General features: G+C 64.7%; 54 protein-coding genes, 1 tRNA gene and 5 pseudogenes (1 of these 60 only partly in view). 26 read left to right on the forward strand and 34 right to left on the reverse strand.

Annotated features, from left to right (window positions below; all coding sequences use genetic code 11):
• Positions 1-141: 141 nt before the first annotated feature.
• The 22 genes from RN629_RS12640 to RN629_RS12745 form a co-directional block, all read right to left on the reverse strand.
• Positions 142-309 (reverse strand): hypothetical protein, encoded by a 168-nt coding sequence (locus tag RN629_RS12640; RefSeq protein ID WP_407035502.1) that lies wholly within the window; start codon positions 307-309, stop codon positions 142-144.
• A gap of 391 nt (positions 310-700) precedes the next feature.
• The gene (locus RN629_RS12645) at positions 701-2,005 is read right to left on the reverse strand and encodes a tyrosine-type recombinase/integrase (RefSeq protein ID WP_407035503.1); all 1,305 of its coding nucleotides are present in this window, start codon (positions 2,003-2,005) and stop codon (positions 701-703) included.
• A 254-nt stretch (positions 2,006-2,259) separates the two neighbouring features.
• The gene (locus RN629_RS12650) at positions 2,260-2,997 is read right to left on the reverse strand and encodes an SDR family oxidoreductase (protein ID WP_407035504.1); all 738 of its coding nucleotides are present in this window, start codon (positions 2,995-2,997) and stop codon (positions 2,260-2,262) included.
• Between the two features lie 309 nt (positions 2,998-3,306).
• Entirely contained in the window at positions 3,307-4,773 is a 1,467-nt protein-coding gene (locus tag RN629_RS12655) for an MFS transporter (protein ID WP_407035505.1), read from the reverse strand.
• Positions 4,774-4,846: 73 nt separating this feature from the next.
• On the reverse strand, positions 4,847-5,824 hold the full coding sequence (locus RN629_RS12660; protein WP_407035506.1) for a VOC family protein: 978 nt from the start codon (positions 5,822-5,824) through the stop codon (positions 4,847-4,849).
• A gap of 140 nt (positions 5,825-5,964) precedes the next feature.
• Entirely contained in the window at positions 5,965-6,741 is a 777-nt protein-coding gene (gene benD, locus RN629_RS12665; RefSeq protein WP_407035507.1) for a benzoate diol dehydrogenase BenD, read from the reverse strand.
• Positions 6,741-7,769 carry a benzoate 1,2-dioxygenase electron transfer component BenC gene (benC, locus tag RN629_RS12670; protein WP_407035508.1) on the reverse strand — a complete coding sequence of 343 codons (1,029 nt, stop codon included), beginning with the start codon at positions 7,767-7,769 and terminating at the stop codon, positions 6,741-6,743. Before benC ends, benD begins: the two co-directional genes overlap by 1 nt.
• 29 nt (positions 7,770-7,798) lie before the next feature.
• Positions 7,799-8,329 carry a benzoate 1,2-dioxygenase small subunit gene (gene benB, locus RN629_RS12675; protein WP_455189836.1) on the reverse strand — a complete coding sequence of 177 codons (531 nt, stop codon included), beginning with the start codon at positions 8,327-8,329 and terminating at the stop codon, positions 7,799-7,801.
• Positions 8,330-8,577: 248 nt separating this feature from the next.
• Entirely contained in the window at positions 8,578-9,561 is a 984-nt protein-coding gene (locus RN629_RS12680) for an SRPBCC family protein (protein WP_407035509.1), read from the reverse strand.
• Positions 9,558-10,315, reverse strand: a protein-coding gene (locus RN629_RS12685) for an IS5 family transposase (RefSeq protein WP_407035510.1) whose coding sequence is annotated in 2 segments (ribosomal slippage) — positions 9,558-9,982 and positions 9,982-10,315 — 759 coding nt in all. Because the reading frame shifts where the segments join, the coding sequence is not laid out codon by codon here. The genes RN629_RS12680 and RN629_RS12685 overlap by 4 nt, the downstream gene beginning before the upstream one ends.
• The gene (locus tag RN629_RS12690; RefSeq protein ID WP_407035511.1) at positions 10,248-10,805 is read right to left on the reverse strand and encodes a Rieske 2Fe-2S domain-containing protein; all 558 of its coding nucleotides are present in this window, start codon (positions 10,803-10,805) and stop codon (positions 10,248-10,250) included. Before RN629_RS12690 ends, RN629_RS12685 begins: the two co-directional genes overlap by 68 nt.
• A 61-nt stretch (positions 10,806-10,866) precedes the next feature.
• Entirely contained in the window at positions 10,867-11,895 is a 1,029-nt protein-coding gene (dmpG, locus tag RN629_RS12695) for a 4-hydroxy-2-oxovalerate aldolase (RefSeq protein WP_407035512.1), read from the reverse strand.
• Positions 11,895-12,836 carry an acetaldehyde dehydrogenase (acetylating) gene (locus RN629_RS12700; RefSeq protein ID WP_407035513.1) on the reverse strand — a complete coding sequence of 314 codons (942 nt, stop codon included), beginning with the start codon at positions 12,834-12,836 and terminating at the stop codon, positions 11,895-11,897. The genes dmpG and RN629_RS12700 overlap by 1 nt, the downstream gene beginning before the upstream one ends.
• Positions 12,833-13,648: a 2-keto-4-pentenoate hydratase gene (locus tag RN629_RS12705; protein ID WP_407035514.1), complete on the reverse strand. Its 816-nt coding sequence runs from the start codon at positions 13,646-13,648 to the stop codon at positions 12,833-12,835. The genes RN629_RS12700 and RN629_RS12705 overlap by 4 nt, the downstream gene beginning before the upstream one ends.
• A 163-nt stretch (positions 13,649-13,811) precedes the next feature.
• Complete coding sequence (locus RN629_RS12710; protein ID WP_407035515.1) at positions 13,812-14,375, reverse strand: OmpW/AlkL family protein; 564 nt, start codon at positions 14,373-14,375, stop codon at positions 13,812-13,814.
• A 44-nt stretch (positions 14,376-14,419) separates the two neighbouring features.
• Positions 14,420-15,295 (reverse strand): biphenyl-2,3-diol 1,2-dioxygenase, encoded by an 876-nt coding sequence (gene bphC / locus RN629_RS12715; protein ID WP_407035516.1) that lies wholly within the window; start codon positions 15,293-15,295, stop codon positions 14,420-14,422.
• Positions 15,292-16,137, reverse strand: a complete 846-nt coding sequence (gene bphB / locus RN629_RS12720) for a cis-2,3-dihydrobiphenyl-2,3-diol dehydrogenase (protein ID WP_407035517.1) — start codon at positions 16,135-16,137, stop codon at positions 15,292-15,294. The genes bphC and bphB overlap by 4 nt, the downstream gene beginning before the upstream one ends.
• Positions 16,138-16,155: 18 nt before the next feature.
• Positions 16,156-17,379 (reverse strand): NAD(P)/FAD-dependent oxidoreductase, encoded by a 1,224-nt coding sequence (locus tag RN629_RS12725; protein WP_407035518.1) that lies wholly within the window; start codon positions 17,377-17,379, stop codon positions 16,156-16,158.
• Complete coding sequence (locus RN629_RS12730) at positions 17,376-17,702, reverse strand: non-heme iron oxygenase ferredoxin subunit (protein ID WP_407035519.1); 327 nt, start codon at positions 17,700-17,702, stop codon at positions 17,376-17,378. Before RN629_RS12730 ends, RN629_RS12725 begins: the two co-directional genes overlap by 4 nt.
• A gap of 12 nt (positions 17,703-17,714) precedes the next feature.
• The gene (locus RN629_RS12735) at positions 17,715-18,278 is read right to left on the reverse strand and encodes an aromatic-ring-hydroxylating dioxygenase subunit beta (RefSeq protein ID WP_407035520.1); all 564 of its coding nucleotides are present in this window, start codon (positions 18,276-18,278) and stop codon (positions 17,715-17,717) included.
• 78 nt (positions 18,279-18,356) lie between these two features.
• A complete protein-coding gene (locus RN629_RS12740) occupies positions 18,357-19,706 on the reverse strand; it encodes an SRPBCC family protein (protein WP_407035521.1) in 1,350 nt (449 codons plus the stop codon).
• 22 nt (positions 19,707-19,728) lie between these two features.
• A complete protein-coding gene (locus RN629_RS12745) occupies positions 19,729-20,598 on the reverse strand; it encodes an alpha/beta fold hydrolase (protein WP_407035522.1) in 870 nt (289 codons plus the stop codon).
• A gap of 338 nt (positions 20,599-20,936) precedes the next feature.
• On the opposite strand from RN629_RS12745, the gene RN629_RS12750 reads away from it, so the two are divergent.
• Positions 20,937-21,668, forward strand: a complete 732-nt coding sequence (locus RN629_RS12750; RefSeq protein ID WP_407035523.1) for a GntR family transcriptional regulator — start codon at positions 20,937-20,939, stop codon at positions 21,666-21,668.
• A 65-nt stretch (positions 21,669-21,733) separates the two neighbouring features.
• Positions 21,734-21,907 (forward strand): IS66 family insertion sequence element accessory protein TnpB, encoded by a 174-nt coding sequence (gene tnpB, locus RN629_RS12755; protein WP_407035524.1) that lies wholly within the window; start codon positions 21,734-21,736, stop codon positions 21,905-21,907.
• 28 nt (positions 21,908-21,935) lie between these two features.
• Here the strand turns inward: tnpB (RN629_RS12755) and RN629_RS12760 are convergent.
• The 6 genes and pseudogenes from RN629_RS12760 to RN629_RS12785 all read right to left on the reverse strand — a co-directional run.
• Positions 21,936-22,226 (reverse strand): annotated as a pseudogene (locus RN629_RS12760) (IS66 family transposase zinc-finger binding domain-containing protein); the annotation flags it as partial.
• A gap of 33 nt (positions 22,227-22,259) precedes the next feature.
• Positions 22,260-22,427 (reverse strand): annotated as a pseudogene (locus tag RN629_RS12765) (transposase domain-containing protein); the annotation flags it as partial.
• 223 nt (positions 22,428-22,650) lie between these two features.
• Positions 22,651-23,004 (reverse strand): IS66 family insertion sequence element accessory protein TnpB, encoded by a 354-nt coding sequence (gene tnpB, locus RN629_RS12770; RefSeq protein WP_407035525.1) that lies wholly within the window; start codon positions 23,002-23,004, stop codon positions 22,651-22,653.
• Positions 23,001-23,168: a hypothetical protein gene (locus RN629_RS12775; protein WP_407035526.1), complete on the reverse strand. Its 168-nt coding sequence runs from the start codon at positions 23,166-23,168 to the stop codon at positions 23,001-23,003. Before RN629_RS12775 ends, tnpB (RN629_RS12770) begins: the two co-directional genes overlap by 4 nt.
• A gap of 71 nt (positions 23,169-23,239) precedes the next feature.
• On the reverse strand, positions 23,240-23,527 hold the full coding sequence (locus RN629_RS12780) for a conjugal transfer protein TraD (protein WP_407035527.1): 288 nt from the start codon (positions 23,525-23,527) through the stop codon (positions 23,240-23,242).
• A 1-nt stretch (position 23,528) separates the two neighbouring features.
• Positions 23,529-23,855, reverse strand: a complete 327-nt coding sequence (locus RN629_RS12785) for a conjugal transfer protein TraD (RefSeq protein ID WP_407035528.1) — start codon at positions 23,853-23,855, stop codon at positions 23,529-23,531.
• A gap of 171 nt (positions 23,856-24,026) precedes the next feature.
• On the opposite strand from RN629_RS12785, the gene traA reads away from it, so the two are divergent.
• The 7 genes and pseudogenes from traA to RN629_RS12820 all read left to right on the forward strand — a co-directional run.
• On the forward strand, positions 24,027-26,933 hold the full coding sequence (gene traA, locus RN629_RS12790) for a Ti-type conjugative transfer relaxase TraA (RefSeq protein WP_407035529.1): 2,907 nt from the start codon (positions 24,027-24,029) through the stop codon (positions 26,931-26,933).
• 130 nt (positions 26,934-27,063) lie between these two features.
• The gene (locus RN629_RS12795; RefSeq protein WP_407035530.1) at positions 27,064-27,282 is read left to right on the forward strand and encodes a helix-turn-helix transcriptional regulator; all 219 of its coding nucleotides are present in this window, start codon (positions 27,064-27,066) and stop codon (positions 27,280-27,282) included.
• Positions 27,272-27,517 carry a hypothetical protein gene (locus RN629_RS12800; protein ID WP_407035531.1) on the forward strand — a complete coding sequence of 82 codons (246 nt, stop codon included), beginning with the start codon at positions 27,272-27,274 and terminating at the stop codon, positions 27,515-27,517. Before RN629_RS12795 ends, RN629_RS12800 begins: the two co-directional genes overlap by 11 nt.
• Positions 27,518-27,576: 59 nt before the next feature.
• The gene (locus RN629_RS12805; protein ID WP_407035532.1) at positions 27,577-27,873 is read left to right on the forward strand and encodes a type II toxin-antitoxin system RelE/ParE family toxin; all 297 of its coding nucleotides are present in this window, start codon (positions 27,577-27,579) and stop codon (positions 27,871-27,873) included.
• 15 nt (positions 27,874-27,888) lie between these two features.
• Positions 27,889-28,197, forward strand: coding sequence for a HigA family addiction module antitoxin (locus RN629_RS12810; RefSeq protein ID WP_407035533.1), 309 nt, complete (start codon positions 27,889-27,891; stop codon positions 28,195-28,197).
• A gap of 298 nt (positions 28,198-28,495) precedes the next feature.
• Positions 28,496-29,539, forward strand: a complete 1,044-nt coding sequence (locus RN629_RS12815) for an IS110 family RNA-guided transposase (protein ID WP_407035556.1) — start codon at positions 28,496-28,498, stop codon at positions 29,537-29,539.
• A 12-nt stretch (positions 29,540-29,551) separates the two neighbouring features.
• Positions 29,552-30,577: pseudogene (locus RN629_RS12820) on the forward strand (recombinase family protein); the annotation flags it as partial.
• A gap of 189 nt (positions 30,578-30,766) precedes the next feature.
• On the opposite strand, the gene RN629_RS12825 reads toward RN629_RS12820, so the two are convergent.
• Together RN629_RS12825 and RN629_RS12830 are read right to left on the reverse strand one after the other, a co-directional pair.
• Positions 30,767-31,012, reverse strand: coding sequence for a hypothetical protein (locus tag RN629_RS12825; protein WP_407035534.1), 246 nt, complete (start codon positions 31,010-31,012; stop codon positions 30,767-30,769).
• 129 nt (positions 31,013-31,141) lie between these two features.
• Positions 31,142-31,232: transfer RNA gene (locus RN629_RS12830), tRNA-Ser, on the reverse strand.
• A gap of 95 nt (positions 31,233-31,327) precedes the next feature.
• Between RN629_RS12830 and RN629_RS12835 the strand changes: the two genes are divergently transcribed.
• Positions 31,328-32,224 (forward strand): peptidylprolyl isomerase, encoded by an 897-nt coding sequence (locus RN629_RS12835; RefSeq protein WP_407035557.1) that lies wholly within the window; start codon positions 31,328-31,330, stop codon positions 32,222-32,224.
• Positions 32,225-32,362: 138 nt separating this feature from the next.
• Here RN629_RS12835 and acs read toward each other — a convergent pair whose 3' ends face one another.
• Positions 32,363-34,315, reverse strand: a complete 1,953-nt coding sequence (gene acs / locus RN629_RS12840; RefSeq protein WP_407035535.1) for an acetate--CoA ligase — start codon at positions 34,313-34,315, stop codon at positions 32,363-32,365.
• Positions 34,316-34,582: 267 nt separating this feature from the next.
• On the opposite strand from acs, the gene RN629_RS12845 reads away from it, so the two are divergent.
• Positions 34,583-37,117, forward strand: coding sequence for a PAS domain-containing protein (locus tag RN629_RS12845; protein WP_407035536.1), 2,535 nt, complete (start codon positions 34,583-34,585; stop codon positions 37,115-37,117).
• Positions 37,118-37,216: 99 nt separating this feature from the next.
• Here RN629_RS12845 and RN629_RS12850 read toward each other — a convergent pair whose 3' ends face one another.
• The gene (locus RN629_RS12850; protein ID WP_407035537.1) at positions 37,217-38,575 is read right to left on the reverse strand and encodes a glycoside hydrolase family 28 protein; all 1,359 of its coding nucleotides are present in this window, start codon (positions 38,573-38,575) and stop codon (positions 37,217-37,219) included.
• Positions 38,576-38,738: 163 nt separating this feature from the next.
• Here RN629_RS12850 and RN629_RS12855 point away from each other — a divergent pair, with 163 nt between their 5' ends.
• The 15 genes and pseudogenes from RN629_RS12855 to RN629_RS12925 all read left to right on the forward strand — a co-directional run bounded on the left by RN629_RS12855 (position 38,739) and on the right by RN629_RS12925 (position 52,911).
• A complete protein-coding gene (locus RN629_RS12855; RefSeq protein ID WP_407035538.1) occupies positions 38,739-40,391 on the forward strand; it encodes an efflux MFS transporter permease in 1,653 nt (550 codons plus the stop codon).
• Entirely contained in the window at positions 40,388-41,557 is a 1,170-nt protein-coding gene (locus RN629_RS12860) for an HlyD family secretion protein (RefSeq protein ID WP_407035539.1), read from the forward strand. Before RN629_RS12855 ends, RN629_RS12860 begins: the two co-directional genes overlap by 4 nt.
• Complete coding sequence (locus RN629_RS12865) at positions 41,554-42,945, forward strand: efflux transporter outer membrane subunit (RefSeq protein ID WP_407035540.1); 1,392 nt, start codon at positions 41,554-41,556, stop codon at positions 42,943-42,945. The genes RN629_RS12860 and RN629_RS12865 overlap by 4 nt, the downstream gene beginning before the upstream one ends.
• 103 nt (positions 42,946-43,048) lie before the next feature.
• Positions 43,049-43,474, forward strand: coding sequence for an organic hydroperoxide resistance protein (locus RN629_RS12870; protein WP_407035541.1), 426 nt, complete (start codon positions 43,049-43,051; stop codon positions 43,472-43,474).
• A gap of 86 nt (positions 43,475-43,560) precedes the next feature.
• A complete protein-coding gene (gloA, locus tag RN629_RS12875; protein ID WP_407035542.1) occupies positions 43,561-44,070 on the forward strand; it encodes a lactoylglutathione lyase in 510 nt (169 codons plus the stop codon).
• Between the two features lie 159 nt (positions 44,071-44,229).
• The gene (locus RN629_RS12880) at positions 44,230-45,675 is read left to right on the forward strand and encodes a methyl-accepting chemotaxis protein (RefSeq protein ID WP_407035543.1); all 1,446 of its coding nucleotides are present in this window, start codon (positions 44,230-44,232) and stop codon (positions 45,673-45,675) included.
• Between the two features lie 85 nt (positions 45,676-45,760).
• A complete protein-coding gene (locus RN629_RS12885; RefSeq protein WP_407035544.1) occupies positions 45,761-46,033 on the forward strand; it encodes an STAS domain-containing protein in 273 nt (90 codons plus the stop codon).
• Between the two features lie 13 nt (positions 46,034-46,046).
• Positions 46,047-48,234: pseudogene (locus RN629_RS12890) on the forward strand (chemotaxis protein CheA).
• Between the two features lie 71 nt (positions 48,235-48,305).
• A pseudogene (locus tag RN629_RS12895) lies at positions 48,306-49,088 on the forward strand (CheR family methyltransferase); the annotation flags it as partial.
• Entirely contained in the window at positions 49,088-50,101 is a 1,014-nt protein-coding gene (locus RN629_RS12900) for a protein-glutamate methylesterase/protein-glutamine glutaminase (protein ID WP_407035545.1), read from the forward strand. The pseudogene RN629_RS12895 and the gene RN629_RS12900, both read left to right, overlap by 1 nt.
• Positions 50,098-50,667 (forward strand): chemotaxis protein CheD, encoded by a 570-nt coding sequence (locus RN629_RS12905; RefSeq protein WP_407035546.1) that lies wholly within the window; start codon positions 50,098-50,100, stop codon positions 50,665-50,667. The genes RN629_RS12900 and RN629_RS12905 overlap by 4 nt, the downstream gene beginning before the upstream one ends.
• A 29-nt stretch (positions 50,668-50,696) precedes the next feature.
• Positions 50,697-51,074 (forward strand): response regulator, encoded by a 378-nt coding sequence (locus RN629_RS12910; protein ID WP_407035547.1) that lies wholly within the window; start codon positions 50,697-50,699, stop codon positions 51,072-51,074.
• A 28-nt stretch (positions 51,075-51,102) separates the two neighbouring features.
• Positions 51,103-51,546 carry a chemotaxis protein CheW gene (locus RN629_RS12915; RefSeq protein ID WP_407035548.1) on the forward strand — a complete coding sequence of 148 codons (444 nt, stop codon included), beginning with the start codon at positions 51,103-51,105 and terminating at the stop codon, positions 51,544-51,546.
• Positions 51,547-51,596: 50 nt separating this feature from the next.
• Complete coding sequence (locus RN629_RS12920; RefSeq protein ID WP_407035549.1) at positions 51,597-52,610, forward strand: chemotaxis protein CheB; 1,014 nt, start codon at positions 51,597-51,599, stop codon at positions 52,608-52,610.
• Between the two features lie 16 nt (positions 52,611-52,626).
• Positions 52,627-52,911: a hypothetical protein gene (locus tag RN629_RS12925; protein WP_407035550.1), complete on the forward strand. Its 285-nt coding sequence runs from the start codon at positions 52,627-52,629 to the stop codon at positions 52,909-52,911.
• 6 nt (positions 52,912-52,917) lie between these two features.
• Here the strand turns inward: RN629_RS12925 and RN629_RS12930 are convergent, their stop codons facing one another.
• Positions 52,918-53,373: a transcriptional regulator gene (locus RN629_RS12930; RefSeq protein ID WP_407035551.1), complete on the reverse strand. Its 456-nt coding sequence runs from the start codon at positions 53,371-53,373 to the stop codon at positions 52,918-52,920.
• A 246-nt stretch (positions 53,374-53,619) separates the two neighbouring features.
• A protein-coding gene (locus RN629_RS12935) for a TonB-dependent receptor (protein WP_407035552.1) crosses the window boundary here: on the reverse strand, positions 53,620-56,202 show its 3' portion. It continues 219 nt past the right edge of the window; 2,583 of the gene's 2,802 nt are visible here — the last part of the coding sequence; its start codon lies off the right edge, out of view; the stop codon is at positions 53,620-53,622.

Genomic DNA, 56,202 nt, shown 5'->3' on the forward strand with positions numbered 1-56,202 from the left:
GCCAGCGACATCGCTGCGCGACAACGCCTCTTGATCCAGGCCAACCTCGTGTGACACTATCCCCAACGTCACCGCTGACACATCACCATCAATGTCGCTGACCAGTCACCGACGATGTCGCGCTACACCGATTTTGCGTGGTCACCGCTTATCGACACAGGAAGGATCGAGGCAGTGCTCAACCATATGGGCGGAAGGGATTTGCCGGTCCTTGTGGCGCAATTCCTCATCCCGGGCACCGGTCCGAGCGGCCGAGCCGGTTTTATTGATCCTGCTGTATTCAATCATCGCACCGCGATGTTCGGTCATTCGGCCTGCCTAGGCGAGAAGCACCTTCGCGAAGCGCTCGCCAAAGGTGGCCTTTGGGATCGTTTTCTAACGCAGCCCAAGGGTCTATTCGCGCCAGACCATCCCTTCCGCAAGACGCGGTGGCGTCCCGCTTTCGCGCCGCTTCGTTGGCTCACGCATGGAGTAGGCCTAGTCCTATTTCTTTTCCTACTTCCGCTCTCGCTACTGCGCCGTTTGCTTGACCCATGACGGGTAAACTGCAGATTTGGGCAGATTCGGATGTGAATCGGTTCGCGCCTGAATGGCCGGGTCTGGTCGCCAGCGGCCGCTCCGCTTTTTGATCGAGGCCGCCGCCAGCGCTTCCCCCAGCATAAGTTTATCGTTGGGGCAGTCGACTCCGCCAACTGCCGGTTTAGCGCAATTGGTCATGAGCGGGCAGGTCGAGGACCAACACAGGCCGCACTACCCTAGAAGCGCGGAGCGCAGCTCCCACTCTACAACTGCTTCCCTCGTTCGAGTCCAAGCTCAGGCGTTGGACTCGTCGTCCCCGGCTATCCGCCGACGGATGGGGCGTTTTTTTGCAGAATGCCGCCCATTCACGCATAAGTAGTCGGCGTTTGTCGAGAAAGTCGGTCCGGCGATAGGCCGCCTCGACCTTGTTCGAAACGGTGTGGGCAAGCGCCGCCTCGGCAATTTCCCCTGAGTAGTCCGTCTGCTCCGCAACCCAGTCCCGGAATGCCGACCGAAACCCGTGCACCGTCACCGCGAGGTCCATGTCTCGGAGGATCTTTAGAAGCGTCATATCCGACAGCGGCTTCTTCACGTTTTGGCCAGGAAACACCAACTCGCTGGCGCCAACCTTGAACGTCTTGGCGCGTTCGAAAACCGCCACAGCATCGGGCGCGAGGGGCACGACATGCGCTCGCCCCATCTTCATCCGCTCGGCGGGGATCGTCCACAACGCTGCTTCCAGATCAAGTTCAGACCAGGTCGCGCCCCGAATTTCTCCTGACCGCGCCGCTGTCAGGATGAGCGCTTCCAGCGCTACGCGGCCCACCGATTCCCGCTCGCCTAGCTTCTCGAGGAAGTTTGGCACGGATGCGTAAGGCAGGGCTGCGAAGTGGCTTTCCTTCTTGGGCTGACGAGGTAGCCCCTTGGAAAGTGACCGCATCGGCGCTTCGGTCGCGCGAAACCCGCGTGCATAGGACCAGTCGAGAACGGTGCCGATGCGTTGCCGTACACGGCGCGCCGTTTCCGGCTTCGTCAGCCAGATCGGAGCCAGCACGTCTCGGATCAGGGGGCCTTCGATTTCGCTGACTAAGCGGTCACCCATCTTGGGGAAGGCGTAGCTCTTCAGCGTCGCGATCCACTGATCCTGATGCTTGCCGTTCTTCCAGGCCTCCTTGTGTTCCTCATGGACCATCTCGGCGGCCTTGTGGAACGTCGGAATGACCTGTCGCTCCTGCTTCCGCTCCGCGACAGGGTCGATGCCTTGCGCGATCTTCTGGCGAGTGAGGAAGGCGGCCTCTCTTGCATCCTTGAGAGAAACCGCTTTCAGTGAGCCTAGCCCGATATCCTGGCGTTTTCCCTTATTTTGGACTCGCAAAACCCAGCTGGCTGCCCCTTTGCCGTTAATTTCGAGAAACAGGCCGTCCCCGTCCGAATAGCGTCCGGGCTCGATTAGCGACCGAATTTTAAGCGCAGTGAGCTTTCCCATGCCACCTCACCTCAATTTTTCCCCCACACTTTTCCCCACACTTCGTTTGAGATTGTGTCGGATCGAGTGAACCACAGCGACATCAAAAAACCGCTGGTTTCTGGGCTTTTATAGCGAATTTTTGGGTGTTTGGCGAGCCCTGGAAAGGGCGGAAATGGCGGGCCATGCGGGATAGCGATGAGAACTATGTCTACTCCATAGCCCTCTACAGCCCTCCTTGATGTGAGTTTTGAAATAGAGCAACCTTCAAGCACTCAGATCGCCCGTACTAGGCCGCCATCAACAAGCAGGCCCTGGCCGGTAATGTATCCCGCCTCCTCCGAGAGCAGGAAAGCGATTGTGGCGCCTAGTTCGGCCTCGACCGCCGCATAGCGACCCATGGGGATCTTCGCCACCGCCTCGGGGCTGACAGGATAGTTGTCCACGAAGCCGGGAAGCACCGCGTTGATGCGCCACCCCTCGCCGCCGTGGCGCGCAACGCAGAGCTTGAGAAAGCCTGCCAGCGCAGCTCGGAAAACCGCCGACAGTGGATAAGTCAGTTCGGGCTCGCGCGCCGCGTAGCTCGAGACCGCCACCACCGCGCCCGACTTCTGCCGGACGAAAACCGGCGCGAGGTGCCGCATCGCCCTGACCGTGGGCATGAGCACAATCTCCATCGCCTTGTGCCAGTCCTGGTCGGCGATCTCCAAGATCTCGCCCTTAGCAGGGTGGCCTGTGTTGATCACCGCTCCGTCGATCCGGCCGTGGCGCTCCAGCGCCGTTGCGACCAGCTTCGCCATATCGTCTTCGCTTGTCACGTCGCCGCGCAGCCCCGTCGCGGCTAGTTCAGCCGCCGCCGCCACTATGTTCTCGGAGCGCGACATCAACACCAGGGACCAGCCGCGCGCCGCCAGCGCGCGCGCAGCGCCGAGCCCGATGCCCGAGCTTGCCGCCGTCACCACTGCAACCCTGGCAACATGTTCCTCGTGATACGTAGCTCCCCGTTCCTGCATTGCCACCTCCTTCTGGCGCGGCAGCCGCCGCGCCCGGCATCGTCCTTTCGCGCCATGTCATCAGACAGATGCTTCCGGATGTCTCCTTATGGTCGCCTGAGCCAAGCTCGTTCCGGACAGGATCCCGGCCGAAGGCGCATCGTCGCTATGGAACCTGATTCTTGAGGATCCGCACGACGACTGCCTCATCCCCTCATCCAGGGCGTCGGCGGGACCCGGCGCAATTTGGCGCAGACCGGCGTGCACGGGCGTCCTGGCGCAACAAGGTTGGACTTCCCTCTCTTCGTCGCGCCAGCACGCCCGCGATTCTCATGTTGAAGAACGCAGGTCTCTTCTTAACTGTCGCGCGGCACCTTCCGGCTCACTGCGGGCCCGGATGAGAGCCACGGCAAGTGTCGCGGCGGCGAGCGGCACGGCGATGCCGAGATAGTACCCGCTTACGCCGCCTACCTGCAGGAAGAAGCCGCCCAGCGCCGAGCCGAGGATGGCTCCGGTACGGCCGATTCCGATGGCCCAGCCCGTGCCGGTGGCGCGCAACTCGGTGGGATAGATGCCGGAGATGAGGTAGTTCAGAGCCAGCTGCTGGCCGCCCACACCGAAGCCCGCCACCGCCACCAGCACGAACACCGCAGTCCAGTTCTCGCCCGCCGCCGCGAGGCCGAGGCAGACGGCGATGCCGAGGGCGAACATGCCGATGAGCAGGCGCCGCACGTTCACCTTCGGCAGAGCGAGGGAGAGCGGGATGGCGTAGATGAGGAAGGCGGTGTTCACCGTCACTGTGCCCATGGCGGCGGTGGCGGGGGGAAGTCCCGCGGTGGTGAGCGCCGTGGGCAGCCACAACAGCAGCATGAACCAGGCGACCCAGTTGAACAGATAGATGGTCCATACCGCGACGGTGTTCGTGCGGTAGGCCGGAGCGAACAGCGCTGCTACGGAGCCCTTCACTACCTTCTCTACCGGCACGAAGCGCGTCTCCGCCGGCACCTGGCGGGCGATGATGCGCGCCACCAGCGCGCGACTCTTTTGCTCGTCGCCGGCCTTACCGCGGGCGACGAGGAACTGCGGGGATTCCGGCAGGACGGCCAGGGACACGAGCAACATCGCCAACGGCAGCGCGCCCCCTACGAGATAGATGCCCTGCCAGCCGATTGCCGGCATCCAGGCCGAAGCGAGCATGCCCCCAAGCACCGCGCCGAGGGGCAGGCCCAACAGAACGCCGGTGAGCACGGTGCCGCGGGCGCGGCCCGGCGCATATTCCGCGGCGAGCGCCAGCACCACTGGCGTCGCCCCGCCCATGCCAAGGCCGGTGAGGAACCGCAGGACGACGACCTCCGCGGGCGAGGTGGCAAACGCGATGAGGAGCGAGAACAGTCCGAACAGCAGCATTGCGCCGAGAATGGCGGGACGTCGGCCGATCTTGTCGCCGACGGAGCCGAGCGCCATCGCGCCCACCGCCATGCCGAGCGTGCCGGAGATGAAGATGTAAGTCATGTCCGCCGGGGCCATTCCGAAGGCTTCCGCGATGGCCGGACCGGTGTAGGCGATGACCTGTGTGTCGAAGCCGTCGAGCACCGTGACAATGAAGCACAAACTGAAGATCAGCCATTGTTGCCAGCGCAGCGGCTCCCTGTCCAGGATTTCCTGGATGCTATGACTTGCACCCGCCGCCATGCTTTTTCTCCAGTTGGTTGTCGACAGCGATGGATTGCCGAATGGGCTGGCGGCCGGCTCGTGGCTGCCCGATCCGTGCAGAACTCGCGCGAGGCGAACAAACAAAGACCTCTTCGCCTGTCCCCTGACACACAGGTTGGTCTCGACAGTCTCAGTTGTCAGATTGATACGAGCGAGCTCATTCCGTTCGCGCGCCGGTTGTACGTGCAAACGGGTGCTCGGGCTCGGTCGTGGGATCCATGCTGTCGCCATACCAGAACAGGCCGCGCTCCAGCTCTTGAGCTTCCCACTTGATCGGTTCCCAAGCCGGATCGAAAATTAGATAGCCGCCCGAGAAAATCTCCAGAAGATGGCCGCTCGATGGATCACGGATGTAACTGTAGAAAGCCTGGGTGATCCCGTGCATGCCCGGGCCTAGATCGGCGCGAATGCCATGCTCGGCGAAGTGGCCGAGCGCGTGTAGAATGTCCTGCGGAGTGTCAATCCAGTACCCGATGTGATGCAACCGAGCTCCCCTGGTAGCGGGGTCGAACATGAAGGCGACGTCGTGAACCAGCGGAGTCACGCTCATCCAGGCCCCGAGCTTCAGATCGGGAAGCTGAATGTATTCGCGCACTTTGAAGCCGAGATGTTCCGACATCCAGGCGATGGTGTCGTCGGGCGAGGTCTGGCCGCACCAAAGGTTCACGTGGTCGATGCGGCGCGGCGACACGCCTCGTAGCCGTGCCTGCGCGGATTGGCTCTTCAGTAGCGAGCGGATTTCCTCGGGCGCCAGCGGGCGCTCCATATCCCAGTAAATTTCCATCGGGTGGCCGCTGGTGGGTACAAAGAAGCGAATCGCCTCGCCCTGGCCGAGTTCGGTCCCAGCGGGCACCTCGTCGACCGTCACTCCCTGACCGCGCAGATAGGTGGCGAATTTGTCCAGATCCTCGGCAGAGCGCGCCTTCCAGCCGACATGGTGCAAGCGTGCCTCCTTGCCTTGTATCAACACCATGCTGTGATGCTCGAATTCGCCCCAACCGCGCAGATATACCTCGTTTCCCCGTCGATCCGTCTCGATCAGGCCGACGATGTCCCGCCAGAACTTGATGGATCCTTCCAAGTCTGGCACTTCAAGAGCCACATGGCCGAGCATGGCAACTTCTAGTTTCGACATTTGAGCTTCTCTCCCTTGGTTGTGATCGTGCCTGCTTGGCCCGGTTCTCGATCAAAGACAGACGGATCCGCAAATCTCAGCTTGCCCATTGCGCAGGTAAACCCGTCGACCGGCTCGTAGCTATAGCGGTGCGAATGAGGTCAATAAGGATGCCCCCCTGCCACTGGCAGCGTGACGCCGGTGATGTAGGAGGCGTCGTCGGAGGCTAGAAATAAAATCGCGCCAGCTTGCTCATCAAGGGTTCCTAGACGCTTCATCATGCTCATTTCTACCGCTTCTTTGTAGATTTCCTGCGACCAAATCTCTTCCTGCTTTGTCAACTTGCAATTGTTCCGGGGAATCACCCTTTCCGGCGCGCTGATCCCGCCAGGTGCAACTGCGACGACTCGAATACCCTGCTCGGCCACTTCAAGCGCCAAGCAGGTGGTGATTGCATTCACTCCTCCTTTTGCGGCACCGTACGGAACGCGTTTGGTCGCCCGCGTCGCGCAAGAGGAAACATTCACGATGACGCCGCTCTTGCGCTCGATCATACTTGGAACCGCTGCACGGCAGCACCAAAGCGTCGGGAAGAGGGAACGTCGGACTTCAGCTTCGATCTGATCAGGCTCGTAGTAAATGTAGGGTTTTGCCCAAATCGTCCCGCCGACATTGTTTACAAGAACATCAATGCGATTGTAGCGTTTCAGCGCCTCGGCCATGGTCTGCTCGGCACCGTCCCAGGTTTCAAGATCAGCCTGGACATGCGTCGCATCTCCCCCAGTTCTTCTGATCGCTTCGGCTACGCTGCTCACATGTTCAGAACGATCAACCAGCAGCACCGTGGCTCCTTCGCTGGCAGCACGCTCTGCAACACGCCGGCCCACCCCTTGTGCCGCCCCAGTCACAACAAAAATGTGGTTGGAGAACCTGTTCATCACGCGATCTCCTCGGCTGTGCTGGCTGCATCGGCCGGGTTGAACTTTTCAAAATAGAAGTTCCTAGGACTTATCCCGAGCTTGGCTATGTGATTGCGCACGGCCTCGACCATCGGCGGCGGGCCGCAGAGATACACATCCACATCGCCCAAATTTAAATCATCCGCCACTATGTGATCCGTAACAAAACCTTTGCGAGGGTGAGGGCTGTATGGATCTGCCACAATCGTCTCAAAGCTGAACGTCGCAAGTCGCTGGCTAAAGGCCTCCAGCCGAGACAGCTCCACCAGATCATCATCGCGCGTGACACCGTAGTACATGCGAACAGACTGCTCCGCCCCCCTTTTCGCAAGCTCCTCAAGCATCGACAGAAACGGGGCAAGCCCAGTTCCTCCTGCGAGGAGCAATAGCGGGCGCATGACCGGGCGCAGATAGAAGGCTCCCATGGGCCCGGTCAGTTCCACTATGTCCCCGGGTGCAGCGCGTTCAGCCAGATAGCCGCTCATGACACCACCGGGCAGATTGCGGATCAGAAAACTGATCGCCGCCGCTCCCGACGGGGAAGAAAACGAATAGGGTCGCGTATGCCTCGTTCCGGGAACGGAAACATTCACATATTGACCCGGCAGAAACTCAATCCTTTGCTGCAAAGCGAGATTGAAGATGAATGTCGTCTCCGACGCTGGCTTGACCTCTATCACTTCAGCCTCATAGACCGCCGCTGCCGTCTTGCAGGCAAGCGACGTAGTCGGAACCTGTAGGACGCAGTCGGACCGGGGAGTCATCTGGCAGGTCAGCACATATCGTTGCTGTTCTTCCTCGATGGTCAGTGCCTCATCGAGATGGGCGGCCATCTCGTAGTCGCCTTCCTCACAAAAACACTTGCAGGTGCCGCAAACACCATCTCTGCAGTCCATCGGGATGTTGATTTTTTGCCGGAAAGCAGCGTCTGCCACACGTTCGCCCGTGCAGCAGTCGATGACGCGCGTTATGCCATCCTCAAAATTTAGCGCGATCTTGTAGGGCATGGTCTCTCCAACGCATCGAGCGAACGCGTCTAGATGTGATAGATGTCGATCACGTGATGGATCTGATCGTTCTTGAGCACCACTTTCTTGTTGGTGATCAAGGGATGTCCAGTTGCCATGTCGATCGTGTAAAATGAAGCGCCCCAGAAAGCGTCGGTCGTGTTGTAGCGGTAACTGAAGGTGCACCAGTTGAAACGCACCTTAACCTCCGTACCCTGCCTTTCCAGCACCTCAATATTGGAGATGTTGTGCAAGGTTCGGGGCTCGGGCATGCTGGTGGCCGAAGAACGGTCGGTCTTAATGCGAAACACCCGATCTTCCAGACCCGAACGGTTCGGGTAGTAGATCAGGGACATTTCCGTCTGTGGATTCTCCGTCAACTGATCAAAATCGTCCCACGTCGGCATCCAGAACACCGCATTCTGGTCATAGTAGGTCAGCCAGGTGTCCCAGTCGCGGTCATCGAGAGCGCGCGCTTCCTTGAACAGGAAGGGGTCCAGACACGGAAGTGCGCATATTGTCCGGCTCGCGCGAACGTAAAAAGAACGATTGTCCGTAATCCTGTCCGGAAATCAATTTGTCCGCTTTCCCGCCATTCAGCCCGGTAGACGGACAGCTTGAACAAGTCCGGCTAACCTTCGTTATGCGGACAGGCCCTTTGAGCCGATCCGCCACCGTTCGTCTAATGTTCTATCGAAGCGGACACCCTGCGCACTTTCGTGTCGTGACCCCAGGAAGGCTTGAATTTCCTCGTAGGTCATGGCGGCTTGCACTGGTGCAGTCTTCTCTTTAAGTGCGGTCATTGGCGTTACTCCCCCGCTAAACGCAGCGGTTCGGCTTGCGTCAGTTCCTGCTTGACGGCGACCTTCATGCGATGCAGCCAATCCGTGTGTTGATCGACGAACAAGCCTTCGTCTTCGACGCGCATGCCGCTCGACAGCGGGCGGATACCCATTTCCCGGGCATCTTCATCTTGCCCTTCGATGCGGTGTTTCGCACCGCGGCTGAGGTCGTTCCAAACCAGATCGCGCGCCTGATAGGCGATTTGGCACGAGCGGAATTCTTCCAGGTCGTCCGGCGTGGCCATACCAGATGCGTTGAAGAAATCCTCGTACTGGCGGATCCGTCGTGCGCGAGCTTCGGGACTTTCGCCTTTGGGCGCAACGCAGTAGATCGTGACTTCAGTCTTGTTCACCGCAATGGGACGGAACACCCGGATCTGCGTGCTCATCTGATCCATGAGGAACACGTTGGGATAGATGCCGAGGTTGCGGAAGACGCCGATCATCCAGTCGGCCTTCTTCTCGCCACACTTTTGCACGAGCTCGTCACGCCAGTTGTAGAGCGGCCGGTTTTCGGGAGTTGAGGAATATGTCCAAAGCAGGATGTGCCCGTTGTCGAAGCTCCAGTAGCCGCCCTTCTGCTGGGCCCAGGTGCCGACGTTCACAGCCTTGATCTCGTCATCGTTCTTCTGCTGAACTCGGCGACCAGTCGTGGCGACATAGTTCCAGTGTACGGTACTGACGTGATAGCCGTCTGCTCCGTTCTCAGCTTGAAGTTTCCAGTTACCGTCATAGGTGTAGCTTGATACACCGCGCAGCACCTCCAGCCCTTCTTCGGACTGGTCCACCATTAAGTCGATGACCTTGGCGGCGTCGCCCAAATAATCTGTCAAAGGTTTTACATTTGGATTCAGACTGCCGAACAGGAAGCCGCGGTAGCTTTCGAATCGGGCGACGCGCTTTAGGTCGTGGCTGCCATCCTTGGCGAATTGACTAGGGTCGGGACTCATAACCAGTAGCTGACGACCGCTGCGATGCAGACCGCGGCGTGGAAGTTTGTGGCGAGCCGGTCGTAGCGTGTGGCGACCCGTCGGAAATCCTTGAGCCGGTTGAACATGCGCTCGATGGCGTTGCGGCTGCGGTAAAGGTATGGGGAGAAACAGTTTTTCCAGAGGCGATTGATCTTGGGCGGGATGTTCGGAGCCGCACCTTTGGCCTCGATCTTCTGTCGCACGGCATTGGTGTCGTAGCCCTTGTCGCCATGCACCAGTTCAGCCGCGGTGAGCTGATCGAGCAGTGTATCGGCGGCGACGCAATCAGCGACCTGGCCGCCGGTCAACAGAAAGGCGATTGGGCGACAATCGCGATCGGTCAGCGCATGGATCTTGGTCGTGCGTCCGCCACGAGAGCGGCCAATGGCTTGCCTGCGCTCCCCCCTTTTCCGCCAGAGGCACATCGGTGCGCCTTCACTGCAGACGAGTCGATGAGCACCTCGGCGGGTGGTCCTCCAGCAGTTGCCAGAGCGTAGAAGAGGCTCGTCCACACGCCTTTGGCTGCCCATCGCTGGAAACGGTTGTAGAGCGTCTTCCGGGGGCCGTAGACCGTAGGCGCATCTTTCCAACGGCAACCCGATATCAGCACATGCACAATGCCGCTGATGACCCTGCGATCATCCACCCGGGGCTTACCCCGCGTATCACGCGGCAGATGCGGCTTGAGCCGAGCGAATTGCTCTTTCGTCAGCCAAAAATATCCGTCGTCCAAATGAGGTCTCCTTCCGGAAACCTTGAATCACGCCAGCTCGGCGCTGTGAATCCTTTTTATGGGTCCCAGCCCTAGGGTGTCCGGCTCCATCGGAGTCCTTGACTTTCAACAGCTTGCCGGTATTCGAGAAGCTCCAACCATGAAAGGGGCAGGTAAAGGTCGAACGGTTCGCCCGCTTAAAGCGACATAGTTGCGCGCCCCGGTGGGTGCACGAATTGATCAGGCAGTGTAACTCCCCTTCCTTGTCGCGCGTGATAACGACTGGCTGCCGGCCAATATAGGTCGTAAAGTAGTCATTCGCCTTCGGAATCTGGCTTTCATGGGCAAGGAACAGCCAATTCCCTTCGAAGATATATTTCATCTCTAGTTCAAATATTTCCGGGTTAGTAAATACCTCCCGATGAACGCGAAACGTCCCCTTTTCCGGGTCATTCTGCAACAGCCCGTTCAGGCGATGCGATAGTGCGACAAGCGCCGAATAGTCGAGCATTGCTTTGTCCTCCACACATTGTCTTTTGTATTGGCGTGAACGTGAATATCGATGGTGCCGGTCATTGCCTTGCGCCTGCCTGCATATCCAGCGCCACGTCGACAATCATGTCCTCCTGGCCACCCACCATGCGACGGCGGCCGAGCTCGCTGAGTATCTCGCGCGTGTCCACCCCATAGATCCTCGAGGCGTTCTCCGCATGGCGCAGGAAGCTCGAATAGACCCCGGCATAGCCCAGCGCGAGGCTCTCGCGGTCCACCCGCACGGGACGGTCCTGCAATGGGCGCACCAGGTCGTCAGCGGCGTCCATCAGCTTGAACAGGTCGCAGCCGGTGTCGATGCCCTTGCGGTTGAGCACCGCGATGAGTGCCTCGAGCGGCGCGTTTCCGGCTCCCGCGCCCATGCCGGCGAGGGACGCATCCACCCGCACCGCGCCGGCCTCGATGCCGGCCACTGCGTTGGCCACACCCATGGTGAGGTTGTGGTGGGTGTGGACGCCGACCTCGGTCTCAGGCTTCAGCGCGTCACGCAGCATCCTCACCCGCAGCGTATAGTCCTCGGGAAGGAGGGCGCCGGCGGAATCGGTCACATAGACGCATTCCGAGCCATAGCTCTCCATGAGCTTCGCCTGCTCGGCAAGCGCCTCGGCGGGGATCATGTGGGCCATCATCAGGAAGCTCGCGGTGTCCATGCCCAGCGCGCGGGCCGCCTCGATATGCTGGCGCGACACGTCGGCCTCGGTGCAATGGGTGCAGACGCGCACCGAACGGGCACCGGCCTCGTAGGCCGCCTTCAGGTCATGCACCGTGCCGATACCCGGGAGGAGCAGCACCGTGACCACGGCGTGCTCGCACTCTCCCGCCACAGCGGCGATCCATTCCTGATCGTCGTGGGCACCGAAGCCATAATTGAAGGTGGAGCCGGTGATGCCGTCACCATGGCTGATCTCAATGGCGTCCACCTTCGCCCTGTCGAGGGCGCGGGCGATAGCCCGCGTGGTTTCCAGCGAATACTGGTGGCGGACAGCATGCATGCCGTCCCGAAGCGTCACGTCCTGGATATAGAGCTTGTCGGGATTGGTGCGGGCCATTAGGCTGCCTCCTTTGCAAGAACGGTGCCCGCCCAGTGATCGGCGGTGGTGAGGGCCGCGGACGTCATGATGTCGAGGTTTCCGGCATAAGCGGGCAAATAGTGGGCCGCCCCTTCCACCTCCAGCAGGATGGTGGTCTTCAGCCCAGTGGACGGGCCAATGCCAGGAATGCGCACCGGTGCATTGTCGCCGATCTGCTCGAACTGCACTTTCTGCTTCAGGCGATAGCCGGGCACATATTTCTGAACCGCCGCGACCATTTCCTCGACGGACGCGGCGATGGCGTCCTGGTCTCCGCCCTGGCTGAGCGTGAACACCGTGTCGCGCATGATGAGGGGCGGCTCGGCGGGATTGAGGATGATCACCGCTTTGCCGCGCTGGGCCCCGCCCAGCACCTCGATGGCTTTCGAGGTAGTCTCGGTAAATTCGTCGATGTTCGCCCGCGTGCCCGGCCCCGCCGATTTCGAGGAAATGGAGGCGATGATCTCACCGTAGACCACCCGCTTCGAGGCGCGCTTGACGGCGTAGACCATGGGAATGGTGGCCTGTCCGCCGCAGGTGACCATGTTGACGTTGGGCTCGTCGATATTGGCCGCGCCGTTGATCACCGGGATGGTGAACGGCCCGATGGCGGCCGGCGTCAGGTCGATGACCTTCTTGCCGTCCTTCTGGAGCAGCGCGTTGTTGGTGAGGTGCGCCTTGGCGGACGTCGCATCGAAGACGATGCGGATGTCCTTGTAGTTGGGCAGCTTCAGGAGCCCCTCGATGCCCTCATGGGTGACCGGCACATTGAGGCGCGCGGCGCGGGCGAGACCGTCCGACTTCGGGTCGATGCCCACCATGGCGCCCATCTGGAGGTGCCGGGAGGTCCGCATGATCTTGATCATGAGATCGGTGCCGATATTGCCGGACCCGATGATGGCGCAGGAAATCTTCTTCATGAGTTGGTCTCCGCGGCGAATGACACCCGGACCGAGCCGAGGCCACCGATGTGGGCTTCCATCCGGCGGCCCCACTCAACCCGCACCATGGGGCCGAGGGCGCCGGACAGGATCGTGTCCCCCGCCTTGAGGGGGCGGCCCATTCGGGCCATGGTCCGCGCCAGCCAGAGCGCGGCGGATATGGGGCTTCCAAGACAGGCATGGCCGGCCCCGGAGGACACCTGCTGGCCGTCCACCTCGAACGTCATCTCGCAGCCGGAGACGTCGAACGCATCGAGCTTGCGCGGCGACGACCCGAGCACGTAGAGCGCTGACGAGGCGTTGTCGGCGATGGTGTCGACGATGCTGATGCGCCAGTCGACAATGCGGGAATCCACGATCTCGATGGCCGGCAGCGCGAACTCCACCGCCCGGATCATGTCGGCGGCGGTGATGTGCTCGTCCGTCAGATCCCGGCCGAGGACGAAGGCGACTTCCGCCTCCGCTTTCGGCTGGATGAGCCTGCCCAGCCGCACCTCGCCGCCGTCGGGCACCGCCATATCGTCGAGCAGGACACCAAAATCGGGCTGGTCGACGCCGAGCTGCCTCTGCACCGCCACAGAGGTGAGGCCGATTTTACGCCCCACCAAGCGCCGGCCAGCTTCCAGCGCTCTTTTCGTGTTGAGCTCCTGAACCCTGTACGCCGCCTCGATATCACTTGGCCCGATCAAATCGCTCAACGGCGAAACCGGCGCTCCTGTTCGCGCGGCCTCGAAAAGACGATCCGCCGCTTGGTGCAACTTCTCCAACATAATTCCCGTGACAGCATTCATTGAAATCACTCCTGGAGCAGTCGATGCCCAGTCAGAATCGATATCCGATGCCCACACCGACAATGGTTGGATTAATCTTAACCCGAGCCGATACTGGAATGCCACTCGCCATCGCACTTACGTCAGTACTCAATAGTATCTGTTGAACATAACTATGTACTGTCTATCGCTCTGCAATGTCGTAGTCAACCCCAATCTTAAAGGCTGGCCCGAACGCATTATCGATGTTCACATTCTGAAGCGCCGCGTCATCGACATTCAGGAAAATGGCGTAGGTGACACCGATCCCGACATAGGGCTTGAACGCACCAAGACCCAGGAAGTGATATTCACCCGACACGGTCAGCGGGCCATAGTTCGCGCTGGCCAGTGTGCCGAAGGAAGCGAGCGAACCAGCACCTTTGATATGCGCCCGCGGCGTGTATCCGCTGTAGACGTTAACCGCGAAATTGGGAGTAAAAAAATAACTTACGTCGAATGTTGCCGTTGGATTGTCCGCCATCGATACCGAGCCACCGCGCACAGGCGCACCGCCCACCGCGACGTCTGCGCTCTCATTGGTGAACACGTTCGCGACGTCCACATGGAGCAGCCAGCGCCGGAAATCGTGGCGGGAAGCCTCGGCCGTATAGGCCGAACCAGTTGGATTCATTTGGGCCTGCGCCGGCCATGACAGCGAAACCCAGCCGAGGCCAAATAGCGCGCCGAAAACCAAATTGCTTTTCATCGATCTCCCCCCACTCTAGTTTTTTGTGCTGTTGCGGCTTCGCACTAACCGAGTCCGATAAAACGGTGCCCCCAAACGCTGATCTTGTCGTAGCGCACGACCGACCAATTTAGTTCGACCTGGCGCGCGCCCCAACCGTATTCCACCGCGAAACCCGACGGAGTCGCCCCGTAGAACGAAACCATGTGATCGTTGGTGTGCCGTCCGAGAGTTGCCACGATCGCACCGTCGGCTTCGAACTTGTCGAGGGCAAAGCCGACATCGTCGAGCCGCGTCACTTCAAGCATGAAGTGGTGAAGCGTTTTGCCGCCCGGCACGCTGGCGAGAGCAAGCGTGTGATGACGGCCGTTGCAGTGAAGAAAATACAACCGCACCGTCAGCTCATCGTTCAGCTTCCAGTCGATGATGTCCGAGAGATGAAGGCCAAGGCCCTTGATATAGAAATCGAGCGCGGCGCTGACGTCTGGAACGTTCAGCACATAGTGGCCAAGGCCTTGATCGCCGGTCAAAAAACCGGAGACGCCCGCTGGTGAAACAAAGGGCTTTTCAAAGAGTTCTGTCCCGCCATAACAAATTTCGACGCGATTTCCCGCAGGGTCCGTGCATGAGACAAGCCCCAGGACTCCGCGATCGGCCGCCAGTTCGGGGCTTCCCACGGTCACCGCGACACCGTGCGCCTCCAGCCTCTTCTTCAGCGCCGCCAAAGCGTCTTCGCTATCGACTTCGTAGCCTGAGAATGAGAAATCGTCGGCTGAACCCTTTTCGACATTCAGGCGCCAGGCGCGTGAATCGATGCGGAACCGCACCCTGTCCGTGCTGGCTGAAAGTTCCATCAGCCCGAGTTTGGCGGTGGCGAAAGCGCGCCAAGCGGCCACGTCCGACACCTCAAATCCTAGATAGCTCAATCTTTGGATGCTCATGCCACATCTCCCTTTCCCGAGAAGCGCTTGTCGAGTTCCGCCCCGAGATTGACGTCGATCAATCCGCGAACCCCCCACCCACCGTTGAAGTCCAGGATGGAGCCGGTCAACGGAACTGTTTCCGCGCGCGTTGCGAAGAAGACATAGGCGCCGGTGTATTCTTCCGCTGTCGCGACCTGACCGGCCGGAAGAACCTGTTCAAGCATGTCTTTGAGCGAGATCGTCGCGATGCTTCTGTCTTGCAGATTCAGAGCTTTGAGCCCGCGCAGATCAGTGCCGATGATTCCGCCGGGCGCGATGCCGTTGACACGGACATGCGGCCCCCATTCATAGGCGAGCTGCTTGATCAGACCGACAACCGCGTGTTTGCTGGCGGTGTAGAGCGCGCCTCCACCCGAGGTGTAGAAGGCGGCGTTCGACGCAGTGAAGATCACACGGCCTTTGCTCTTGTAGAGCGCAGGCAGGGCGGCCTTGGCAGCCAAGAGATAGCCCTTGACGTTGATGGCGAACATCTCGTCGAAGGCGTCTCCGATCTGATCATCAGGAATATCGACGAGCGGGGTTATATAATCCCATACCCCCGCATTGCCGACAAGGCAGTCGAGTTTACCGAAAGCTTCGATGCAACGTGCGACAGCTTGCTTGTGGCTGTCAAGGAAACGGACATCGCCCTCAACGCCGACAACGGCGTCGCCATGGGTTTCCTTGAGTTTCGCCAGCCCGGCGCTCGACCGATCTAGCACCGCAACACGGGCACCCTCGGCGACATAGCGATCGACGATCGCCCTGCCCAGACCGGAGCCTCCGCCCGTGACCAGCGCCACCTCTCCCTTCAGCCGCATAGTTGTATTGCTCCTCTCTTATCTCTTATTTGAGCGCGAGAGATCGCGCATGCTTATGTTCACGTCTCTCAGCGCCTCGGACGCGACGACGGCTTGCATCTCCACCAGCTTGACCGCCATCGCGAAGTCGCGCGGCGCGTCCACAGCGACAACCGCCCGAACCACGCCGTTCAACACTCGGAACAGAAGCGCCGGCCCCGCTCCAAGCATCCCGCGAAGCACGACCTCGCCTGGCCCTTCGATATTGCCGGCGATCTGCATCCGATCCCCAGCAATCTCGGTCCAGGAGACAGGCACTTGCGGCGCCGTCGCCTCCTTTCCAAGGATCGCCGCCGCCACCGCCGCCGCTTGGCGCTGTGCATTCAGATATGTCTCCAGCGACCGCCGGCCGCCGTCACGCAGCGGCCAGTTCGCCACGTCGCCGACCGCGAAAATTCCATGCGCGCGAGTAGCGCCGCAGCCGTCGACAACTACGCCGCGGTCGCAGGCCAGCCCTGCGGCTCGTGCTAGCTGATCAGCCGGTTGGGCGCCGATGCAGATCAGCGCGCTATCCGCGGCGAACCGACGGCCGTCACCAGCGGTCACGGCTTTAAGCCGGTCTTCGCCGAGAAACGCGCTGACGCTGACGCCAAGCTCCACGCGCACGCCCAAGCTCTGCAGCCGCTCCCGGCTCCAGGCGCCGATCCGGCGGCCCAGGACACGCACGAGCAATTCGTCCGCGGCCTCAAGGATCGTCACGTCCAATCCGAGCTTCTTTGCCGTTGTTGCGACCTCGCAGCCGATTAGTCCGCCGCCCATGACAACGAGCCGCTTTCCCGGCGCCCAATCCCCGCGCAGACGATCCACATCACCAAGAGTGCGGAGCGTGGCGACCCCGGCGAGATCACGGCCAGCGAGAAGGGGCTTGCGGGCGCTGCTGCCCGTTGCGACGACAATGACGTCGGCTACAAGCACCCTTCCATCGTCAAGGTGAATAGCGTGCTCCCTCGCGTCCAGCCTCGTTGCCGCCTTGCCGAAGATCAAGTCGATCCGTGCTTCATCATACCACTCGCCAGCAACGAGCAATGGCGGTTGCTCGAGATCACCGCCCAGCACAGCTTTGGACAGCGAGGGTCGGTCATAGGGCAGGTGAGGTTCGTCCCCGATCAAGGAAATCCGCCCCCCGTAGCCTTCCGAGCGCAAGACCTGGGCCGTAGTAACACCTGCTACGCCGTTGCCGATGATTGCGACGTGGCCAATCATGAGGTCGCCTCGCCGTCATCAAGATCGACAAAGATTGACTCTTCTTCCAGCTTGACTGGAAACACCCGGAGCGCCTTGCAGGCCGGCAAAGCCTTTACCTTGCCCGTCCGCACGCAGAACTTGGCGAAATGCAGCGAGCATTCGACTATGTCGCCCTCCAGATAACCGTCGGAGAGCGCCCACTCCCCATGCGTGCAAGTATCTTGCACGGCAAAAATCTCACCATCCACGTTGCATAAAAGCACGGGCTCCGATCCACCTTCGTGGCGATGCATATCGCCTGGCCGAAGATCCGATCTCCGCATGATGTATGTCCACGACATGCGTCGATCACACTAAAAGAAGAAGCTGAGATTGTTGGAGAGGATCGTGCTTTGATCAATCAGGATCGTGCGCTTGGCGATCTGAAAGCCGGCTTCACTCTCTTTGCGCCGCAGCGTATCCCGCCGCTCTCCAGCGAAGATGTCGAGCTGCCGCTCCAACCGATTACGATAGACGATGAAGGCGTTTGAGGTCTGGTATTCATTCGGGGTTGCGCTCTGCACGATCATCACGTTGCCGATGATGTGCCGGGTGCGAGATGCGGGGTTCTCGGACCAGCTGACATCGGACGTGATCTTCCGAAGGCGCCCCTTCATCATCGGCAGATCGTCGTCGAAATGAGCGTATTCGCCGACTGCGGAATACTCTTGGTCGGTTTCGCGCATGATGCGCGTGGTGCGGATCGGCATAAAATAGCGGATATCCTCCGCCAGCAACGCAAACCATTCTTCGAAGCGCCGGTCATTGAGGAGCTTTGCTTCCCAATAATAGAATTGCTCGACCTCCTGCTGGAGCTCCAGCGCGACCGGAGTCGGCTTCTTTTGAAAGACATCGGGTCTGTTGATCGCATCAAGCATAGCGAATCCTTGTAGCTCGACGATGAATTGGGCTGAACGCCGCGGCGCCTGTTGGCGCCAACGGCATTGGCTCGTGGATTATTCGGCAGCAACGAGACGGGTCGCGTTAAGCGCGCTCCAATTCTCGGAGGTCATCATGCGCGCCCATTGGGCGTAGAGGCCGCGCGCCGCTTCTTCGCTGTAAACATAGCCGATCCGGCCGGGATAGTCCGGATCGTTGTCCACAGCTTTGCCGAGACCCATTTCGATATTGAACGGGCGGCTACGCGCCTTGTGGCCGCGCAGGACGTGCTGAATCTCGACCCAGTTCTCGCCGTCGTCCTGCTCGAACACGCCCCCTGCGGAGAATGTTCGCAAGGTCTGACGACGAAACTCCTCCTTTATGTCGTCGGGCGCGTCAGCGTCCACGACAGTGAAGGCCCAGACCTCGACCTCGTTTGGCCCGCGGGGATGCCACGCTCGGACCGTGTTGATGCCGGGCAGGAAGGAGCAGGTCGGGAATATGGTCATGTGCTGAGCCATGAGCCGAGTGCCGCGCTCAACGCTCCCGAGACGCTCACCAGCCTTCTCGGCTGCGGCGCCTTCGGTCCAATATTGGGTGATCTTGGGCCCCATGATGGCGAGCAGCAGATTGGGATCGCCGATATAGAAGCCGGTTCCATGCCCACCCCACGGCGCGCGATATTGCTTGCCCACGGTCGGCGGCGCGAGGTCGGTCAACTCGAGGCCTTCAGGCAGGCCAGCGAGAATCCCCGAAAGGTGAGACGTGGTTCCAGCGTGATACATGTCGCTGCAGAATTGCTCCGCAGCGAATTTCCAATTGCAGGGAATGACCCACTTCTGGACGCCGGGAATCGCCTCGGTCCCCGCCTCGGTCCGATCCAGCATATGATCCATGTAAAATTTGGCTTCGCCAAGATAGGCGTCCAGATCGGGTGCATCGGCATCCCAATTGGCGAAGATGAGGCCCTTGTAGGTTTCAACTCGCGCCTGGAGAGGACCCCACTCCTTCTTGTTGAGGCAAGGGAACGCTTCCTTTTCGAAAGGAACGCTCACCAGATTGCCCGCAGTATCATAGGCCCAGCCGTGATAGGAGCAGGTGAACGCCTTGGCGTTTCCAGCGTCCGAGCGACAGATTCGCATGCCGCGGTGCCGGCACTGGTTCAGGAAGACTTTGATGCTTCCGTCTTTTTGCCGGACGACAAGAACCGGATCTTCACCCATGTAATTGGTTAGATAGTCGCCCGGACTCCTGACTTGGCTTTCGTGACCCAACAAAAGCCAAGCGCGCCCGAACACGCGCTCCAGTTCAAGCTGATACAGGCTTTCGTCGCTATAGATTCGCGGATCGAGGCGACCCGTACTCTCGTCCACCATGTCCAAAATCTGCTGATCGGTCCACGAGATTTTCGGCGTTGAGACGTTCATCGCTTCCTCCTAACTATAATTGTTAATGCGACGCCATCAGGCTTTGTTGTGCCAATGGCGCCGAGTCCGCTTCGGCTAAGAAATCCTGCACCAACCGAATGAATCCGGCGGCGTGTTCGATCTGCACCCAATGCCCACACCGACCAAAGACGTGCAATTGAGACGACACGATGAGCTGATGCAGCCGCAAGGACGTCTCAAGCGGCACTACCTGGTCATCGCGGCCATGTAAGATGAGCGTCTCGTGCGGAATTGCCCGGATATCGTCTTCCGAACTGGCGAGCGCATTGACCCAACGCTGCCTCGGCGCCGGAAACATCGACGAAAACGCTTCCTGGAAGCCCGGTCTGATGCTGGCTCTGTACCGCAACTCCGCCAACTCGTCGTTCACGAGACTTCGATCGTAGGCAAAATAGTCCATTATTTTGCGCATATTCTGCGCGGAAGGCTCGTACCCCCACACAGCGTCGAGCCCTTTGGTGAGTTCGAAATCCACACCCGCCGATCCCATCAGTATGAGCCGGCGAACGCGCTGCGGGAATCGTATGGCGAATGCCAAAGACAGAGCGCCGCCAAAGGAATTTCCGACAAGATCGACGCGATCGAGCTTCATCGCATCCAGAATGCCGACCAAGTGCGCGACCCAGACCTCAGGGCTGTAAACAATGTCTCGAGGCCGTTCGGTGAATCCAAAACCCACCATGTCGGGTGCGACGACGCGCCTGTGTCGAGACAACGCGGGGATCACCGCTCTCCAGTTCGCCCAAGCCGTGACGCCGGGTCCAGAGCCATGAATCAGCACGACAGGCGTACCCGATCCGACGTCGTGAACGTTTGTCGCGATTCCGTTTGCGTCAATTGTTTGGGCAACGTCTGGATAAGCTTCCTGCATGATATCCCTTCCTGTCCCTCGGGACGTTCGCCACAACTGCTTTCCGCAGGTTCCACTGCAGAAATGGCGGGCGCGCAAATGAAGGGATTGGCACGTCAAGGCAGGCGCAAAACCCCCACCGAACGGCGCTTCCTCTCCATCTGGGTGCTCCGCACCTCTCATATCGTTTTTCGAACTTAAAAACGATATTCTGGCCTGTCAATGGGTTTGGTGGCACGAAAACCGCTGGGGTAGGCTATATCGACTTTCGGTACCGGATCGCGTCGTCGGGGACGATCTTCCGGTGCGGTAGAATCATGCGCCAACGTTGGGTCAGGCAGACTGGGAGCTGACGAGAGATGGTTGACCGCGGGAACATTAAGAACGGGTCTGGTGCGGAACTTGGTGGCGCGCGGTTTGCGGAGAAGAAACCAACGGCCATAGAGTTTACGCATGCAGCAATTCGAAGCCGGATCATTGAAGGAGTGTACCCACCAGGTTCCAAGCTTCATCTCGAAGCGCTGAAGTCGTCGTTCGGTATTAGCGGTAGCACCCTCCGCGAGGCGTTGACTCGGTTGATGTCGGATCAGCTTGTACTCACAGAAGGCCAAAAAGGGTTTCGCGTCACGCCGATGTCGCTGTCGGACCTTGAGGATCTGACAAATGCGCGCATAAAATTGGAGACAAGCGCGTTAGCTGAGAGCATCGAGCTGGGTGATGACGTCTGGGAAGATAACCTTATCACGTGCTTCCACCGCCTTGCTAAGACGCAGGAAAGACTTGAGGCCGATCCCGCCGTTGCCTTCGATGCGTGGGAAGTTCGGAACAAGGAATTTCACGAGGCGCTTGCGGCGGCGTCGCCTTCAGCTTGGCTTGCTCGCTTTAGACAGGTTCTGTTTCAAAACTCCGAACGCTACCGTCGGATCTCTGGCACTATGGGACCGATTCCGCGTGACGTGCACAACGAGCATGAGGAAATATTCAAAGCTACGATAGCGCGGGACACGGATAAGGCGGTATTCGCGCTTGCCGAGCATATTCGACGATCCGTGAACGTTATACGTGAAAAGGCATTGCTTCCTGATGACTGATACCCGGCTCGTGAATTCCTGACTCTGAGGGATTTCCAAATGGGCCGATGGTGCCGTAGCGGATCGTGTTGGAATTGATCCCGGTTCCGGTCGGCGTGAAGGTGTGGCTCGCGACCGGCCACACGGACATGCGGAAGGGATTCGCCTCCCTGGCGCTGGTGGCGCAGGAGGTCTTGAAGCGCGATCCGCTCGGCGGCCACATCTTCTGTGCTTCCGCGGGCGTCGAGGCGATCTGTTGAAGATCATCTGGCACGACGGGCAGGCGGCGAGCGGCAGGTGATCCGCATACTTCGAGACGATCACGTTCGCGAGCACGGCCTCGGTCGGCAGGCCACACTCGATCAGATGCGCCGGGGCCGGCGCCTGCACGACCTTGGCGCGGCCGTGCGGACAGGCGTAGCGCGGCCGCACCGTGACGAGGACCCGGTACTGCGCCGGCACGACGTCGAAGCGCTTCGAACGATCCTCGCCGATGCGCACCATGTCGCCGCCGCCGCACGGGCAGCGGATGCTGTCGGGCTCGATCACCCGCTCGATCTGGGGCAGATGCTTCGGCAGGGCACGCGGCTGACGCTTCGGCCGATCCTGCTCGGGCTTCTCGGCTGCCTTCGTCCGCCTGCCTTCCGCCTCCTCGGCCTCGTCGATCGCCACCTCGATGTCCTCGAGCGCCAGCGCCATCTGGTCGGGGTCGAGCTTCTCCGAGGCGCGGCCGAACCTCGCGCGCCTGAACTCCTCGACGAGGTGCTCCAGGCGGGCGACATGGACCTTGAGGTCGGCGACCTCCGACTGGAGATGCTGCCGCGCCGCGCGCTCGACCACGACCCGCTCGCGTTCGACCTCTGCCTGCGCGCGCTCAGCCCCGATCAGCTCCCGCAGCGCGTCGGCCGACAGGTTCTCGAGATCGGGAGATTGGCCGCTCTCCAACATGGCTGCAGTGTAGCCGCCGAGGCCGCTCGGCGACACCGGATGGTGCCCAACTGAATCAATTGGTCGCAGCCGGCCAGACCACAGGGCGCGGCGCGACATGGATCCAGGCGAGCCCCTCGAACAGGGCCTCGAACTGGGCCCGCGACAGATGCATCACCCCGTCGCGCACCGGCGGCCAGGTGAAGCGGCCCGTCTCGAGCCTCTTGTACGTCATCACCAGGCCGCTGCCGTCGAAAACCAGGATCTTCAGGCGATCGCCGCGCTTCGAGCGGAAGACCACCGTCAGGCCGGAATACGGGTCGAGGCCGAGCTCGTTCTGCACCGTCGCCGCGAGCCCGTCGTGGCCGCGCCGGAAGTCGACCGGCCGCGTCGCGATCACGATTGGCATGTGCTGGCCGGGGACAATCACCGGCGCCCCTTCAGTGCCGTGACGATCTCCGCAATGCGCGTCGCGGGCGCGTCCGAGGGCAGCCGGATCACGACATCGTCGGCAACGATCTCGACGGGCTGGGCCGTATCGCTCGTCTTCTGTGGCTCGCTCACCTGAAGAGGAACGAAAGCAGGCGTCTCCATGCCGTTCGCCTCCGGCAGCGCCAGCAACCCGTCACGGGCCGCGCGGCGCCAGTGCGTCAGTTGCTGCGGCGTCAGCGCGGATCGTCCGGGATGTTGCCGCCGAGTACGGATTCGGCGCCCTCGCTGGATGCAGCCGCTCCCGTGGTCGCCTCGAAAGCTTTCTTCCCTTTCTCGACCCACAGGTTTCGCGCATGTTTGCCTTGGTCGCTTTTGAGCTTTTCGGCCATCCAGAGCAGCGCGCCGTAGAGGATGGCGCGGTCGTCGCCGGTGAGTTCGACAACGCCCGCTTTGACGACGAGACCGCCGAGCTCGATCAGATGCCGCGTGCGCTTGCGGCGCTCGACCTGCCAGGTGCGCATGTCACGCCGCGCCCGCGCCGCCTGATGCCGGTTGCGCGCTGTCCGATTGCGGTTGAGCGCCGCCAGCGTCGCGGTCAGGCGCTGGTGCAGATCGCCGCGACCGGCCCTGAAAGAACGTGGCCCCGCGTTTCGCCCATGCCTCCCTCTTTCCGGTATCTTTCGTCTCCGCCAGCACGATCAGCGCGCCCGCCAGTTCGTCGGCGCTGAGGGCGTCGGCTCCGGTCGAGATGACCAACTCGCCAAGCTGTTGCACCTTTCGGGCTTTCAGGTCTCGTGTCTTGTCTTCGAGCGATTTCAGTTCCGCGTCGAAGTCCCGTGGCTTGCGCATCACGTCCTCCATAAGCTGTCGATGGAGCGATGATAGTTGAGCGCCTGCCGCGATGCTGTAAGGTTGCCGGGACGGGCTGGAACGGCGCGAGCAGTCCCGAGAAATTAGTTTCGAGGGCGCGCTTATACGTCGTTCCGACGTGCGCTTGAGGGCAGTATCTGGTCGGTCGCCATGGCGATCTACCATTTCTCCGTTCAGGTCATCGGACGCGCGGCGGGCCGCAGCGCGGTCGCTGCCGCCGCCTATCGCTCGGCCTCGCGGCTGCGCGACGACCGGCTGGGCCGCGATCAGGACTTTTCCGCCAAGCGTGGTGTCGTCCATTCCGAGGTCATGTTGCCGGAGAACGCGCCGGAGGAATGGCGCGACCGCGAACAGCTTTGGAACGATGTCGAGGCGTTCGAGAAACGGAAAGACGCTCAGCTTTGCCGCGAGGTGGAGTTCGCCATTCCCCGCGAAATGACACAGGCGCAGGGCATCGAACTGGCACGCGATTTCGTGGCGCGGGAATTTGTCGATCAGGGCATGATCGCCGATCTCAATGTGCATTTGGACATGGGCGCGGACGGCCAGCCCAAGCCCCATGCCCATGTCATGCTCACCATGCGGTCGGTGGACGCGGACGGATTTGGCCCGAAGGCGCGGGACTGGAACCGCACCGAGCTGGTCGAGCGATGGCGTGGGCGTTGGGCCGATCATGTCAACGAGCGGCTGGCCGAACTCGACATCGACGCCCGGATCGACCATCGCAGCCTTGAGGCGCAGGGCATCGACCTTGAGCCGCAAACCAAGATTGGCGCACCCGCGCAGCGCATGGAAGCCGCCGGGCTTGATGCCGACCGCGCCGAGGATCATCGCCGCATTGCCCGCGAGAACGGCGCGCGGATCATCGCCGATCCTTCCGCCGCGCTGGACGCAATCACGCACCAGCAATCGACCTTCACGTGGCGCGACATGGCGATGTTCGCGCACCGGCACAGCGACGGGATCGACCAGTTCAACGAAGTGATGGGCGCAATGCGCAACGCGCCCGATCTGGTCGAACTCGGCAAGGACGGACTTGGGCAGGATCGCTTCACCACCCGCGAGATGATCGAGACCGAACAGCGCTTGCACCGCGCGGCCGAACTGATGGCCGAACGGGAACGCCATGAGGTCAACGACAGGGATCGTGAGGTGGCGCTAGCGCGCGCGGAAACGCGCGGCCTTGTCTTGTCCGGCGAGCAGGCCGAGGCGCTGGCGCATGTCACGGACGGGCGCGGCCTGGGTGTCGTCGTCGGCTATGCCGGGACGGGAAAGAGCGCGATGCTGGGGGCGGCGCGCGAGGCTTGGGAGGCGGCGGGCTACGAGGTCCGGGGCGTGGCGTTGTCCGGCATTGCCGCCGAGAATCTGGAGAGCGGATCGGGTATCGCGTCACGCACCATTGCCAGCATGGAACATGGCTGGGGACAGGGCCGCGGCCTTCTCACATCTCGCGATGTGCTTGTCATCGACGAGGCGGGCATGGTCGGCACGCGGCAGTTGGAGCGCGTGCTATCCCATGCCGCCGAGGCCGGGGCCAAGGTGGTGCTGGTCGGCGATCCGCAGCAGTTGCAGTCTATCGAGGCGGGCGCGGCGTTCCGTTCGATCCACGAGCGCCACGGCGGGGCGGAGATCGGCGAGGTGCGCCGCCAGCGCGAGGACTGGCAGCGCGACGCCACCCGCGACCTGGCGACCAGCCGAACCGGCGATGCGATCCACGCCTACGACAAGCATGGTATGGTCCATGAGGCCGAGTCACGCGAGCAGGCGCGCGGCGACCTGATCGACCGCTGGGGCCGCGACCGGCAGGCGAACCCCGACGCAAGCCGCATCATTCTCACCCACACCAACGACGAGGTTCGCGCGCTCAACGAGGCCGCGCGCGAGCGGATGCGGGCAGCGGGAGATCTTGGCGATGACGTGCGCCTGACGGTCGAACGCGGCGAACGCAGCTTTGCCGCTGGGGATCGCGTCATGTTCTTGCAAAACGAGCGCGGCCTTGGCGTGAAGAACGGCACGCTCGGCACCGTCGAGCAGGTCGGTGCCCAGAGCATGACCGTCCGCACCGACGACGGGCGCAATGTCGCGTTCGACCTGAAGGACTACAACAAGATCGACCACGGCTATGCCGCGACGATCCACAAGGCGCAGGGCATGACCGTGGACCGCGCCCATGTGTTGGCGACGCCGGGCATGGACGCGCATGGCAGCTACGTCGCCCTGTCGCGGCACCGCGACGGCATCGACCTGCATTACGGCCATGACGACTTCGCCAGCCGGGATCGGCTCGTCGGCGCAATGTCGCGCGACCGCGCCAAGGACATGGCGACCGACTTTGAACCCGCCCGCGACTACGCCGAACGGCGCGGCATCACCTTCCGCGAGCGGGTGGAACGGGTTGTCGAGATCGTCAGGCAGGTTCCCGAAAAGGTGCGCAGCATCTTCGACGGGCTGCGCCTGCCCGCCGAGGGCGGACAGGGGCCGGAAAGGAAGGTGGAGGAGGACCCGGAGGCGGCGTTGCGCCGCGCCCGTGGCCGGGCGCTCGTCCGTCATGCCCGCGCCGTGGATTCGATCTTCGCGGCGCAGAACCGGGGCGACAAGGCCAGCCCCGATCAGATCGGGGAATTGCAGGAGGCGCGCCAGCGGTTCGAGGAGGTGCGCCCCTACGGCTCGCACGACGCCGAAGCCGCCTACAAGAAAAACCCGGAGCTTGCGGCGGAGGCAGCGTCCGGCGACGCCCGGCGCGCAATCCGCGCCCTGCAACTGGAAACCGAGCTGCGCACCGATCCCAGCCTGCGCGCCGACCGTTTCGTGGAACGCTGGCAAAATCTCCACAGGGCCAGCGACGAACGGTATGCGGCGGGCGACTATGCCGGTCACAGGGCCGCACGGGCGGAGATGGGGAACATGGCCCACAGCCTCGAACGCGACCCGCAGATGGAATCCCTTCTGGCGGGCCGCAAGCGGGAACTCGGCATCTCATTCGATTCGGGGATGGGCGTCGGCCGCGACCTCACCCTCACGTTCGGGCTCGGTCGGGGCCGGGGGCTCGGGCTGTAGAACCATCCTATTTTCCGCCGCCTATTCGCCACAGCCCTACGACGCCTAACTATCTATTGCACAACAACAAATCCTTGCCTTTGCCTGTCTTGGCAGTTCCCAGAAACAGCCAGCAGGAGGCATCGCGGCCATGCGCCAGCCAGACCGTATCATCCGCCTGAACACCGTCCTCCACCGCACCGGCCTGTCCCGGTCGACCATCTACCGCAAGATCGCCGAGGGCACGTTCCCGCCCCAGATCAAGATCAGCGTCAACGGCGCGGGCTGGAAGGAATCCGACATCGACCGATGGGTCGCCAATCCCGTAGCGTGGCGGCCCGGAAGCGGGCGCGACCTCGATGGCGTCTGATCGCGGCGCGTGGTCCCGCGCCCAGCGCGTCAGGCCGCCCACGGCATCCGAGCAGCTTGAGGCGCTGCTGGGCTATCCGTGGCCGTTCCCCGGCAGACCGCCCAAACACGACCTATCCACCTGGACCGTCACCGACGACTGGCCCCATCCCGTTCCGGTCACAGAGGCCGAGATCGAGGTGTTCGAGCAATGGTTCGGAGACCTGTTCGATGAACTGTTCGGCCCCGAGGTTTGACGCGCCCCATTGCAATATGAGTTGTAGTGCGGTACATATACTCATAGCGGAGCGACGGAATGATCGTTGGCTTTCGGGATGAATGGTTGCGGGCCTTTTTCGTGGATGATGTCCACTCCCGCAACATCCCGTCCGACCTGGAAGCCCGGCTGTTCCGCAAGCTCCAGATGATTGATGACGCCGTGACCGATCAGGACTTGCGCGTGCCGCCCAGTAATCACTTTGAGAAACTGAAAGGCAATCTGGCAGGTCTCCATTCGATCCGCGTCAACCAGCAATGGCGGCTGATCTTCCGCTGGGATGGCGAGCGCGGCGAGGCGGACGGGATTTATCTGGACGATCACAGTTACCGATGAGAGCGAGGCAAAAACATGCTGACCACCAAGCGTAAGCCGGCGACCGTCGGCGAGATACTGACCGAAGAGTTCATGGAGCCGATGGGGCTGACGCAGGGGGCGCTCGCCGAGGCGATGGGCGTCCAGCGCAAACACGTCAACGAACTGTGCGGCAACCGCAGGAACGTGACGGCCGCGACGGCGCTGATCCTGGCCCGTGTGTTCGGCAACAGCCCCGACTTCTGGCTCAACGTGCAGCGGCGTAACGATCTTTGGGAGGTGATGAATACACCCAAGGAGCGCGAACGGGTCGAGCGCGCGCGTCCCGTGAAGAAGGCTGCCTGAGCGGGACCATGCGGCCCGATGATACGGGCAGGGACCATTATTCGAGAAGGAGATGGCATGAATGGGCTGTGAGCGGCCAATGATCCCGATGCGGTTAAGGTGTTGGGAGAGGCGGATAGGCTGCAGGTTGCATGCGGTTTCTAGGGCGTTTGACCCTGTGAAGGAGATTACCCGTCGCCTGTGTCCGAACGACCAGCGTGAGGCCCGGTGGCTGCCGGCGACCTCGAATAGGAGTCTGGCTTGGCCGTTCACGCCCCCCTTCGGGGTTCCGCCTCCCACCAACGGGAGAAGTGTAGCCATGGCCTTCATCGGAGTCGATCTTCATCAGAATTCCTTCACCGTCTGCCGCCGGGAAGCGGGCGGCACGGAGAGTTTCGAGACCTACCAGCTCGCCCGCGCGGACCTGGACCGGTTTTGCGCCACCCTGGACGCCGACGACGAGATCGCCGTCGAGGCGACGGGCAATTCGGCGTGGTTCCGGGACGAGGTGGCGCCCTGCGTCGGCCGGGTGGCGGTGGTCAACCCGCGGCAGTTCCAGGTGATCCGCAAGTCGGTCAGCAAGACCGACCGCAACGACGCCCGCGCCCTGGCGCTGTTCCTGTCCAAGGACATGCTGCCCGAGACGCGGCTGAAGTCGAAGGCGGAAACCGAACTGGGCTCGCCGGTCCACACCCGCGACCTGCTGGTCAAGCAGCGCACCCGGCTGCTCAACAAGATCCACGCCCTGTTCAACCGCCACGGGGTCAAGCTGAAGAAGGAAGGGCTGGCCAGCAAGCGACGGCTGCTGGCGCTGGAAATCGAACGGTTCTCGGCGCTGGAGCAGGTCGAGCTTCGGGTGGTGCGCGACCAGGCGCTGAGCCTCACCGCCGCCATCGCCGACCTGGACGCGGAGATCAGGACGGCCGCCCAAGGCCTCGACGGTTTTGACAGCCTGGTCAGCATCAAGGGCATCGGTCCCCGCGCGGCGGCGGTGTTCCTGTCGGGCATCGGCAAGGTGGACGACTTCGAGAGCGCCGACAAGCTCGCCGCCTATCTCGGCATCGTGCCCCGGGTCAGCCAGTCCAACGAAACCGACAACCGGGGCCGCATCACCAAGCGCGGCAACAAGCTGATGCGCACCACCCTGGTCCAGTGCACCCTGATCGCGATCCGCTACTCGGGGTATCTCAACGCCTACTATCGCCGCATCAGAGAGCGGCGCGGCAGCGGCAAGGCGATCATCGCCACCGCCAGGAAGTTCCTCGGCATCATCTACAACACTTTGAAAAACAAGTGGGTCTTCGAGGACTTCACCTCATTCAAAATCGCCAACGGACCAATAACCGCTGGACAATCATCATAGGAGACATCGCCCATGACCGTCCCGCTACGCGCCGCCCTTTACCTGCGCGTCTCGACGGCGCGGCAGGCCGAGCATGATGTCTCCATCCCGGACCAGAAGCGACAGGGCGAAGCCTATTGCGCCTCGCGTGGCTATCAGCTTGTCGAGACCTACGTGGAGCCGGGCGCTTCGGCGACCAACGACCGCCGGCCAGAGTTCCAGCGCATGATCGAGGCGGGCACGTCCAAGCCCGCGCCGTTCGACGTGGTGATCGTCCACTCGTTCAGCCGCTTCTTCCGCGACGCCTTTGATATGGAGTTCTACGTCAGGAAGCTGGCGAAGAACGGCGTCAAGCTGCTGTCGATCACGCAGGAGATCGGTGACGATCCGGTGCATCAGATGATGCGGCAGATCATGGCGCTGTTTGACGAATACCAGTCCAAGGAAAACGCCAAGCACGTCATGCGGGCCTTGAAGGAGAACGCCCGCCAAGGCTTCTGGAACGGCTCGCTTCCTCCTATCGGATACCGTGTCGTCGCGGCCGAGCAGCGCGGAGCCAAGACCAAGAAGAAGTTGGAAATCGACCCGCTCCACGCCGACACGGTGCGGCTGATCTATCGCCTGGCGCTGGAAGGCGACGGCGCGACCGGCCAGATGGGCGTCAAGAACATCGTCTCCTATCTCAACAGCCGCCGCATCTTCACCCGCGATGGCGGGCGCTGGGGCATCGGGCAAGTTCACCGTATCCTGACCCGCCGCACCTATATGGGCGAGCATGAGTTCAACAAGCGCAGCAAGACCAAGGAACTGAAGCCGGTCAGCGAGATCGTGACGGTTCCGGTTCCGCCGATCATCGACCGCGAAACCTTCGACACCGTGCAGGCGCTCTTAAAGGCCCGCAACCCGAAGGTCACGCCATCCGCCGTCATCAGCGGCCCCACGATGCTCACCGGCCTGATCCATTGCGCCAAGTGCGGCGGGGCCATGACCATCCGCACCGGCAAGGGCGGGCGCTATCGCTACTATGCTTGCTCGATGAAGGCCCGGCAGGGACCGACCGCCTGTGAGGGCATGGCCGTGCCGATGGACAAGCTGGACGATCTTGTCGCCAGCCATTTGGAAGATCAGCTTCTCCAGCCCGAACGGCTGGAAATCATCCTCGCCAGCGTTCTCGACCGGCGGCAGGAGCAATCCGAACGCCGCCGCGAGCACATCGCCGAATTGAACAAGCGCGCCGCCGAATCGGAACTACGGCTCAAGCGCCTCTACGACGCCATCGAGGCGGGCGTGGCCGACATTGACGACCCGGCCCTGAAAGACCGCATCGACGGCCTCAAGGCCATCAGGGACCAGGCCAAAGCCGATGCCGAGCGCGCCCAAGCCATGCTCGACACCTCCGGCGCCAAGGCCATCACGCCGCAGATGGTCCGCACCTTCGCCAAGACCGCGCGCCAGCGCATCCGCCTTGAAGGCGGAGGCTACCGCCGCGATCACCTGCGCGCGCTCGCCCAGCGCGTCGAAGTGGCGGACGGCGAGGTTCGGATCATGGGATCGAAGACCCGGCTGCTACAGGCGCTCACCGGAAAAAACAGCGTAAACTCAGTGCCCACTCAGGGACTGAAGTGGCGGAGCGGGAGGGATTCGAACCCTCGATACGGTTTTGCCGTATACTCACTTTCCAGGCGAGCGCCTTCGACCACTCGGCCACCGCTCCGCAGGATATTCTGCCTGGAACACGCGCCCCTAATGTGCTTCCGCGCCCCGCGCAAGCGATTGCGTGGGGTGGAGCGCTCGGGCAGACTTGCGGGCATGACGCTCGCCCTGACCCTCGCCGCACTGGTCGCACAGGCGGCTCCCGCTCCGGCAACCCCAACGCTCTCCAGCACGCCCCCGCCCAACACGCCGCTATCCGGCGATCCGCTACCCGGGGACTGGATCGCGGTGCCGGATGACGAAGTGCTGATCTTCACCCTGTCCAACGGCAGGACCGTCACGCTGCGGCTCGCCGCCGCGCAGGCGCCGGTGCATGTCGCCAATATCCGGGCGCTGGCGCGGGCGCATTGGTGGGATGCGGGCACCAGCGTCTATCGCGTCCAGGAGAATTACGTCGCGCAATGGGGCGATGCGAGCGAGAGGAAGCCGCTGCCGACCGGCATCGTCGCCAATCCTCCGGCCGAATATGTCCGTGCGGGCCACAGCGCGGTGGCGCGGCTGAGCAAGCCCGACCCCTATGCCGCCTGGGCGGGCTATAGCCGCGACGGCTGGCCGCTGGCGGGGAATGCGGACAGCGAATGGATTCCGCATTGCTATGGCATGGTCGGTGTCGCGCGTGACCTCGCGCCCAGCACCGGCACCGGGGCCGAACTCTACACCACCATCGGCCATTCGCCGCGCGGACTGGACCGCAATATCGCGGTGGCGGGCCGGGTGATCGACGGCATGGAGGCGCTCTCCACCCTGCCACGCGGGACAGGCGACCTGGGCTTCTACAAGGATGAGGCGCAGCGGCTGCCCATCATGTCGGCACGGCTGGCGAGCGAACTGCCCCCCGCGCAACGCCCGCACTATCAGTATCGCGAAACGGTCAGTCCGCGCTTCGCCGCCTGGATCAAGGGACGTGAGAATCGGCGCAACGCCTTCTTCACCGTGCCGGCGGGCGGAGTGGATATCTGTGCGGCCCTGCCGCCGGTACGCAAGACACCTTGAGCAGGAGCTGTGGCGCGCCCTTCGCCGTCACAACCCGGCTGGCCGGAGCAAGGCATGCCGATCGATCTTGCACCCCGTTCAGCCTGAACGCAGTCGACCGGAGGTGGGGGCCGCCCCGTCAGCGGCCCCCACCTCCCATCACGCCGCCTTCTTCCCCGGTTCGATCCGGTTGGCGACCAGATGGTCGACCACCGCCGGATCGGCCAGCGTCGAGGTATCGCCAAGCGCATCGACCTGATTCTCCGCGATCTTGCGCAGGATGCGGCGCATGATCTTGCCCGAGCGGGTCTTGGGCAGCGCGGGTGCGAATTGCAGCGCGTCGGGGGTCGCGATCGGCCCGATCTCCCGACGGACCCATTGGACCAGTTCGGCGCGCAGCGCCTCGTCTTCCTCCACCCCGCTGTTGAGCGTGACGAAGGCATAGATGCCCTGCCCCTTCAGGTCGTGCGGCATGCCTACCACCGCCGCCTCGGCGACCTTGGCATGCGCGACCAGTGCCGATTCGACCTCGGCGGTCCCCATGCGATGGCCCGACACGTTGATGACGTCGTCGACGCGGCCGGTGATCCAGTAATAGCCATCCTCGTCGCGGCGGCATCCGTCGCCGGTGAAATATTTCCCCGGATAGGTGGTGAAATAGGTCTGGAAGAAGCGGTCATGATCGCCCCAGACGGTGCGCATCTGCCCCGGCCAGCTATCGGCGATGACCAGATTGCCCTCGGTCGCACCCTCCAGCACCTTGCCCTCTGCATCGACGATCTGCGGCAGCACGCCGGGCAGCGGCAGCGTCGCCGAACCGGGCTTGAGCGGCACCGCGCCGGGCAGGGGCGCGATCAGATGGCCGCCGGTCTCGGTCTGCCACCAGGTGTCGACGATCGGGCAACGGCTGTCGCCGACGACGCGGTAGAACCACTCCCAGGCCTCCGGGTTGATCGGTTCGCCCACCGAGCCCAGGATGCGCAGCGAAGAGCGATCGGTCTTCTTCACCCATTCATCGCCCTCGCGCATCAGCGAGCGCAGCGCGGTCGGCGCGGCATAGAAGGTCGCGACCCGGTATTTGTCGACGATCTGCCAGAAGCGGCTATGGTCGGGATAATTGGGCACGCCTTCATACATCAGCGTGGTCGCGCCATTGGCCAGCGCGCCATAGACGACATAGCTGTGCCCGGTGACCCAGCCGACATCGGCGGCGCACCAGAAGACCTCGCCCTCGCGATAATCGAAGACATGCTGATGGGTCCATGCCGCCCAGAGCAGATAGCCGCCGCTGCTGTGCAGCACGCCCTTGGGCTTGCCGGTCGAACCGCTGGTATAGAGGATGAACAGCGGGTCTTCGGCCCCCATTGGCGCGGCCGGGCAATCGGGCGAGGCCTGTGCCATCAGCGTCGCATAATCCTGGTCGCGGCCGGGCTTCATCGTCACCTCGGTGCCGCTGTGGCGCACCACCACGACATGGTCGACCGCGACGCCGTCATGGTCGAGCGCGGCGTCGACATTGGCCTTGAGCGGCACCGGCTTGCCCCCGCGACAGCCGCCATCGGCGGTGATGACGATGCGCGAATCGCAGTCGATGATGCGGTTGGCGAGGCTTTCGGGCGAGAAGCCGCCGAACACGATCGAATGAACCGCGCCGATCCGCGCGCAGGCCAGCATCGCGAAGGCGGCCTCCGGGATCATCGGCAGATAGATGGTGACCCGGTCGCCCCGGGCGACGCCCAGCCGCTTGAACACATTGGCGAGGCGCGAGACCTGTTCGTGCAGGTCGCGATAGGTAATGCGGCGTTCGGCGCCGGGCGCGTCGCCCTCCCACAGGATCGCGACCTGGTCGGCGCGGGTGTCCAGATGGCGGTCGATGCAATTGGCCGCGACGTTCAACTGGCCGTCGGCGAACCAGTTGATGCGGAAATCGGCCTCGGCGAAGCTGGTATCCTTGACCACCGTGAACGGCGTGATCCAGTCCAGCCGCTGCGCCTGTTCGCCCCAATATCCGTCGGGATCGGTGCGCGCCGCGTCATAGGCCACACGATAGCCCTCCGCCGTCATCGAAGCACTGCCGGCCCAATCGGGTACGGGGTGCATTTGTCGGTCCATGCCGGTCTCTCCTGTATTTTGCACCATCTCTAGCAGGGCAACATGGCAACTGCCTATCGGGTCCGTGACAAAGTGTGATCGCGGCGCGGCGAAACAATCCCGCGATTGAGACAGCCTTCGCGACAAAGACCGGCAGGCGTCTTCATGTTGCTGAAAACAATTGCATCTAACTGGGACAAGATCGTCGGCTCGCCTCTATTCCTTGCGACGAAGCGACGTTACAGCAGGGACTAGGGCGGGCAAAATAAGGGCGGAGATGAACGAAGCATGACCGCGATGGCCCAGGATCTTATACCGGCCGACCTGCCGGCGGGATTCGCCGCCATCCTGGCCCGTAGCGGCGATATGGGGCGACGAATCGCCACCCATGATTGGGCCGCGACGCCGCTGGGCCCGATCGTGTCCTGGCCGCAGAGTCGTTTGACCGCGATCAGCATCATCCTGTCCTCGTCCATCCCCATGAGCACGCTGTGGGGACCGAACGGCATCCTGATCTACAATACGGCCTATGCCGACTTTGCGGGCACCCGCCATCCCGCGATCCTCGGCCACCCGGTGACCGAGGCCTGGCCCGAGACGCGGCTGTTCAACGAACAGGTGTTGGCGGCGGGCCTGAGCGGGCGGGCGCTGGCCTATCGCGACCAGGCGATGACGCTGGAACGAAATGGCGTGGCCCAGCAGCATTGGTTCGACCTGGACTATATCCCACTGTCGGGCGAAGATGGCCAGCCGGCGGGCATCCTGGCCACGATGCTCGACTGCAGCGCACGGATGCGCGACCGGCAGGAGCGCGAAAATGCGGTCGCCGCCGCGCGCGAAAGCGAGGTGCGGTTCCGCAACGTGGCCGATCAGGCCCCGGTCATCATCTGGGTGAGCCAGGCCGATGGCCGCTGCATCTATTTCAACCATGCCTGGACCGCCTATACCGGGCTCTCGCCCGAACGCGGCCTCGGCTTCGGCTGGATCGACGTGCTTCATCCCGAGGACCGCCAGCTGTTCGAACGCACGGTTCGCCGGGCGGTCGCCGACCAGCAACCGTGCACGCTGGAATTCCGGCTGCGGCGGGGGGACGACCGCTATCGCTGGGTCATGATCTCGGCGCTTCCCCGCTTCGACGAGGATGGCAGCTATCTGGGCATGGTCGGCTCGATCATCGACATCGACGAGCGCCGCCAGTCCGAAGAGACGCTGCGCGACGTCAACGCCGTGCTGGAGCGCCGGGTGGCCGAGGCGCTGGCCGAGCGCAAACTGTTCGCCGACATCATCGATTCGACCGGCACGCTGGTGCAGGTTCTGAGCTTCGACCATCGCTATCTGGCGATCAACCGTGCGGCCGCCGATGATTTCGAACGGGTGTTCGGCATCCGGCCGCAGATCGGCCAGTTGAAAAGCGACGCGATGGCCGGGCGTCCCGAGATCCTGTCCGTCATGCGCGGCTACTGGACGCGGACGTTGGCGGGAGAGGATTTCTCGGTCATCCAGGCGCTGGAGGATCTGCACGGCGAACGGCGGCATTACGAGCTGCGCTTCAGCCCGCTGATCGCCGCCGACGGTACCCCGCTGGGTGCCTATCAGTTCGCGACCGACGTGTCCGACCGACTGACGGCGCAGGAACGGCTGGCCGAGATGGAGGCGCAGCTGCGCCAGAGCCAGAAGATGGAAGCGGTCGGCCAGCTGACCGGCGGCATCGCGCATGACTTCAACAATCTGCTTCAGGTCGTGGTCGGCAATCTGGAGTTGCTCGAACGCCTGCTGCCCGCCGACGAGCAGCCGCGCGCGCACCGTGCCGCCGTCAACGCGATGACGGGGGCCAAGCGCGCCGCGACCCTGACCCAGCGGCTGCTCGCCTTTTCGCGGCGCCAGCCGCTGGCACCGCAAGCGGTCCATATCGCGCGGCTGGTCGACGGCTTGTCCGAACTGCTGACCCGGACGCTGGGCGAGCAGGTGACGCTCGACATCGATTGCCGCCCCGATCTGTGGCCGGCCGAGGCCGATCCCAACCAGTTGGAAAGCGCGATCCTGAACCTGGCGGTCAATGCGCGCGACGCGATGCCGCTGGGCGGCACCCTGTCGATCACCATGCGCAATGCCCGGCTGGACGGGCAGGCGGCGATGGTGGCGGGGCCGGTGCCCTATCCCACCGACCCGGGCGACTATGTCGCGATCGATGTCAGCGATACCGGCATCGGCATGGATCGCGCGACACTGGGCCGCGTGTTCGAACCCTTCTTCACCACCAAGGAAGTGGGCAAGGGTACCGGGCTGGGCCTGTCGATGGTCTATGGTTTCGCCAAGCAATCGGGCGGTCAGGTCCAGATCGAATCGCACCCCGGCCAGGGCACCTGCGTCTCGCTGTTCCTGCCGCGCTTCGTCGGCGAGACGACCGACACGGGCGACGCCCCGCCGCCCGCCGGGCGACCCGACCGGGGATCGGAAACGATCCTCGTGGTCGAGGACGATGCCGATGTCCGCGCCTATTCGACCGAGGCGCTGCGCGAACTGGGCTATGACGTGCTGGAGGCAGAGGACGGCGCGTCGGCGCTCGCCTTGCTGGAGGGACCGAAGGCGAACGGGATCGCGCTCCTGTTTTCCGACGTGGTGCTGCCCGGCGGGATGACCGGGGCTGATCTGGCCTCCGCTGCGCGCAGCCTGTTCCCCTCGCTAAAGGTCCTGTTCACCACCGGCTATGCGCGCGATGTCATCGTCCATGGCGGGCGACTGGATGCGGGCGTGGCGCTCATCACCAAGCCGTTCGATTTCGCCGATCTGGCGGCGCGCATCCGGGCGATGCTGGACGGATAGCGATCGCGGCGGTGTCGGGATCGTCAGATCCCCACCGCGCCGGGCATGGGGCGTGCTCGGACGTGCATCCCCATATCCGTTGCCCGATCCGTTACCGTGTCATGGATGCTGGTCCGGGAATGAGGCCCAGCGGCCCGCGCACCGATCGCCTGTCGCCGGCACGGCCGAGGCGCTCAAGCCGGGCGGCGGCGGGGTGACGCCGCCGGGTCCGGCGGTGAATTGCGCATAGGCGGTCTGCCACACCGCGTCCGGGTCGAACCGCACATCGTCCAGCATAACCTCAAGCAGGTGGCCTGCATCATGGCCGCCAACCACCAGCGCGCCGCCCGCACCGGTGACATGCGACAGGGCGATGCCGCGATAGACCGGGATCGCCATGCCCCCTGCACCGGCGTCATACCGGGTGTCGAAATCGATCGGCCGGCGGTTGCCGCGCAGGCACACATCCTCATAGCGAACCGCCTCGACCAGGCCACCCCGGCTGGCATCGCTCTTGATCCGCAGCCCCGACAGGGTGCCGTCCAGCGTCACCCCGCGCACCAGGATGTCGCTGACCCCCGCGATCGTCTCGCTGCCGATCGACAGGCCGTGTCCCCAATAGAAATGATCGTCGAGAATCGAGACATGGCGGGTGGCGCCATGCCCGGCCTTGATCGCGATATTGTCGTCGCCGGTGCGGACGAAGCTGTGCGCGATGGTCACGTCCTGCGACGCGCTGGGGTCGATGCCATCGGTGTTGCGCGCATCGGCGGGGGTATCGATGCGGATGCCCCAAAGCGTCGCGCCCGACACGCCGTCGAGCAGGATGTGGAAGTTGGGCGCATTGCGGAACAGCGTGCGATAGAATGCCACATCGCGCGCCTGCTGAACGACGATGAGGCGCGGGGCGTTCTGCTTGCCGCCCTCGCGCTGCGCGCGCCGGGCCAGTTGCCACCAGCTTTCGTCGCGTCCGGCCATCGGCGCACCACCCTGTCCGTCGATCGTGCCGTCGCCGACGATACCGCCACCGCGCCCTCCCTCGATCGTCACGAAGGGCTGGCAGCCCGCCCCCCTGGCATCGATCGTCCCGCACAGCCCGTTGCCGCGATCATAGGCGCGGGGATCGGTCGTCGCGGCGAGCACCACGCCGCTGTCGATCCACAGGATCACGCCCGGCTTCAGGCGGAGCGGGCCGCTGAGGAAACGGCCCCCGCCCGGTCCCGCGACCAGTCGCACCGCCTGTCCGGCGCGACAGCGATCGATGGCGCGCTGGATCGTCCCCGTCTGGTCGTCCGAGCCCGTCTGGTCGTCCGGGCCCGTCGGGGCCAGGGTGGCGCACACCATCGCGGGCAGGCCCGGTTCGGTGACCACGCGCCGATCCTGCGCCGCGGCCGCATGCGCGGCGAGGACAAGGACCGCCGCTCCGGCGGCCTGGAACGACCGGGATATCACCCGCTCTGGAAGGAAGCGCCACGTCATGCCATGGTGGTCGCATGGGGATGCGGGCCGCTCAAGAGCCCGTCCCGGCCCCCGATCATACCGGGGATGGAACAATTCTCCCCGATCAGGAGCTTAGGCCCTTCTTGCCCGGCATCCGTTTCGACGGGTTGCACGTTCGGCGCGACGGGGCGAAAGGACGAGGATGGCGACAGGATTGCGGCAGTTCTGGAGTGAGGAGCAATGGGCCTTCACGCCGCAGGAACGCCCGGCCATTCCGGGGTCCCCCGGCAATTTCGATCACCCGCTGCACCGCCGAATCGCCTATGGCGTGATCGCGGTGCTGATCGGGTTGACCGGCGGACTGGGCAACGCGCTGGTCTCGGCCAATACGACGCAGTTGCAGGGCGGGCTGGGCCTGGATCCGACCGAGATCGCGTGGCTGCCCATCGCCTATGTGATGACCAACGCGTCGATCAACCTGTTGCTCATCAAGTTCCGCCAGCAATTCGGTCTGCGCCCCTTCGCCCTGCTGTTCGTCGGGCTCTACACGCTGCTCGCCTTCGCCCATCTGTTCGCGCGCGATTTCAGCTCGGCGATCGCGGTGCGCGCGGCCAGCGGCATGGCGGCGGCGGCGCTGACGTCGCTGGGCCTCTATTACATGATGCAGGCACTGCCCAACAAATGGCGGCTGAAGGCGATCGTGCTGGGCATCGGCGTGCCGCAATGCGCGACGCCGCTGGCGCGGCTGTTCTCGCCCGACCTGCTCGCCATGTCGCAGTGGCGCACGCTCTACCTGTTCGAATTCGGGCTGGCGGCAATCAGCCTGGCGGCGGTCGCCGCGCTGCGCCTGCCCCCGACCGAACGGGTCAAGGCATTCGAACCGCTGGATTTCCTGACCTTCGCGCTGTACGCACCCGCCATCGGGCTGTTCTGCGCGGTGATTGGACAGGGCCGCTTCTACTGGTGGACCCAGGCGGCGTGGATCGGCTGGGCGTTGGCCATCGCCATCCCGCTGCTCGTCGCGGCGTTGTGGATCGAGCATCACCGCGCCCATCCGCTGCTCAACACGCAGTGGCTCGGCTCGCTCGACATCGTCCGCTTCGCGATCGTCACGCTGATGGCGCGCATCGTCCTGTCCGAACAGAATTTCGGCGCGGTCGGGCTGCTGACCGCGCTGGGGCAGAATAACGACCAGTTCGGCACGCTGTTCACCATCGTCTTCGTGGCATCGATCGCGGGCGTGGTGGCCAGCGCGGTGACGCTGGACGTGAACCGGCTGACCCATCCGATCATGTTCGCGATCGGGCTGGTCGCCATCGCCGCCTTTGCCGACAGCTTCTCCACCAACCTCACCCGCGCGCCACAGCTTTACGCGACCCAGGCGCTGATCGCCTTTTCGACCACCTTCTTCCTCGGCCCGTCGCTGCTGTTCGGCATGACCCGCGCGCTGCAACAGGGGGCCGGGCATGTCATCAGCTTCATCGCCTTGTTCGGGATGCTCAACTCGATCGGCGGGCTGGGCGGCACCGCCCTGCTCGGCACCTATCAGACGATCCGCGAAAAGACGCATAGCGCGGCGATCGTCCAGAATATCGACCCGACCGATCCGCAAGTGACCCAGCGGATCATGGCGGGCGGCGCGCGGGTCGCGGGCGTGGTCGGCGACCCTGTCCTGGCCCGGGCCGAAGGCGCGGCGCTGCTTTCGCGGGCGGCGACGCGCGAAGCCAATATCCGCGCCTATAACGATGTCTTCCGGCTGGTTGCCGCGCTGGCGGCCGCCGTCACCCTGTTCCTCGCGCTGCTGACCTGGCGTCGTGCCCGGCGGGCGCGCGCCGCTGCCAAGGCTTCGTCATGACCGACATCCGCTCGCCCGTCTCGCCCACCCCCATGACCGAGGAGGCCGCCGCCGAGGCCGGCGTGCCGCCGCCCGCGCCCCCCGCACCCGCCACCGTGCCGGGATCGCGCTGGAGCCCGCCCAGGGGCGGGTGGCAATCGAACCTGCTGATCGTGCTGCTGGTGGTCGGCGGCGTCTCGGCGGTGCTGGCGGCCTGGCGACTGCCACCCTTCGCCACCAACGTACAGTCCACCGACAACGCCTATGTCCGCGGACGCACCACGGTGATCGCGCCACAGGTCAGCGGCTATGTCACCGCCGTGCTGGTCCGCGATTTCGACATGGTGCGCGCCGGCCAGCCGCTGGTGAAGATCGACGACCGCATCTATCGTCAGCGCGTCGACCAGGCGAACGCGCAGGTTCAGGCGCAGACCGCGACGCTGGCCAATAGCCGCCAGGCCCAGGCCTCGCGCACCGCCAGCCTGTCGGCGCAGGACGCCGCCGTCGCCAATGCCGAAGCGCAGTTGATGCGCGCGCAGGCCGATATGGCGCGCGTCGAGGATCTGGTGACCGACGGATCGGTGTCGTTGCGCGAACGCGACCAGACGCTCGCCGCGCTGCGCCAGGCGCAGGCCGCGCTGCGCCAGGCCAGGGCCGCGCGCGAGATCGCGCGACAGGATATCCGCACGGTCGAAGTCGGACGCGGCGGGCAGCAGGCCGGCGTGTCGGGCGCGGAGGCCACCCGGCGGCTGGCGCAGATCGATCTGTCCAACACGCTGGTCCGCGCGCCCGAAGATGGCCGCCTGTCGGAGGTCGGCGTGCGGCTGGGCCAATATGTCACGGCAGGTTCGCAACTGATGTTCCTGGTCCCGCCCGAAACCTGGGTGATCGCCAATTTCAAGGAAGCGCAGACCTCCCGCATGGCGGTGGGCCAACCGGCCAGCTTCACCGTCGACGGCCTGAACAATGCGCGTCTGAATGGCCATGTCGAGCGCATCTCCCCCGCCGCGGGCTCGGAGTTCGCGGTCCTGAAATCGGACAATGCGACCGGCAACTTCACCAAGGTGCCGCAGCGTATCGCCGTGCGCATCCGCATCGATCCCGGCCAGCCGCTCAGCGCCCGGTTGCGCCCCGGCATGTCGGTCGAGGCCCGCGTCGATACCTCCGGCGGGCCGAAGGTCCGATGAGGACGCGGCACCTCCTGCCGCTGGCGGGTGCGCTGGTGCTCGCGGGCTGCCTCGGGCCGCGTCCGGCCAGCCCGGTCGGCAGCGCGGTCGTGCCGCCGCCCGCCTGGCGCACCACGCTTGCCCCCGGCATGCCGATTGCCGCCCAATGGTGGCAGGCCTTTGGCGACCCGCAACTGACGGCGCTGGTGACCCGCGCGCTGACCGAAAGCCCCGATCTGGGCAGCGCCGCCGCACGGGTCGACGAGGCGCGCGCGCAGGAACGGCTGGCCCGTGCACAGCTGTCGCCCAATGTCACGGCGGGCGCGTCCGCATCCGAAGCGCGCAGCGTCACCGCCTTCGGCACCGGGCTCGATCAGCTGGGCGGACAACCACTGGTACAGGCCAGCTATGATGCCGACCTGTTCGGCCGGTTGCGCGCCGCCCGCGCCGCCGCCCGCGCCCAGTTGCTGGCGACCGAGGCGGCGCGCGACACCGTCCGCCTCGCACTGGCGAGCGGCGTGGCCAGCGGCTATGTCACCCTGCGCGCGCTCGACCACCGGCTGCACATCGCCGAGGAGACGCTGGCCGCCCGCACCGACGCGCTGCGTATCGCGCGGCGGCGGGCGGAGACGGGCTATACCTCCAATCTCGAACTGCGGCAGGCGCAGGGCGAATATCGCTCGACCGAGCAACTGGTCGCCGCCGCCCGGCTGGCGGTGACCCGGCAGGAAAACGCGCTGAGCGTGCTGGTCGGCGGCAACCCCGGCCCGATCCCGCGCGGCCTGCCCATCGACCGGCTGGTCCGCCCGCCCATTCCGGACGGCCTGCCCGCCGACCTGCTGCGCCGCCGCCCCGACCTGTATCAGGCCGAACAGGCGCTGGTCGCCGCCGACCGCTCGCTCGACAGCGCGCGCGCGGCGATGCTGCCCAGCCTTGGGCTGACCGGATCGGCGGGCGTGGTGCTGTCCAACGCGCTCAAGAACCCGCTGACCGTCTTTTCGATCGGCGGCAGCGTGCTGGCCCCGATCTTCGACGCCGGGCGCCTGCGCGCCCAGGCGGATGCGGGTGCCGCCCGGCGCGACCAGGCGGCCTTTGCCTATCGCAAGGCCGCGCTGACCGCCTTTCGCGAAGTCGACGACAGCCTGGCCTCGGTCCGCCGTTCGGGCGAACAGGCGGCGGCGCTGGCCGGACAGCGCACCGCGCAGGCCGATGCCCTGCGCATCGCCTCCAACCGCTACCGCGCAGGCTATTCCTCCTATCTGGAGCAGCTGGACGCCCAGCGCGGGCTGCTGAATGCCGAACTGGCGCTGGCCGAGGCGCAGGCCAATCAGCTGACCGCCTATATCACCCTGTATCAGGCGATGGGCGGCGGCTGGTCCGACGCGGCGATCCGGGCCACCGCACGCTGAGCGGCGATCGTCGCGATCCCGCCCGCGCGCGGCACCGGCGATGGAACGACGGCGGCTGTCCCGCGATTGTGCCCCCGACGGATATCATCATGGGAGAGCCGATATGGGCGTGCATGCCATCTACAAGACCCGAGCCACCGCAACCGGCGGTCGTGACGGCGCCTCGCGGTCGGAAGACGGTTCGGTCGACGTCAAGCTGGTCGTCCCGAAGGAGATGGGCGGCCCCGGCGGCGAGGGCACCAACCCCGAAACCCTGTTCGCGGCGGGATATTCCGCCTGTTTCCTCGGCGCGATGAAGGCGGTGTCAGGCAAGGAGGGGGTGCGCGTGCCGCCGGACGCGACCGTCACCGCCGAGGTGGGCATCGGCCAGCGCGACGAGGGCGGCTATGGCATCACCGTCGACCTGCTGGTCGATCTTCCCGGCGTCGATCGCGCCGATGGCGAGCGGCTGGTCCAGGCCGCCCATCAGGTCTGCCCCTATTCCAACGCGACCCGCAACAATGTGGATGTCGGCCTGACACTCGCCTGATACGGCGTCGCGTTCGGTTTCACCGATGGCCCTCCGCCCCGTTTCACGGGCGGGGGGCCATGTCCGTTCCAGTCAGGAGTTGATCCATGCCCCGGCCAACCGGCACCGAGTCCTTCGTGCTCAACCAGACGATGCTGCGCATCCGCGATCCCAAGCCTTCGCTCGCCTTTTACCAGGACGTGCTGGGCATGACCCTGTTGCAGCGCCTCGATTTCGAGGAGATGCGATTCTCGCTCTATTTCCTGGCGTATCTGGCGGATGGCGAGGCGATTCCCGAGGATCCCGCCGAACGCGCAAAGTTTATTTTCAACCGCGAAACCACGCTGGAACTGACCCATAATTGGGGCACCGAGTCCGATCCCGATTTCCAGGGCTATCACAACGGCAATACCGAGCCGCGCGGCTTCGGCCATCTCGGCATCAGCGTCGCGGACGTTACGGAAGCCTGCGCCCGCTTCGAATCGCTGGGCGTGCCGTTCAAGAAAAAGCCGCAGGACGGCAAGATGAAGGACATCGCCTTCATCACCGACCCCGATGGCTATTGGATCGAAATCCTATCCACAATGGGCATGTTGAAAAGCCTGTCCGATCATTGATCCGATAAAACCTTTCCGTGGAACAGGCTCGACCCGAAACCCGATCTTTACGCATCTGACCATAATGGACAGATATGCAGAAAGATCAGCACCCGCCCGATCGATCTGCCTCCCCTGTCGCGGGCGTGGCCCGCAAGGTCGATGGAAGGGTTTCGGATCATGTTTTCCTGGTTTGCCAGAGCGGCGCCGATACGTACCAAGTTCGATGTTCTGACGCTGCTCTATGGCGGCCTGGCCGCCGGTGGACTGGCCACGACGATCGCGGCGCAGGGCCACCTCGCGCCGACCGCGCCGGTCATCGCCGCAACCGGTCTGCTGGTGCTGACGCTGATCGTGGCGAGCGTCAGTCGTTCACTGATTTGCAACCCCTATGTGACCAGTGTCGCCAGCATGGAAAAGCTGGCGGCTGGAGATTTGGACAATGTCGTCCTGCTGGACGACTATAGCGACTGCATTGGTCGCATGTCCAAGGCCGTGCAGGTCTTTCGCCGCAACGCCGCGGACGTGCGCCAGGCATCCGAAGCCCAGCAGGTCGTGGTCACGGCGCTGGGCAAGGCGCTGGGCGAGCTGGCGCAGGGCAATCTGAGCGAGACGATCCGCACCCCCTTCCCCGCCGATTATGAACAGCTCCGCGCCGACTATAACCGCGCGATCCAGTCGCTGGGCGCGGCGATGGGCAAGGTGGTGGCCGCGACCCGGGGCATCCATGTCGGCGCCAACGACATCCACCAGGCCTCGGATGACCTGTCGCAGCGCACCGAGCAGCAGGCCGCGAGCCTGGAGGAAACCGCCGCCGCGATGGACGAGATCACCTCGACCGTCCGCCAGGCGACCGAAGGGGCCAGACGCGCCAACGACGCCGTGTCGGAGGCCCGCCGCGAGGCCGAGCATTCGGGCACCGTCGTGCGCCGCGCGGTCGAGGCGATGGCCGGCATCGAGCGGGGCTCGTCCGAAATCTCCGAGATCATCAGCGTGATCGACGGCATCGCGTTCCAGACCAATCTGCTCGCGCTCAACGCGGGGGTCGAGGCAGCGCGCGCCGGGGACGCGGGCAGGGGCTTCGCGGTCGTCGCTTCCGAAGTGCGCGCGCTGGCCCAGCGCTCGGCCGACGCCGCCAAGGACGTGAAGGCGCGCATCCTGGCCAGCTCGGAACAGGTGGAGGCGGGCGTGGGGCTGGTCAGCGAGACCGGCCTGGCGCTGGAACGCATCATCGGCCGCATCACCGAGATCAGCGGGCTGGTCGAGCATATCGCGACCTCGGCCGACCGGCAGTCGATCGGCCTGCAGGAGGTGAATATCGCCGTGTCGCAGATGGACGGCGTGACCCAGCAAAATGCCGCGATGGTCGAGCAGGCCACCGCCGCCGCCCGCGCGCTGGCGATCGAAGCCGATGGCCTGGCGCAGGAGATCGCCCGGTTCCGGATCGCCGACGCGGACGGCCCTGCGACGGGCCTGCCCGAGCCGATCGTCCGGGCCGTCGCCGCGCCCGCCACGGCGCAACCGGTCCATGCGTTGCAACGGCGCGCCGCCGCCGCCGGGCACCGTATCGCGCGGGCCGGCCGGGTCGCGCTGGCGGTCAACGAAGACGAATGGACCGAATCATGACGGCGTATCCCGCCACCGCCGCCCGGGCGGGGAGCGACGGCAACGCCCCGCCCTTCCTGTCACGAACGCGCCCCGGAGCCCTGTCTTGACCGCCCACTCACTCGCCCCCGTGCTGGACACCAACGCCGCGCCGCCGCTGCGCCAGGCCCTGCTCGACCTGATCGCGGCGGGGGACACGATCTCGCTCGACGGAGCGCAGGTGGCGCAGGTCGGCCAGGCCTGTCTCCAGGTGCTGGCCAGCGCCCAGGCGACGGCGCTGGCGGCCGCGATCGACTTCGAACTGCGCCACCCGTCCGACGCCCTGTCCGCGATGATCAGCCTGGCGGGGCTGGACGACCTCGTCGCCAACGCCGCCTGAAAGGTCCGTCCCGATGAATCTCGATGAGATCCAGCAGATATTCTTTCAGGAATGCGAGGAAGGGCTGGTCGCGCTGGAGAGCGCCTTCGCCGATCTGAAGCGCGGGCGTCACGACGACGAGACGATCAACACCGTCTTTCGCGCGGTCCATTCGATCAAGGGCGGCGCGGGCGCGTTCGGCCATGAACGGTTGCAGCATTTCTCGCACCATTATGAAACGGTCCTCGACCTGGTCCGCAACGGCACGCTGCCGCTCGGCGAACCGCTGATCGACCTGATCGTCGCCGCCTTCGACACGCTGACCGACCATGTCGCCGCCGCGCGCGGTGAAGGCGCCACACCGTCCGACCAGGCGATGCTCGACCGGCTGGCAGCCGCGGCCGAGGGAAATATCGCCGCCGCCGAGCCGGTGGCCGGGGCTGTCGCGTCCCCGGCGAGGGAGGCCGATCCGGCCCCCGCCGCCGCCCCGCCGCTCGACGATTTCGACGCGCTGTTCGCCATGCTGGAGGAGCCCGCCGCCGCGCCTGCCCCCGCCATGCCCGAATGGATAGTCACCGTGCATCCGGGCCCGCGCGCCTTCGACCATGGGGCCGAGCCGATGCTGGCGCTGCGCGAACTGGCGCGCATGGGATCGCGCACGATCCGCGCCGACCTGTCCGCGCTACCGCAGCTCGACGGGCTGGATGCCGAGCGCGCCTATATCGGCTTCGTGCTCGCGCTGCCGGGCACGGTGAGCGAGGAAGACATCCGGGCGGTCTTCGACTTTGCCGACCCGCAATGTCGCCTGACCATCACCCGCGCCGACATGATCGAGGCCGATCCGGTCGTCGAAACCGTCGAGGCCCCCGCCGCGCCGGTGGTCACGGCCACGCCCATGGCGGCTTCCACGCCCGCCCCGCCCCCAACCACAACGCCGACCCCGACGCCGACCCCGACCCCGACCCCGACCATACCGACCGTGCCGCTGGCCGAGGCCGCCGGCAATCCGCGCGTCGTCGCCGCTGCCGCTCAGACGATCCGCGTCGATCTCGACCGGCTGGACCGGCTGGTCAATCTGGTCGGCGAGCTGGTCATCACCCAGGCGATGCTGGCGCAACGCCTGTCCAAGAACGACATGGGCTCGATCCCCGAGCTGACCGATCTCGACCATCTGACCCGCGAGCTTCAGGATTCGACGATGGCGATCCGCGCGCAGCCGATGAAGACGGTGTTCAGCCGCGTGCCGCGCATCATCCGCGAGCTGGAGGTCGAAACCGGCAAGCGCGTCCGCCTGGAGGTTCAGGGCGAGATGACCGAGGTCGACAAGACCGTGGTCGAGCGCATCGGCGAGCCGCTGACCCACCTCATTCGCAACGCGGTCGACCATGGGCTGGAAACCCCCGCCGATCGCAAGGCGCTGGGCAAGGAGGCCGAGGGCGTCGTCACCCTGTCCGCCGCGCACCAGTCGGGCCGGATCGTCATCACCGTCGCCGATGACGGGCGCGGCATCGACCGCGCACGCGTCCGGGCCAAGGCAATTGAACGCGGCATCATCTCGTCCGAGGCGCAGATGTCGGACGAGGAGATCGACAATCTGATCTTCGCCCCCGGCTTTTCCACCGCCAGCGCCGTCTCCAACATTTCGGGGCGGGGCGTGGGCATGGACGTGGTGCGCAAGAACATCCAGGCGCTCGGCGGCCGCATCGGCATCCAGTCCGAGCTGGGCAAGGGGTCCAGCTTCTCGCTCAGCCTGCCGCTGACGCTCGCGGTGCTGGACGGCATGATCGTCACCGTTGGGGACCAGACCTTCGTCATCCCGCTGACCCATATCGTCGAGAGCCTGCGCCCCGGCATCGACGAGGTCCAGTTCGTCGGCGGCCAGTCGCCGCTGCTCGACGTGCGCGGCACCTATGTCCCGGTCCACCGCGTCGGCGAGCAACTGGGCGTCACGGGCGCGACGCCCCGGCCCGAGGAGGCGGTGCTGATCGTCGTCGAAAGCGACCAGGGCCAGGCGGTGCTGATGGTCGATTCGATCCAGGACCAGCGGCAGGTCGTGGTGAAGAGCCTGGAGGCCAATTACCGCGCCATCCACGGGCTGGCCGGTGCGACCCATCCTGGGCGACGGCCATGTCGCGCTGATCCTCGACGTCGACGCGCTGATCGGCCGCTGGCGGCGCGACGGGCGCGGCCCCGGCCTGCTCATCGAGGACCTGGCCGCGTGACGGCCCTGACCGCCCTGTCCCCGCGTGAGATGGAGTTCGCCTTTTCGGCGTCCGACCACAAGGCGATCGCGGACCTGATCTATCGCGAATCGGGCATCCTGCTGCCCGATACCAAGGCGAAGCTGATCTATGGGCGGCTGGCGCGACGGCTGCGCGCCTGCAATCTCGACAATTTTCCCGACTATCTCGCCCGCATCGCCAATGATGCCGAGGAACGCGCGCGCGCGGTCGACGCGCTGACCACCAACCACACCGCGTTTTTCCGCGAGAACCATCATTTCGAGCATTTCCACCGCGCGCTGTGGCCGGGTTTCGCCGAGCGGCTGGCGGCGGGCGAACGGGTGCGGGTGTGGTCGGCCGCCTGTTCCAGCGGCGAGGAACCCTATTCGCTGATGATGACGATCCTGGGCACCGACAAGGTGGCGGCGGAAAGGCTGGCGCACCAGGATTTCCGCGTGCTGGCCACCGACCTGTCGCCCCGCGTCATCGCCACCGCCCGCGCGGCGCGCTATCCGCTCGACACCACGCGCGCGCTGCCCGCCGCGATGCGGGCGGCCTGGTGCCGCCGCGACGGCGACATGGAGGAACTGGCCCCGGTGCTGCGCGCACCGATCGCCTTTCGCGAACTCAATCTGCTGCGCGGCTGGCCGATGAAGCGGCCGTTCGACGTGATCTTCTGTCGCAACGTCATGATCTATTTCGACGAACCGACCAAAGCGCAGTTGCTGGAGCGCTTTGCCGACCAGATGGTCGACGGGGGTATCCTCTATATCGGTCATGCCGAACGCATCCCGCCGGACGTCTCGGCGCGGTTCCGCTGCATCGGCCGCACCGCTTTCCAGAAAGTGTCCTGATGCCCGTCCGCACGCTGATCGTCGACGATTCCCCCTCGATGCGCGCGCTGATCGCCAGCACGTTGAGCCGCGACCCGGAGATTGAGGTGGTGGGCACCGCCAACGGCCCGCTCCAGGCGCGCGAGATGATCAAGGCGCTCGACCCCGACGTGCTAACGCTGGACGTCGAGATGCCGGACATGAACGGCCTCGACTTTCTCGAGCGCGTCATGCGGTTGCGCCCGATGCCTGTGGTCATGCTCTCGACCCTGACCCAGGCGGGGGCGGAGATCAGCATCCGCGCGCTGGAACTGGGCGCGGTCGAATGCTGCGCCAAGCCCGCCGCCGGGATGCTCGACGGCAATCTGGTCGCCACGGTCAAGGCCGCCGCGGGCAGCCGCCGCGTCCGCCTGCGCGATCCCGCCACGCCGCCGACGCCGATGGCCGATTTCACGCCGCGCCCCGGCGCGCTGATCGCGATCGGCGCCTCCACCGGCGGCGTCGAGGCGCTGATCGCGCTGCTCGGCAGCTTTCCCGCCCATTGCCCGCCGACCGTCATCGTGCAGCACATGCCCGCGACCTTCACCACCAGCTTCGCGGCGCGGCTCGACCGGCTGTCCAAGCCCGCGGTCGCCGAAGCGCGGCATGGCCAGCCGCTGGTGCCCGGGCATGTCTATCTCGCGCCCGGCGGCACCCACCATCTGGAGGTCGCGGGCGGCGAGGGTCGGTATCGCGCGCGGCTTATCCCCGACGATCCGACCAGCGGCCACCGCCCGTCGGTCGACCGGCTGTTCCACAGCGTCGCCAGGACGGCGGGCGCGCATGCGGTCGGTGCGATCCTGACCGGCATGGGCCGCGACGGGGCCGACGGGATGCTGGCGATGCGCAATGCGGGCTGCTTCACCATCGGGCAGGATCGCGACAGCTGCGTCGTCTATGGGATGCCCGGCGTCGCGCAGGAGATCGGCGCGGTCACCCGGCAATTGTCGCTGGGCCGGATCGCGCCGGCCCTGATCGAACGGTGCCGCGCATGACCATGCTGAACCCGATGGCGCCGCGCGACGGCCTGCGACGGATCACCGTCATCCAGGGCGAGACGCGCGTGTCGCGCGACCGGGATGTCGTGCTGACCACGGTCCTGGGCAGCTGCATCTCGGCCTGTCTCTACGATCCGGTCGCGGGCATAGGCGGCTTGAACCATTTCCTGCTCGCCGAGCCCGGCGCGGCGGAAACCGATCCTAAATCCATGCAGCGTTATGGTGTGTACGCCATGGAAGTCCTGATCAACGCGATGATGGCGCTTGGCGCGCAGCGGCACAGCCTGAAGGCCAGGCTGTTCGGCGGCGCGATGATGCGCGACGGCTTTCGCGACATCGGGGCCGCCAATGCCCGGTTCGCGCGCAAATTCCTGGCCGATGAGCGCATCGCGCTGGTGGGCGAGGATGTCGGCGGCATGAGCGCACGCCGGGTCGAGTTCCGCCCGGCGCTGGGCCTGGCACGATGCCGGCACGTCACCGACCGGGTGCCGCCGCCGCCGCGTATCGCCCGTCCCACGCTTCCGCCTCCCGCCGCCTCGACCGGCGACGTGGAATTTTTCTGACAGCCCGCGATTCCTTGAAAGGCCAATGCGTGTCCCAAATCATCATGACCGTGGACGATTCGCCCAGCATGAGAATGCTTCTGCGCGCCGCGCTCACCGATATGGGATATCGGGTGCTGGAGGCCGAGGACGGTGTGCACGCGCTGGACACGCTGGACACGGTGACGCCCGATGCCGCGCCGGATCTCGTCATCACCGACATCAACATGCCGCGCATGGACGGCTTCGGCCTGATCGAGGCGCTGCGCCGTCAGCCGGGGCACCGCAACCTGCCGATCCTGGTGTTGACGACCGAAAGCTCCGACGAGAAGAAGGCGCGGGCGCGGGACGCCGGGGCGACCGGCTGGATCGTCAAACCCTTCAACCCCGAAAAGCTGGCCGCGGCGATCCGTCGCGTGCTGCATTAACCCCACCCCGGCCCGAGGAAACCCGACCATGTCGCGTCAGCTCATCACCTTCCAGCTCGGCGACCAGATACTGGGCGTCGACATCATGGCCATCCGCGAAATCCGCGCCTGGTCGCCCGCCACCCCGCTGCCCAACGTGCCCGCGCATGTGCGCGGCGTGGTGAATCTGCGCGGCATCGTTCTGCCGGTCCTCGACCTGCGTCATCGCCTGGGCTGGGGCGTCACCGATCCCAGCGCGCGCCATGTCATCATCGTGGTGCGGATCGGCGAGCAGTTGCAGGGCCTGATCGTCGATGCGGTCAACGACATCGTCACCGTGCCGCCCGAAGCGATGCAGCCGCTGCCCGACATGGGCGAGGCGACGGCGGCGCATTATCTCGAGGGTCTGGCGACGATCGACCAGCGGCTGATCCTGATCCTGGCGCTGGAGCGCCTGTCCGATAATATTGCCACGACGGCCGAGGCGGCCTGATCCCCCTCCAGTAAGACGTAACGGCGTACAGGTTACGGAAGGTAAGTGTAATGGCGGATGTGAAAGTTCTTGTCGTCGACGACTCGCTGACCATGCGGGTCCTGATCTCGGGCGCGCTGGAACGGATCAAGGGCGTATGCGTCGTCGGCGCCGCCGACGGCGCGGCGGAAGCCCGCGAGATGGTCCAGAAATATCGGCCCGAGGTGATGACGCTGGACGTCGAGATGCCGGGCATGAGCGGCCTCGATTATCTGGCGGAGATCATGGAGGAGCGGCCGATGCCGGTCATCATGTTCTCCACCCGCACCGCCGCCGGCGCCGCCGATTCGATCGAGGCGCTGCGCCTGGGCGCGATCGACTGTTTCCCCAAGCCCAAGGTCGCGGTGCAGTCCGAACTGGATGCGATCATCAGCCGCCTGGGCAAGCGCATCAAGTCGGCGCGCAACGCGCATCTGAAGCGCACGATCGCGGGCACCGCCGCCCCGGTCAGGAAGATGCCGCCCGCGCCGATCGACTGGAACGGCCGCCTGCTCGCCATCGGCGCCGATGCCGCCAACACCCAGGCGCTGTTCGACCTGTTCCAGGATTTCCCCGCCAATGGCCCGCCGACGCTGGTGGTGCAGCAGATGAGCGCCGGGCTGCTAACCCCGATGATCGAGCAGTTGCGCGAACGGATCGCGCCCAGGCTGGTCGAGGCGACCGACGGCATGGCGATCGAGCAGGGCACCATCTATTTCGCGCCGCAGGGCGAGACCCATATGGTCGTCGATCGCTGGCCCGAAGGCACGATCCGCCTGCTGGCGCGCGAGCCCGTGTCGGGCGAGCGGCCGTCCATCTCGCTGCTGTTCGCCTCGGTCGCCAAGGCGGCCGGGATCAACGGCCTGGGCGTGTTGCTGGCGCTGGACGAGGAGGACGGCGCGGCCGGGCTGCGCGCGATGCTCGCGGGTGGGGCCTATGCGATCGGCCGCAACGAGGGGCAGTTCATCCTGTCGCGCGGTGCGGTGTCACAGCCGGTGGCGCCCGACGCGATGGCCGCCAACATCCTCAAATTGTGCAAACGCTAAACCGATGGGGCAGGCGATGGTCATGGACTCCGGGGTCGATCGGCCGCTCGCCGAGGCGCTGGCCGACGAACTGGTCGAACTGACCCGGTCGCTGGCCGAACTGGCCTATGACCTGGGCAGCGACGAGGTCACGTTGCGCCGCCACATGGTCAGCATCCAGTCGATCGACCGGATCACCCAGGCGCAACTGGCCATCGCCGACATCCTGCGGTCGGAGGCACCGGTCGCGGCGCGGATCGACGGCGTGACGCTGGAAACGCTGGCCGCGCGGCTGCGCCAGCGCCTGACCCGCACCCCCTGAGACCGGTCAGGCGGGGGGCCTACCCTCCTGGGCGACGGCGCAGAGCCGGTCGAGGATCGGCCGCAACGTGGTCAGCCATCGCAGCATCGAATCGCGCGCCGTATCGGTCAGGGTCAGCAGGGCGAGCCGCGGGTCGGTCGGATGCGGCGAGCTTTCGAACAATCCCATCGACACCAGCATGTTGATCCAGCGGACCGCCGTGGTCCGCGGTACGCCCGACGCGCGGTAACAGGCGCTGGTTTCCACCACATTCCCCTGTTCCTCTTCCAGATAGACGTACAGCAACATGTCGAAGGCGGGATCGGCAAACAGCGCGGGGTCGAAAAACTGGCCGATCCCCTCGCGCGCGGCACGGATCACCTGGCCGATATCCGCCGGCGTCAACCGGGCGTCGCGATCGGCCCTCACCATCGCTTCGACCGCATGCAATTCGTCATGGATATGACGAAGGCGGTCGGCCAACCCTCTTGGCTCGGGATCCGTCACAACCCCATGGCGATCGTTCATGCGCGCCCCTTTTCATGTCCGCTTTGCCCGCCGGCGCCGCAACGCCGGGGGGTCAGGTGTCCATCTCCATATTCCGCCTGACTGGTCAGGCCGCAACATCAGTGGGGCGAGGATGACACTGATATTACCCTAGGTTAACCAGAAACTTCTCCGAAGCCGTTCCAAAAACGTTCACACGCCATCGAACATACGCGTTTGCGGTCAGAAGACCATCTTGCGGATCGACAGCCGCACCGTCCGGCCGAGCGGGTCGAGATAGCCCGGCTGATAGCCGATCGGCACCGTGCCGGTCGCATCCGTCACCCGCTGGCGCTGGTTGAACAGATTGTCGAACGACAGGCTGACCCGCGTGCCGCGCATCCAGGGATGCGCTCGAACCAGATCGAGCCTTTGCCCCAGATCGGCGAACAGGCGGAAATCGACCGTCGCCAGACTGCCGAAATTCAGCGTCTGCGGATTGGCGAGGGTCCCACCATTGACTCGCGTCGCGCTGCGCCAGTCGGCGGACAGACGAGCCCCCAGCCCGTTGTTGAAATAGCCAAGCTGCCCCTCGAGCTGATGGCGCGAGGTGCCGCCGCTCGCGCCGATCGCATCGCCGCGCAACAGGTCCAGTACCGGGCCGCCATCGGCCACCGTCACCCGGTCGGCGAAGGTCAGCGTGTGATAGAGCGCGAACTGCACGCGCCCGCCGCCACGACCGCCGCCGAAGCCGCCACCGCGGGGACCGCCGCCGCCCGGGCCACGCCCCTCCGCACGCGGACCACCCGGTGCGCCACCGGGGCCAGCCGCTCCCCCGGGACCGCCCGCCCCCCCGCGTCCCGGGAAACGCATTCCCGCGAACGGATTAGGCCCGGTTCCGGCGCGGAACGCCTCGATCTCCTTCTGTATCCTGGACTTGATCGGCCGGGAAAAATTGATCCCCCAACGCAATTGCGACCGCTCGGTGCGCGCGAAGTTGACCGGACGGCTATCGACGCGCAGCAGGTTGCCCGCCCCGTCGCGGATGAAGCGATCGGGGAACGCCGCCTCGATCGCCGCGGTCGGCGTGGGGAAGGAGGCGATCGGATCGTCGGTGCCGATGCGGTAGTAGTTGGCGGTGAGGTTGATGTCGCGCTGCTGCCATGGCTTGACCGTCAGGCCCAGCTTCATGACGTGGCGGCTGTCCTGCACCAGCGCGGGATTGCCGCCGCTGACGGCGGTGATCGTCGCGGTGGTGCCGCGCACATAGTCGAACAGGCGGACATTGGGTGTCGTGATCGTCGGGTTTCCCAGTTGCTGCGCGGTCGGCGCATCCTCCTGATCGGTCCAGCTGGCGATGAAGCGAACGCCGGTCAGCAGCGACCAGTTGGCCCCATAGCCGATGGTGGTCAGCGTGCCGAAATCCGACAGATGATCCGCCCCGGCATTCACGTTGAGCGACAGGTCGCCGATCGCGCCCAGCACCGACCGGTCGCGATTGGCGATGGGGAAGTCCAGATTGACCTGACCGTTGACGATGTCGCGCGCCACATCGCCATATTGCACCAGCCCGAACCGGGTCGAACGGCTGGAGAAATCACTGGTCTGCCCGCCCAGCTTGACGCTGGCCTGCACATCGCCGGCCGGCAGCGCGAAGACGCGGCCATTGAGCAGCGCGTCGATCTCCCCCGACGACGCGGTCGACCGCGCGAAGTTGCGCGCGGCGGGGGTCAGCCCGTCGAGCGGACCATAGGGGTTGGCGGTCGGGTCATTGGCGTTGAGCCGCGCCTGAAGGCTCGCGACGTCCATCCCGGTATCGGTCGCGACGCGGCTTTCGGTACGGTCATACGCGCCGGTCAGGGACCAACGCCACTTGCCCAGATCGCCGTTGAACGCGGTGCCCAGATGCGCGGTCAGCCCGGTATTGTCCTGGGTCAGCGGGCCATAGGCGTCGGTCAGGCGGCCGATCGTCGCCGGGCTGGCAAAGGGCGAGAAGCCGTTGCCGACGGGCAGCGTCAGATTGGCCGAGGGCAGGCCGTTCCAGCTATGGCTCTGCGTCGTCTGCACCTGCGCATTGAACGACGCGCCGACATTGCCGAACAGATTGCGCGCATAGACGATGTTCGCGCCGAATTGGCGCTGCGCCGATTGCAGCGTGCGATAGGGGGTGACGTCGGTGCTGTTCGCCGGCGTGCCCGCCAGTTGCGCCAGCGTCGGCGCGCCGGTCAGCCCGCCCGGCACCCCGACCATGCTGGGGCTGGTGCCGGTCAGCGCGGCGAGGCCGGGATCGGCGGTGACGAGATTGCCGCCCAGCGCGGCGGAGGAGCCGGGCGCCCGGATATCGCGCTGCGCCTCGGTCAGGCGGCCGCTTTCCTGATAATCGGCGTGCAGGCTCAGCCTTTTGTCGCGGCGAATGCCCAGCCAGTCGAACCGTCCCTGCCCCATCGGGGCATCGCCCTGCGTCGTGACCCGGCCGATCGCCTCGGTCGTCAGCGCGCGGAATCGCGGGCGCAGGACGAAATTGACGACCTTCTGATCGGGGCGATAGCCATATTTGAGCGATACCTCCTCGGGCAGGATATCAACGCGCAGGATCGCCTCGGTCGGCAGGTCGCGGATTTCCTGAAAGCCCGAAATACGCCGCCCGTTGAGCAGGATGACGGGCGACCCGCCGCGCCCGCTGGTCGTCTGCGGCGCAAGTTCGGTCAGCAGGTCGGCGACGCTGGACACGCCATAGGATCGGATATCGGCGGGGCTGAGCTGCTGGTCGGGGGGAATGTCGCCGGGCACCTTGCCGGGTTCGCGCCGCGCGGTGACGACGACATC

Source organism: Facivitalis istanbulensis (genome assembly GCF_040560405.1).
In the GTDB taxonomy this organism is placed as follows: Bacteria; Pseudomonadota; Alphaproteobacteria; order Sphingomonadales; family Sphingomonadaceae; genus Sphingomonas; species Sphingomonas istanbulensis.

Excerpts from the sequence above, each read along its gene's own strand:
- RN629_RS12640 (WP_407035502.1), bottom strand. The coding sequence starts at position 309 with ATGACCGAACATCGCGGTGCGATGATTGAATACAGCAGGATCAATAAA.
- RN629_RS12645 (WP_407035503.1), bottom strand. The coding sequence starts at position 2,005 with ATGGGAAAGCTCACTGCGCTTAAAATTCGGTCGCTAATCGAGCCCGGA.
- RN629_RS12650 (WP_407035504.1), bottom strand. The coding sequence starts at position 2,997 with ATGCAGGAACGGGGAGCTACGTATCACGAGGAACATGTTGCCAGGGTT.
- RN629_RS12660 (WP_407035506.1), bottom strand. The coding sequence starts at position 5,824 with ATGTCGAAACTAGAAGTTGCCATGCTCGGCCATGTGGCTCTTGAAGTG.
- benD (WP_407035507.1), bottom strand. The coding sequence starts at position 6,741 with ATGAACAGGTTCTCCAACCACATTTTTGTTGTGACTGGGGCGGCACAA.
- benC (WP_407035508.1), bottom strand. The coding sequence starts at position 7,769 with ATGCCCTACAAGATCGCGCTAAATTTTGAGGATGGCATAACGCGCGTC.
- RN629_RS12680 (WP_407035509.1), bottom strand. The coding sequence starts at position 9,561 with ATGAGTCCCGACCCTAGTCAATTCGCCAAGGATGGCAGCCACGACCTA.
- RN629_RS12690 (WP_407035511.1), bottom strand. The coding sequence starts at position 10,805 with ATGCTCGACTATTCGGCGCTTGTCGCACTATCGCATCGCCTGAACGGG.
- dmpG (WP_407035512.1), bottom strand. The coding sequence starts at position 11,895 with ATGGCCCGCACCAATCCCGACAAGCTCTATATCCAGGACGTGACGCTT.
- RN629_RS12700 (WP_407035513.1), bottom strand. The coding sequence starts at position 12,836 with ATGAAGAAGATTTCCTGCGCCATCATCGGGTCCGGCAATATCGGCACC.
- RN629_RS12705 (WP_407035514.1), bottom strand. The coding sequence starts at position 13,648 with ATGAATGCTGTCACGGGAATTATGTTGGAGAAGTTGCACCAAGCGGCG.
- RN629_RS12710 (WP_407035515.1), bottom strand. The coding sequence starts at position 14,375 with ATGAAAAGCAATTTGGTTTTCGGCGCGCTATTTGGCCTCGGCTGGGTT.
- bphC (WP_407035516.1), bottom strand. The coding sequence starts at position 15,295 with ATGAGCATCCAAAGATTGAGCTATCTAGGATTTGAGGTGTCGGACGTG.
- bphB (WP_407035517.1), bottom strand. The coding sequence starts at position 16,137 with ATGCGGCTGAAGGGAGAGGTGGCGCTGGTCACGGGCGGAGGCTCCGGT.
- RN629_RS12725 (WP_407035518.1), bottom strand. The coding sequence starts at position 17,379 with ATGATTGGCCACGTCGCAATCATCGGCAACGGCGTAGCAGGTGTTACT.
- RN629_RS12730 (WP_407035519.1), bottom strand. The coding sequence starts at position 17,702 with ATGTCGTGGACATACATCATGCGGAGATCGGATCTTCGGCCAGGCGAT.
- RN629_RS12735 (WP_407035520.1), bottom strand. The coding sequence starts at position 18,278 with ATGCTTGATGCGATCAACAGACCCGATGTCTTTCAAAAGAAGCCGACT.
- RN629_RS12740 (WP_407035521.1), bottom strand. The coding sequence starts at position 19,706 with ATGAACGTCTCAACGCCGAAAATCTCGTGGACCGATCAGCAGATTTTG.
- RN629_RS12745 (WP_407035522.1), bottom strand. The coding sequence starts at position 20,598 with ATGCAGGAAGCTTATCCAGACGTTGCCCAAACAATTGACGCAAACGGA.
- RN629_RS12750 (WP_407035523.1), top strand. The coding sequence starts at position 20,937 with ATGGTTGACCGCGGGAACATTAAGAACGGGTCTGGTGCGGAACTTGGT.
- RN629_RS12775 (WP_407035526.1), bottom strand. The coding sequence starts at position 23,168 with ATGGAGACGCCTGCTTTCGTTCCTCTTCAGGTGAGCGAGCCACAGAAG.
- RN629_RS12780 (WP_407035527.1), bottom strand. The coding sequence starts at position 23,527 with ATGCGCACCTGGCAGGTCGAGCGCCGCAAGCGCACGCGGCATCTGATC.
- RN629_RS12785 (WP_407035528.1), bottom strand. The coding sequence starts at position 23,855 with ATGCGCAAGCCACGGGACTTCGACGCGGAACTGAAATCGCTCGAAGAC.
- traA (WP_407035529.1), top strand. The coding sequence starts at position 24,027 with ATGGCGATCTACCATTTCTCCGTTCAGGTCATCGGACGCGCGGCGGGC.
- RN629_RS12795 (WP_407035530.1), top strand. The coding sequence starts at position 27,064 with ATGCGCCAGCCAGACCGTATCATCCGCCTGAACACCGTCCTCCACCGC.
- RN629_RS12800 (WP_407035531.1), top strand. The coding sequence starts at position 27,272 with ATGGCGTCTGATCGCGGCGCGTGGTCCCGCGCCCAGCGCGTCAGGCCG.
- RN629_RS12805 (WP_407035532.1), top strand. The coding sequence starts at position 27,577 with ATGATCGTTGGCTTTCGGGATGAATGGTTGCGGGCCTTTTTCGTGGAT.
- RN629_RS12810 (WP_407035533.1), top strand. The coding sequence starts at position 27,889 with ATGCTGACCACCAAGCGTAAGCCGGCGACCGTCGGCGAGATACTGACC.
- RN629_RS12815 (WP_407035556.1), top strand. The coding sequence starts at position 28,496 with ATGGCCTTCATCGGAGTCGATCTTCATCAGAATTCCTTCACCGTCTGC.
- RN629_RS12835 (WP_407035557.1), top strand. The coding sequence starts at position 31,328 with ATGACGCTCGCCCTGACCCTCGCCGCACTGGTCGCACAGGCGGCTCCC.
- acs (WP_407035535.1), bottom strand. The coding sequence starts at position 34,315 with ATGGACCGACAAATGCACCCCGTACCCGATTGGGCCGGCAGTGCTTCG.
- RN629_RS12845 (WP_407035536.1), top strand. The coding sequence starts at position 34,583 with ATGACCGCGATGGCCCAGGATCTTATACCGGCCGACCTGCCGGCGGGA.
- RN629_RS12850 (WP_407035537.1), bottom strand. The coding sequence starts at position 38,575 with ATGACGTGGCGCTTCCTTCCAGAGCGGGTGATATCCCGGTCGTTCCAG.
- RN629_RS12855 (WP_407035538.1), top strand. The coding sequence starts at position 38,739 with ATGGCGACAGGATTGCGGCAGTTCTGGAGTGAGGAGCAATGGGCCTTC.
- RN629_RS12860 (WP_407035539.1), top strand. The coding sequence starts at position 40,388 with ATGACCGACATCCGCTCGCCCGTCTCGCCCACCCCCATGACCGAGGAG.
- RN629_RS12865 (WP_407035540.1), top strand. The coding sequence starts at position 41,554 with ATGAGGACGCGGCACCTCCTGCCGCTGGCGGGTGCGCTGGTGCTCGCG.
- RN629_RS12870 (WP_407035541.1), top strand. The coding sequence starts at position 43,049 with ATGGGCGTGCATGCCATCTACAAGACCCGAGCCACCGCAACCGGCGGT.
- gloA (WP_407035542.1), top strand. The coding sequence starts at position 43,561 with ATGCCCCGGCCAACCGGCACCGAGTCCTTCGTGCTCAACCAGACGATG.
- RN629_RS12880 (WP_407035543.1), top strand. The coding sequence starts at position 44,230 with ATGTTTTCCTGGTTTGCCAGAGCGGCGCCGATACGTACCAAGTTCGAT.
- RN629_RS12900 (WP_407035545.1), top strand. The coding sequence starts at position 49,088 with ATGCCCGTCCGCACGCTGATCGTCGACGATTCCCCCTCGATGCGCGCG.
- RN629_RS12905 (WP_407035546.1), top strand. The coding sequence starts at position 50,098 with ATGACCATGCTGAACCCGATGGCGCCGCGCGACGGCCTGCGACGGATC.
- RN629_RS12915 (WP_407035548.1), top strand. The coding sequence starts at position 51,103 with ATGTCGCGTCAGCTCATCACCTTCCAGCTCGGCGACCAGATACTGGGC.
- RN629_RS12920 (WP_407035549.1), top strand. The coding sequence starts at position 51,597 with ATGGCGGATGTGAAAGTTCTTGTCGTCGACGACTCGCTGACCATGCGG.
- RN629_RS12925 (WP_407035550.1), top strand. The coding sequence starts at position 52,627 with ATGGTCATGGACTCCGGGGTCGATCGGCCGCTCGCCGAGGCGCTGGCC.